Source organism: Streptomyces sp. NPDC048392 (assembly GCF_043200575.1).
Lineage (GTDB): Bacteria > Actinomycetota > Actinomycetes > Streptomycetales > Streptomycetaceae > Streptomyces.
On the sequence record NZ_JBICYB010000006.1, the window covers coordinates 93,720 to 151,390 of the forward strand.

Here is a 57,671-nt window from a genome sequence, read left to right on the forward strand (position 1 = left end):
GGGGTTGGTGTAGTTGAGCAGCCAGGCGTCCGGGCAGACCTCGGCGATGTCCAGCCCGAGCGCCCTGAGCAGCGGGAAGGTGCGCAGCGCGCGGAAGATGCCGCCGACGCCGAGCGTGTCGCCGATGGTCTGGCGCAGTCCGTACCGGGCCGGCACCTCGAAGTCGGTACGGGTCGCCTCGCCCATGCCGACCTGCACGATGTTGATGACGAAGTCGGCGCCGACGAGGGCCTCCCGGCGGTCGGCGTGCGCGGTGACGCGGGGGCGGGCGCCGCGTTCGGCGGCGATGTACTCGGCGGCGGCCTGCGCGGTGGCCAGGCGCTCCGCGTCGATGTCGTGCAGCGCGATGTGCGCGGACTTCAGCTCGTCGAACGCGAAGAGGTCGGCGAGCAGGCCCTGGGTGAAGACGACGCTGCCGGCTCCGACAAAGGTGATCTTGGGCGAGGTCGGGTGGGCGGTGCTCATGCGGGGTTCTTTCCGTTGCGGGTGACCTGGGCGAACGCTTCGTCCCAGGTGGGCTGGGCGGTGGTGCCGCCGTGCGCGCGGGTGGACAGCGCACCGCAGACGGCGCCGAGTTCGAGGGCCTCGGGAAGGGCGAGCCCGGAGAGGAGCGCCGCGACGAAACCGGCGTCGAAGCTGTCACCGGCGCCCACCGTGTCGACGGGCCGGGCCGGGATGCCGGGCGTGGTGAGCAGGGTGTGTCCGTCGTGGCACAGAGCGCCCTCGGCCCCGTTCTTGACGACGACCGTCGGTCCCCGGCCGGCGAGCGCGGCGGCGGACTTCCCGAGGTCCGGGGTGTCGAGTCCGGCCAGCCGCCGGGCCTCGGCCGCGTTGGGCAGCAGGTAGTCGGTGTGCGGCAGTACGGCGTCCAGGCCGGCCGGGTCCCAGCGGCCGGAGGGGTCGTCGTTGGTGTCGAGGGACGTCGTCGCACCGTGGGAGCGTGCCGTGCGCAGCAGACCGGGCAGGCCGGCGGCGAGTCCGGGCAGCAGGAAGTACGACGCGGCGTGGACGTGCCGGGCCGCGCTCAGCAGCTCGGCCGGGACGTCCGCCGCCGTCGTGGCCGGCAGCGTGCCGGGCGCCGTGACGATGGCGCGGTCGTCCCCCTGGGTCAGGACCACGGTGAGGGGGGTCGGCAGCCGCGGATCGGTCCGCAGGACGCGGGTGTCGACGCCATGGGAGTCGAGGGCGTCGCGTACGTAGCGGCCCGCGTCGTCGTCGCCCACGCGGCCGGCGAACGCCACCCGCAGGCCGAGGCGGGCCGCGCCGCACGCCATGATCGCGGCGGAGCCGCCGAGGGCGAGGGCGCCGTCGGCGACGAGCTGTTCACGCTGGCCGAAGGCGAGGGGGGCGTCGAGGGGCCCCACGACGACGTCGGGATTGGCGTCTCCGACGACGAGCAGGTCGAGGCTGTGCGGCATGGGTCTTCCCTGGAGTGGGGGCGGACGAAGGGCGGGCGGCGGGCGTCAGCCCTTGAGCCCGCTCGAGGTGATCGACTGGATGAAGGTCTTCTGCGCGCCGAGAAAGGCGAGCAGGACCGGCAGCACGGTGATGACGTTGCCGGCCATCACGGCGGCCCACTGGGTGTGGTGCTGCCCCTGGAAGGTGGTCAGGCCCAGCTGCAGCGTGTACCGCGTGTCGTGGTTGACGGCGATCAGCGGCCACGTCAGGTCGTTCCACGTGGTCAGGAAGGTGAGCACGGCCACCGTGCTCAGCGCCGGACGCGACAGCGGCAGCACGATGCGCCACAGCACCCGCAGCCGGGAGCAGCCGTCGATCCAGGCGGCCTCCTCCAGCTCCCTGGGCAGCGACAGGAAGAACTGCCGCAGCAGGAACACCGCGAACGGCGTCACGAGGGACGGCACGATCAGCGCGCCCAGGGTGTCGATGAGACCGAGCTTCTTCATCACCAGGAACGTCGGGATCATGGTCAGCTGGAACGGCACCGCCATCGTGGCCAGCATCAGGCCCAGCAGCACCCGGGAACCCGCGAACCGCATCCGGGCGAAGGCGTACCCGGCGAGCGAGCCGAGGACGAGGTTCGCGGTGACGGTGACCGCGGAGACGATCAGCGAGTTGGCGAACCAGCGGGGGAACATCGCGTTGCCCAGCACGTAGCGGTAGCCGCCGAGGTCGATGCCGGAGGGCCACAGGGCAGGCGGGAACCGGTTGATCTCCGCGTTGCCCATCACCGAGCTGAGCACCAGCCAGACCAGCGGCACGGCGAAGAGCAGGGCGAGCGGCGCGAGCAGCAGGTGCCAGGGGCTGAACGGGAGCCGCGGACGGCGCCGTTGGGTGGCCGCCGACTCCGTCGCGAAGGCGTGGGCGGTGCCGGGCCGGGTGGAGGTCGCCGTCATGATCGGGCCCCTTCGAGACGGTGGCGTCCCCGGCGCCGGACGATGCGTACGGCCCCGGCGACCAGACCGAGCGCGACGGCCAGGACGTAGGCGGCCGAGGCCCCGTATCCGGCGGTGGCGTTCTTGAAGGCCTGCTCCCAGATGAAGTACACGATCACCGTGGTGGAGCCGAGCGGGCCGCCCTTGGTGGTGACGTACACGAGGTCGAAGACCTGGAGGGACTGGATGGCCTGCCACAGCACCAGGAAGACGGTGACCGGGGTGAGTGTGGGCAGGGTGACGTGGCGCAGCAGATGCCGGCGGCCGGCGCCGTCGAGGCGGGCCGCCTCGATCAGGGACTGCGGTACGTCCTGGAGGGCGGCGAGGTAGACGACCACACAGAAGCCGGTGCCGCTCCACAGGGTGATCGCCACCAGCACCAGCAGTGCCTGGGAGGGATCGGAGAGGAAGCCCTGTGAGGAGACGCCGAGGCGGTGCAGCACCGAGTTGGCCGCGCCGAACTCCGGGTCCAGGATGAAGGAGAACAGCACGCCCTGCGCGGTCGCCGAGAGCACGAACGGCACGAAGATCAACGTGCGGTAGAGGCCGACCAGGCGGATGCGCCGGTTCAGCACCAGGGCGAGGGCCAGGCCGAGCACCAGGCTCAGCGGCACGTACAGGACCGTGTAGAGCAGGGTGTTGCGGACGGCCTGGCTGAAGTCGGGGTCCTGGGCGAGGGCGCGGTAGTTGTCCAGGCCGACCCAGCGGCTGGGCGTCACCAGGTCACTGGCCCGGAAGGACAGCAGCAGCGACCAGACCACGGGCACGATGCTCAGACCCAGGACGATCAGGACCGCCGGTGAGATGAACGCCCAGGCGGTGCCGGTCTCGCGCCGGCGCCTGCGGCGCAGGGCGGGTGGGTCGGGCGGCGGACCGTCGACGGTGATGGGGCGGGGGAGGCGCGGCATGGCGGTGTGGCTCCTCAACGCGGTATGAGCAGGGCGGCGTTGGCGTCGTCGGCGCAGGCACGCAACGCCTTCTCGGGGGTGCTGCGCCCCAGGAGCACGGCGACGATCGCCTGCCCGAGCGCCTGCGAGATCTCCGGGTACGCCGGGTGGACGGGGCGCACGCGCGCCGTCTCCAGTGCGGTGGTGAACACGCCCAGGCCCTCGGTGCGGGCGACCTTGTCCTGCCAGGCGGGCAGGGCCTCGGTGCGGCGGCTGAGCGGGAGGCTGCCGGCCTCGATGTCCCAGCGCACGTCCTGCTCGGGCCGGGCCAGCCAGCCCAGGAAGGTGCGGGCGGCCCTGGACCGTGCCTCGCCGTTGTCGAACACCGTCCAGGTGTCGGGCCCCGAGATGGTCACCGGGCGCCCGCTGAAGGTGGGCAGGGGAGCGACGTGGTAGTCGATCCCGGCGTTCTCGATGTCGGGCAGCTGCCACGGCCCGGTGACCGACATGCCCATGCGGCCGGACAGGAACACCTGGTACATCTGCTCACTGCCGGGCTTGGGATCGACGTAGACGCTCCTGTCGCGGGCCAGGCCGGCGACCACCTCCAGCGCCCGGGCACCGGTGCCGGCGAAGCCGATGTTCTCGCCGGTGCCGTCGACGACGTCGCCGCCCAGGTCCCAGATCATCGGCCACAGGCGCCACACGGTGTCCTCGTCGCCCGTGCCCGGCCATCCCGTGCCGAACCGGCCCCGGCCCGACTGGGTGAGTGTCCGCGCGCAGGAGACGAACTCCTGCCAGGTCCAGCCGGCCTCCGGCAGCGGCAGACCGGCCTCGCGGAACAGCCTCTTGTTGCAGACGACGGCGAGCGAGTCCAGCAGCGCGGGGGCGGCCCTGACCCGGTCGTTGAGCGTGACGGCGTCGCGGGCGGCGGCCCAGTAGTTCTTCCACGGGACGGGACCCGAGCCGACCATGTCGGTGAGGTCGACGACCTGGGGGCTGCGGGCCACCCGGGCCAGGTCCGAGCCGAAGATGTAGGCGATGTCCGGGTAGGAGCCGGCGGCGAGAGCCGCCGTCACCTTCTGCAGCATCACGTCCGACAGCACTCCGCCGCCCAGCTTCACCCTGATCTTCGGGTGTTCCCGCTCGAAGTCGGCGACGAGTCCTTCCAGGACCTTCTTCGCCAGGTCGGCCTGGCCGTGCCACATCTCGACGGTGACCGTGCCGTCGGGCCCGACGCCGTCGTCCGCACCGGCGCCGCAGCCGCTCGCGGCGGTGCCCGCGGCCGCCGCGAGCACCGCGCCCCCGCCGGCCCGCAGCACGCCCCTGCGCGAGGGGCGCGCGGCACGTCGGACCGCATCCATCTGTACCTCCAAGGACTGGACTGGCCGTCGGGTGGTGTCAGCAGGTCTCACGGAGGTAGCCGCTGCTGCCCTTCGGCGACACGTCCAGGTCGCGCCGGACCACGCTCAGCTCGTCGCCGAATCCCGCGCACGCCTTCGAAAGGCCCTTGGCGGTGTACTCGACGACGATCACGTCGTCACCGAACTCGGCCGTGTAGTCACCGCACTCGTCCCACTCGCCGCACTCCTCGGCGACCGCGAAGTCCAGCCCGTTCTTCTCACGGTCCGGGGCCAGCTCGACGGTGTTCTTCTGCCCGACGGCCAGTCCGTCGGAGTGCGCGCGCCCGGCCAGCAGCCTGATCAGACCCTGGGCGTCGGCGGCGTCCAGGAGATCACCGGCGCGGGTGTAACTGTCGTAGTTGTCCGGTTCGACAGCCTGGAAACCCTTGTCCGCGCAGCCGTCGACCCACCTGCCGACCTTCTCGGCGATGCGCTCGCGCTTGTCGGCGGTGCGGATGTCGAGGAAGGCCTCGCCCCAGTCGGTGTCGTAGACGACGTCGCCGTTCGCGTCGCGCAGCAGCAGGTCTTCGTCCCAGTCGTCCTCGGCGCCGGGCTGCGCCTGGAACGCGTTGACGTAGCAGATGTTGTACAGACCCGGCGCGGGGGAGGCCGTGTGGTCGCGGCTGACCACCTCCACACCGGCCGGCGGGGGGTAGGCGCCGCCGATCTGGTAGTCGAAGCCCGCGTGGGCGGGGGGCGGGGCCACGGTGGCCGCCTCGGCCGGGGCACTGCCCGGGACGAGCGCGGCGACGGTGACGAGAACAGCGGTGGCGCAAACGCCGGCCAGCACCGGCTTCTTGGGAGTGTGCACCTGCGTACGGCTCATGGTTCGAGCTCCGGAGGGTGGTGGGCACGTCCCCGCCTCGGACGCGCGTGGCCGTCCTGGCGACTCAGTCCGGGCTCCTGGCGTGAGGCCAGCTACCGGCTGGGCGTACCTCTGCCGCCGATCACACGGCATCGGCGTTGACCGGGAGTAAATCGACCGGATCCGCGCCCTGTCAAGGGTTCGAAGCGAACGAGTGGATGCGCGAAGGTGATTGAAGGGAGGTTGTTCAGCGCATTAACAATCATGATGCGTCGGTTCCCGGATACCCGGGAACGGGGGAAGGGGGCCGGGTGGGAGTCGTGATCACCGCCCTCCCGCGAGGCTGGTAGCGTCGCGTGGTCGCGGCGGGCGGCGCGAGAGAGGTGTCGGTGCGTGGGAGAGCGGCAGGACCGTGAGTGGGTGGCGATGACGCGGGGCGACTTCGACCGGGACGCCCCGCTGGTCCTCAACGTGGGCACCGGGCCCGCCGCCGTCCCGGCCGAGCCCGACGAGTACGGCACCGCCCCCCTGTTCGGGCAGACGGCACCCGCCCCCGGCACCCCGCGCCGCAGGGGGCGGGGACGGCCGCCGGCCGCCCAGGAGCGGCTGTTCTGACCGTCCCCGCCGGGGTCGTCCCCGCCGGGTTCAGGAGGCGGGCACCTCGTCGACGAACGCCGTGCCGGCGGCGCGGAAGGCGGCGACCTTCGCGGCGGCCCGAGCCGGAGTCAGCACCCGGTCCTTGACGTGCAGGACGTAGTCGACCTGCTGGTCGTAGGCGCGCGGGGTCGTCGAGGTCTGGCCGTCGAGGTCGATCAGCCACTGGTTGAAGTTGATCGACATCGGCCGCTCGGGCAGGTACCGCGCGTCATGCGTGCCGAACAACTGCCCGTCCACGTAGTACGTGATGGCGCTGTCGTCGATCGTGACCACCAGGTCGTGCCAGCCGGCGTAGCTGCTGCGCTGCTCCGAGTGCTGGTTGACGGCCTGCCAGGGGTCCGGGTTGTAGGTCTCCCACGAGGTCGTGTACAGGATGTTCGACGGCTCGCCCCACCCCCCGTTCGGCAGGTACTCGAAGTCGTACTCGGCGTAGTCGTCCGCCATCGGGGCCTTGAGGTCGTTGATGGTGAAGAAGGTCTGCACCAGGTGGTCCCCGTCGGGCCCGGACCTGGGGGTGTCGGCGAACCTGACGCGGGCCGCGTAGGTGCCGTTCCTGAACTTCGCGGACTTGGTCAGGACCTCGGTCTGCGTGGTGGACGCGCCGGTGCCGGCCGTGGAGGTCTCCAGGTTCATCACCGAGTTGCCGCCGGCGGACACGAAGGTGACCTTGGACGGGTCCCACGTGGCGCCGGGGACGCCGGGGCCGCCGGAGTTGGAGCGCACGCTCCAGCCGTGCGCCGGGATCGCGGGGTCGGTGTGGGAGCTGTAGTCGAAGTCGTCGAACAGGGTCTCTCCGTCGCCGGGCGGGTCGGTCGGGTCCGTCGGATCGGTCGGGTCCGTGGGGTCGTTGCCCTCGGGAGCCGCCCCCCAGACGGCGGTGCCGGCCAGCTGGGCGGTGACCTTGCCCCAGTTCGCGTACGAGGTCCGGGTGCCGTCGAAGGAGTAGTCGTCGCTCTGCCGCAGCGTCTGCCAGTTGCTCCGGTAGAAACGCAGCTGCAGATCACCGGTGTCCGCGCCGGGCGCCAGCGTGCCGGCCGCCGGGGTGAAGCCGATCTCCAGGTACCGGTCGGCTGTCGCGGTGGGGCTGCTCAGGGTGCCGAAGGTGCCGGTGACGGCGGCACAGCCGCGCACCGCCCAGGAGCAGGCGAAGCGGTAGGAGGCGGTCGGTGAGTCCGCCTTGAAGTAGTAGCGGATCTTCACCTGGCTCAGCTGCACGGTGGACGAGCCGGTGTTGCGGACCTTGAACCAGGGTTCCGTCTGGTCCGCGGTGGCTCCGCTCGCGCTGGTGCGGTACTGGACGGTGAGACCGTCGGCCGCGGGAGCGGCCTGGGCGGGGAGTGCGGTCAGGGCACCGCCGCCCAGGAGTACCGCCAGAGCGAGCGCCAGACGGGCGCGGCCGGCGGTGGTTCGGTTTCTCATCCGGGATCCTTTCGGCACGGCTCCCGCGTGCGCGGAAGCGTCGATGGGTGGTACGCGGTGTGGGGGAACGGCAGGGGAGCGGCCGCCGCCGGGCTCAGCGGACGCCGCCCACGCGGGGCGGCACGCGGACAGCGGCCGGCGGGTGGGCGTGCGGGACGTCCAGGGCGTCGAGGCGGGCCCGGTGCCCGTCCAGCCGGGCGGTGAAGTCCGGCCAGCCGGACGTGCCGTCCCAGACCCGGTCGGCGAGCGCGCACAGCCGGGGATAGGTGAGGTACTCGATGTGCCCGGGCGTCGGTACGAACTCGGTCCACAACTGGCCCTGGGCGCCGAGCACCCGGGACGACGCCTGCGGAGCCGGCGCCGACAGGTCCACGTCGTGCACCGCGCGCAGGTCGACGATCCCGCCGGGCTGTGCGGGCGGCTCCCCGGGACCGGGGCCGCGCGCGTAGTCGAGGTAGGTCGCGCGGTGGTCGGCGTGGACGACCTGGTGCCCGCGCAGGGCCGCCGCCCTGGCGTGCGCCGGTTCCCGCCAGCTCATCACCGTGCACTCCAGGGGCAGGGTGACGCCGCTCTCGGCCCAGACGACCGGTCTGCGTCCCGCGCGTACCAGGTGCTCGGTCATACGCGCGATGAACCAGGGGTGCAGCGCGCGGGGCCCCGGCAGTCCCTCACGGGCGGCCCGGTCGCGCGCCGCCGGGCTCAGCTCCCACTCCGTGGTGGGGACCTCGTCACCGCCGATATGGACGTACGGCGAGGGGAAGACGTCCATCACCTCGTCCAGGACGGTGCGGAAGAAGTCCAGGACGTGGTCGCCGGCGCCCAGGACGTTCTCGCACACGCCCCAGTGCGTCCACACGTCCAGGTGGCGCGCGGGGTCGGTGCCCAGCTCCGGGTGGGCGGCCAGGGCGGCGCGGACATGCCCCGGCACACCGGTCTCCGGCAGCACGCTCACTCCGCGTCCGGCCGCGTACGCGACCAGGTCCCGCAGCTCCGCCGCGGTGTAGGAGCCGCCGTGCGGCACGCCGTCGAAGCGGTCGCTGCCGGCGGGACCCACCATCGACTCCGCCCGCCGGCCACCGACCTCGGTGAGCCGCGGGTGGGCGGCCACCGGCATCCGCCAGCCCTGGTCGTCGGTGAGGTGGAGGTGAAAGACGTTCAGTTTGTGCAGCGCCAGCAGATCGACGTAGCGCCGCAGGTAGGACACCGGCTGGAAGTGCCGGGCCACGTCGAGCATGGAGCCGCGCCAGCGGTGGCGGGGTACGTCGGTGATCTCCACGGCCGGCAGCTCCCACGGCACCCCCCGCACCGGCCGCTCCGACAGGGCGTCGTAGGGCAGCAGTTGCCGCACCGTCTGCACTCCGTGCAGGAGTCCGGCCGGGCGTGCGGCGCGCAGCAGGACACCCTGGGGGCTCACGGTCAGGCCGTAACCCTCGTCGCCGAGGCCGGTCAGGGCCGGGTCGACGGCGAGGACGAAGGCACCGTCGGCGGCGGAGTCCAGACGCAGTCCGGTGGCCGGGGCGAGGAGGGTGCGCAGCAGGGACGCGGCCGGACCGGCCCCCGGGGTGACCCGCAGCCGGGTCGTGCCGTCGAGACGGAAACGGCCGGAGCGGGTGGAGATGCGACGGGGGCGGGGGACGAGGGCCAGTTCGGGGCGTGGCAGGTCCACGGGACGGCTCCGGTGGTCGGCGGTGCACGACGGCGGGGTGCTCGGGGAGGGAGGAGGCGCTCAAGGGCGGGCAACGGCGGACGCGGTCAGCCCTTGACGCCTCCCGAGGCCAGCCCGGCCGTCACATGGCGTTGCAGGGCGAGGAAGATGATCAGCGCGGGGAGGGCGAAGAGGGTGGAGGCCGCCATGGTGGCCCCCCAGTCGGTGCCGAAGGTCGACTGGAACGAGGAGAGCCACACCGGGAGCGTGCGGCTGTCCTGCTGCTTGATGATCAGAAAGTTGGCGTAGGTGAACTCGTTCCAGGCGGTGATGAAGCCGAACAGCGAGGTGGCCATGAGCCCGGGTGCGAGGAGCGGGAACGCCACCCTGCGAAACGCTCCCGCCCGGGTGCAGCCGTCGACCTGTGCCGCCTCCTCCAGTTCGGGCGGGATGCCTGCGATGAAGCCGCGCAGCACCACCACCGTGAACGGCAGCGTGATCATGAAATAGACCAGGGTCAGCGTCGGAAGCCGGTCGAGCATCCCGGTGTCCCGGGAGATGATGTAGATCGGGATGATCAGTGACTCCCAGGGCGCCATCTGCGCGACGAACACCGCCAGCATGAACTGCCGGCGCCCGCGCCAGCGCATCCGCGCCACGGCGTAGGCGGCGCCCAGGGCGACCAGCAGGGCGAGCAGCACGGCGCTGAGGGTGACCAGGAGGCTGTTGCGCCAGAACAGCGCGAACCCGTCGGCGCCGACCGCCTTGCGGAAGTGGTCGAACGTCCAGGCGCGGGGCACCAGCCGGGGATCGTAGGACTGGATGTCCGTGGACGGTTTGAAGGCGGTCGTGACCATCCAGTACACCGGGAACAGGCAGACCGCCACGGTGAGCGCGGCGGCGGCGTGCAGCGGGAGGCGGCGCAGCGCGCGGCGTGCCGAGGGGTGCGAGGTGCTCACAGCCGCTCACCCTCCTGACGGAACAGTTGGCGGAAGTAGAGGACGAGGACACCGCTCATCAGCAGGACCGTGAGCATCGAGGCCGCAGAGCCCAGGTCGTAGCGCTGGCCCGCCAGCGCGGTCTGCACGGCGTACACCGGCAGGATGGTCGTGGCCTCGCCGGGCCCGCCGCGGGTCATCACCCAGATCTGCACGAACGCCTTGAACGTCCAGATCACTTCTAGGGACAGGACGAGCATGAAGAGCGGCCGGATCAGCGGGAACGTGACGGAACGGAAGACGCGCGTGCCTCCCGCGCCGTCCATGCGCGCCGACTCGTACAGTTCGGCCGGCACCGTGACCAGCGCCGAGTAGAGCGTGATCGCGGCGAACGGCACGGACTGCCAGACGATCAGGACCACCACGATGCCGAACGCGGCCCCGCCGTGCGCGAACCAGGGGTACCCCTCGTAGGAGTCGAACCCGAGGCCGGTGAGGGTCTCGTTGACGATGCCGAACTCGGAGTGGAACAGCCACTGGAACACGGTGGTGGCCGCGACCACCGGCACGGCCCAGACCAGGACCAGAGAGCTGAGGACCACGGTCCGGGCCGCCCGGCCCAGCCGCTCGGTCATCAGCGCGACCAGCGTGGACAGCACCATGATCGCGACCACGTTGACGGCCATGAACACGAAGGTGCGGCGCACCACCTGCCAGAACACCGGGTCGCCGAGCAGGGTCCGGTAGTTGCGCAGGCCGACGAAGTCGGCGTCACCCAGGATGAGTTGGCGCAGCCGGAAGTCCTGCAAGGAGATGAGGACGGCGCGGGCCAGCGGGTAGAGCAGCAGATAGAGCATGCCCAGTACGGCGGGCGCGATCAGCAGGTACGGCCAGAGCGTGCCCCGGCCGCCTTCGCCGGGCCCGCCGGTGTGCCCGGCGGCTGCCGGCGGGCGGCCTGCCGCGTCACGCGGCACACTCCGCTCACGGACGGTCGACACGTCGCCTCCTGGTCCTCGTGGTCGGTCGTGGTCCTGGTGCACGTCGTGGTGTTCGTGCACGTCGTGGTGTCGGGGCGACCGCGGTCAGGAGTCGCTGCCCAGCGTGTCGGTGATGGTTCGGGAGGCCTTCGCCGCCTCGGAGGCGGCGTCCTTGCCGGTGAGTACGGCCGTCATGTACTCCTTGACCGGATTCTTGGCCTCGACCGCCGCCCACTGGGGCGTGTTGGGCGTGGCGTGTCCGTTCACGGCGCCGGCCGCCATGGCCGCGGTGCCCGGGTCGGCGGCGACGGCGTCCGCCAGGGTGGTCTTGTTCGGTACGTAGCTCATGGCCACCGCGAGCTTCTTCTGCCAGGCGTCACCGGTGAGTTCGCGCAGGAGGGTGAACGCCTCCTCCTGGTGTGCGGCGACGGCCGGGACCACCAGGTCGGAGCCGCCGGTGAAGACGGCACCCGGCCGGTCGGCGGTCTTGCCGGGGACGGGGAAGAAGCCCAGCTTCCCCTTGAGCGCGGGGTTCTTCTCCTCGATGACCTTGGCGCCGCCCGGCACGGCGATGATCTGGGCGACCTGTCCCTTCGCCATCACCTCGGCCTGTGGCGGCTGGGCCTCGTCCGAGTCCTTGGGGCCTTTGCCGAGGGCCTGGAGGCGCTGGTAGAAGTCCATCGCGCGCAGCGCCCCGGGGCTGTCGAGGCCGCCCTTCCACCCGTCGCCGGACTTCACGGCCAGGTCGCCGCCCTCGTCCCAGACGAAGCCGGACAGCACGTACCAGTTCTGCCCCGGCAGGTAGATCCCCTGCGTGCCACCGGAGTCGAGTCTGCGGGTCGCGGCGATCCACTGGTCCCGGGTCCTGATCCGCGCGGGGTCGATCCCGGCCTTCTCGAACAGGTCGGTGCGGTGGATGACGACCCGGTTGGCGGCGTAGTAGGGGATGCCGTACTGCCTGCCGTCGTACGACCCGGGCTCCGCGAGGCCTTCCAGCCAGTGGCCGCCGCCCAGCTCCTCCACCCGGTCCGAGAAGTCGGTGAGGCCCCCGCTCTGGGCGTACTGGGCGACCTGGGTGTTGCCGACCTCGATGACGTCGGGTGCGTCGTTGCTGGCCAGGGCGGCGGTCACCTTCTCACCGATGCCCTCCCACTCCTGGATCTGGATCTTCACGTCGATGCCGGGGTGGGCCTTCTCGAAGCCCGTCTCGAACTCCTTCTGGAACTCCGCCGAGACACTGTCGCGCATGAGCCACACGTCGAGGGCGGTCCTGCCGCCGCCGGCGCCGACCGAGGCGTCGTCGGAGGAGGAGCAGGCGGCGAGCCCGGCGCTGAGCACCAGCGTGGAGAGCAGGGCGAGCGAACGGTACTTCACGGTTCACCTCTGGGAGAGCTGGAAGGGACGACGCACCCGTACTTGACCAGTAAGGGGCGCAGGGCTTACCAGTTGGTGTTGGTCGAAGGTGGCATGGACCAATGACGGCGTCAACCCCTCGCGTAAGTCAGGGTATTCAGCCGGTCCGGCCCGGGGTGTGGCTGGTTCGCGACCGATGTGGACAGGTAAGCTCGATTGACCAGCAGACCAGTCACGGGAGCACTGCATGGAGATCGACGCCGCCGCCTCCGGTGCGGTGCTCAAGCGGGAGCGCGTCCGCGACGCCGTCCTGGAACTCATCGAGGAACGGAGCCCGGGGGACGCGATCCCCTCGGAGCGCACCCTGTGCGCCGAACTCGGCGTGTCCCGTCCCACGTTGCGTGCGGCGGTCGACGAACTGGTGGTGGCCGGGCTGCTGGTGCGCGAGCACGGCCGGGGCATGTTCGTCGCCGCCGAGAAGATCACCCAGGAACTGGTGTCCGACCGGCGGGCCTTCAGCCTCCCGCAGGCCGCGGGCGCCTGGACCAGCAGGCTCCTGGAGGTCCGCACCCTGCCCGCGGGTGCCAGGGTGGGCCGCAAGCTGCGCATGTCGCCGGCGGCGCGGATCCACCACGTGGCACGCCTGCGGCTGGTCGACGGCTCGCCCATGGCCATCGAGTACCTGCATGTACCGGCCGGCCTCGTCTCGGACCTGACCAGTGAGGAACTGGAGCAGGGGGACCTGTACGAGCACCTGGGCGAGCGGCACGGCGTCCGGGTCAGCGAGGCCGTGCAGTCGATCGAGCCCACCGTGGTCACCCGCGCGGAGGCCGACCTGCTCGACGTGCCCGAACTCTCCCCGGCGCTGCTCTTCGAGCGCCTGACCACCGACACCCGGGGCCGCCCGGTCGAGTACGTGCACTCCCTCTACCGGGGCGACCGGTACCGCATCGTCTCCCGGCTCACCCTGGGTCCGCGTGACCAGGCCCCGCCCCCGGGCGAGGGCCACCACCCGGGCATCCCGCCGGGGGACTTCACCAACAAGGACCCCGTCACGCTCTCGACGCGCGGGGTGGTGCAGGACGGAATGTAGCGGCGCCTTCGGCACCTCGGCACCTCGGCGCCTTCGGCGCGTCCCGGTGCGTGGAAGTGCCCGGAATGGCTCTGAATCGAGCCTGTACTGACATGTCGCGGCTGACTCCGCCCGAGCCCTGCCCGGCAGCGCTCGACTACGCCCGCGCGCCCGCGTGCTGCCCGAAGCCCACGAGGAGTGGTGCCGCCATGTCCGAACCCCCGCTGCCTCATGCCGCCTGCTCCTCGGCCCGGCCGCCGCCACCGGTGCGCTCGCGGCCGGGACCGGGGCCGCCGCCCCGTCCGCGTCGCCGGCGGCCCAACCGGCGCACCGGTGGGCCGAACACGCGGCGCCACGACCCGTGGACGCCCGCGCCGTGGACGCCCGCGCGGTGCGCTACCGGGCCAGGACCTGCTCCGGCCCCATGACGACGACGGGTTCCTTGTCCGGGTCCAGGGCGGTCAGCAACGCGCGCATGTGCTCCTCGCTCAGGGACACGCAGGCGTTGGTGGGCCCTTCGTGGTCCACGTGGATCCAGACGCCACCGCCCTTGTCCTCGCCCAGTGGCCTGGCCCCGTCCAGCGGGGTGTTGCCGGGCACCCGGTTGTAGTCGATGGCGACCACGTAGTCGAACGACCCCTCCAGCGGCTCGCCCAGGTACCCCGTGCCCGACACGGCGAACGCCGGATCCCGGTCGTAGGGGAGCAGGGTGCCCGGGTCGGGCAGCCTGCCCCCGGCGTCGCTGAGCCCGAAGACGCCGACGGGCGTGTGCAGGTCGCCCGCCTCGTGGTCGTCGGTCCAGCCGCGCAGGCCGTTGTGGGCGGGCCAGGGACCGGCGACCGTGCGCCAGCCCTGGGCCGGGTACCGCTCGTAGAGGACCACCTGGGCCTGCGACGAGCTCTCGGTCTCGCCGGTGACGACCAGGGCCTGCCGGGTACCGGCCGGGAGACGCTCCCGCATGGCCGGCCCGACCCCGGGAAGCGGGCGGGGGAAGGAGCGCGGGGGAGCGGGGCGCGGGGACGCGAGCCGTGCCGCGGAACCTCCGGGAGCCTGTGCGTCCTGCGAGGAGGCGCCCGTGTGCTGCCGGGCGCAGCCGGTTCCCAGCACGCCGGTGCACATGGCAGCGCCGATCACCAGGGCCAGCGCTTTCCTGACGGTCATATCGATCTCCGACTCCGTGTGTGGACTCTTCATAGCTAGACCACTTGCGGAACCGGGGTGACCGGCCGCCTCCCCGTCTCCCCCGTATGGCCCAGAACGGGACCCGCACGGCAGCCGCCGAGGACTCGGGTTCGCAACATCGTTCCCGCTCACACCCCTTACTCACTGGTGAGGCTCGGACATGCCGTGTAGCGTCAGCATCAGATGTCGTGGTTCGCCCAGACCGCCCGCCCCGGAGTGCGGGCGGTCTGCTGTGCAATGCCGGAGGACCAGGACGATCACCTCCGGGTTCGCGCGGTGCGGATCCGATATCGGCTGAAAGGCAAAAGGCATGGCCAGCGGAACTGTCAAGTGGTTCAACTCTGAAAAGGGCTTCGGCTTCATCGCGCAGGACGGCGGCGGCCCCGACGTCTTCGCGCACTACTCCAACATCAACGCCCAGGGCTACCGCGAGCTGCAGGAAGGCCAGGCCGTCACCTTCGACATCACCCAGGGCCAGAAGGGCCCGCAGGCGGAGAACATCACCCCCGCCTGACCGGGAGATCGCCGAGCAGGGCAGGGTGCCCGGGAGACGAGCGTTTCCCGGGCACCCTGCCCTGTGGCATGCCGCCACTCGGGCGGTCTCGCCCAGGAGGACGCGGGCCTCGGGGGAGGCGGCGGAAGAGGTCGAGCGGGGCGGCCGTCAGCTCGGCGGGCGCGTCCTCCCGGACCAGGTGACCCGCGTGGGCGATCGGCTCCCAGCACGCGCCGGGGATCGGCTCGGCCGGTTCGCGTCCCCTGGCCACGGGAATCCAGGCGTCGGCCTCGCCCCAGCCGACCGGCGCCGGGACGCCGATGGTGGTGTACCGGTCCTGGATGTCGTCCGTGTGCCGCTGATCCGCCTGGGTGATCTGCCGGCAGAAGGCCGGCTGCCGCGGCCCGCCGGGCCAGGGGCCGGCCGTCCGCTCCGGAACCGCCGGGTGCGGGCCCCGGCCACCGGTGGAGCCGACGTACTCGCGCACCGGCGCCCGATGGAGCGCCGGGGCAGCCGCTCGAAGACCTCGGCGTGCTCGCGGACCAGCCGGAACAACGGCGGCCCCCAGGGTGCAGGCGCGACCGGATCGGTCAGGGCGAGCACCCCGTAGCGGCTTCGTGCAGCAGGTGGGCCCGCAGCGCGGCGACGGCCCCGCCGAATTCCGTGGGGGCGGCCACCAGGGGCTCCGCCAGGCCCCGGTGGCCCAGCGGTCGCGCGAAGACCCGGCCCCGCGCCGCCGGGGACGCGTCCTGCCCGGCGTACTTCTCCGACAGTCCGTAGCCGGGCATGCCCCAGACGTACACCTGGTGGTCGCGGGCCGGCGAGCGGGCCACCGCACGCCGGACGTACGAGGAGCAGGGCGTGCCGTGCAGCAGGACCAGTGGGCGCCCGTCCGGGGCGCCCAGCCGGTTCCAGCGGACGGTGCCCGGACTGCTGGGGAACGACTCGGGCAACGGCCAGTCGGACATGGTGTGCCGGCCACCCGGTCGGGCGCCGGACAGGGCGTCACGGCTTGCGGGCCAGGCCCCCGTGTTCACCGATGGGCTTCGGGGCGGCGTCGCCCTCCGGACGCCACAGGGTCACCGGGACCACTCCCGGCTCCACCAGCTCAAGGCCGTCGAAGAACGCCGTGATCTGGTCGACGGTGCGCAGGATGTACGGAGCGGCACCGCTCTCGTTGTAGCCGTCCTGGGCCCGCTCGAATTCCGGATCGGTGCCTCGCGAACCGTCGTTGACGGAGAGGTAGCTGCCGGACGGCAGGGCGCCGATCAGCCGGGTGACGACGGAGCGCGCCTGCTCGTAGTCGGCGATGTGCCCCAGGATGTTGCTGAGGATCAGGGCGATGGGCCGGTCGAAGTCCAGCGTCTCGGCGGCGGCCGCGAGGACGGCGTCGGGGTCGAGTACGTCGGAGTCGATGTAGGCGGTCGCACCCTCGGCGGTGGAGTAGAGCAGCGCGCGGGCGTGGGCGAGGACCATCGGGTCGTTGTCGACGTAGACGATCCGGGCCTCGGGCGCGATGCGCTGGGCGACCTCGTGGGTGTTGTCGGCGGTCGGCAGACCGGTCCCGATGTCGAGGAACTGCCGGATGCCCGCCTCGGCGACCAGGTAGGCGATGTTGCGGCGCAGGAAGGCGCGGCTGCTGCGGGCGATGGTGACGATGCCGGGGAACACGGCGGTGTACGCGTCCCCGGCCTCCTCGTCGACCGGGTAGTTGTCCTTCCCGCCCAGCCAGTAGTTCCAGATCCGGGCCGAGTGCGGCACCGAGGTGTCGATCTCCTGCTGCGTGGTGTGACCGGGTGTCGTCGAGGGGTCGCTCATGGGTGCGGTCCGTCTTTCAGCCGTGGCGTGGGTGCTTTCGCCCAACCTACGTCGCAACAGGCCCTTCCTGCGCGCCGGTTCGTCGACGCACGGCGGGCCCCCCGCTCAGCCGTCGGCGGTCGCGGCCTCCTCGGGCGGGTCGACCAGTTGCTCGCGCACGTAGTTCCAGACCACCGCGATCAGCGCGGCGACCGGTACGGCGAGGAGACTGCCCACGATCCCGGCCAGGCTGCCGCCCAGCGTCACCGCCAGCAGGACCACCGCCGCGTGCAGACCGAGGCCGCGGCTCTGGATGACGGGCTGGAAGACGTTGCCCTCCAGTTGCTGCACCACCACGATGATCGCGAGCACGATGAGCGCGTCCGTCAGGCCGTTCGACACCAGGGCGATGAGCACCGCCACGAAACCGGCGAACAGGGCGCCCACGATGGGCACGAACGCGGACACGAACGTCAGGACGGCCAGGGGCAGTACCAGCGGCACGCCCAGGATCCACAGTCCGAGGCCGATGAACACGGCGTCGAGCAGACCCACCAGGGCCTGCGAGCGGACGAAGGAGCCCAGGGTCTCCCAGCCGCGCACGGCGACGACCGGTACGTCGGTGGCGAGCCTGCCGGGCAACTGGCGGGTGAGCCAGGGCAGGAACCGCGGTCCGTCCTTGAGGAAGAAGAACATCAGGAAGACGCCCAGGACCGCGGTGACCAGGCCGTTGACCACGGCGCTCACGCCCGTGGCCACGGCGGTGGTGATGCTGCCGACGCTGTCCTGGATGCGTGCCACCGCCGAGTCGGCCGCACCGGTGATCTGATCGTCACCGATGTTCAGCGGCGGTCCGGCGGCCCACTCGCGCAGCCGCTGGATGCCTTCGACCACACCGTCGGTCAGCTCGTCGGTCTGGGTGGACATCGGCACCGCGATCAGTGCCACGATGCCCAGGACGACCAGGAGGAACGCCACCGTCACCACCGCTGCGGCCAGTGCCGGAGGCCACCCGTGCCGCCGCAGGAAGCGGGCCGAGGGCCAGGTCAACGTGGTCAGGAGCAGACCGACGATGAGCGGCCACACGACCGGCCACATCCGGCCGAGGACCCACAAGGTCACCGCGAGCATGACAAGTATCAGCAGCGATTCGCCCGAAACGCGCGCGCTCGTGCGCAGCGCGGCCCGGGTCTTCGCGGCACTCAATCCGGCAGACATGGGATCACCCTAAGGGGACGCCCTCACAAGGGACTCACCAGTCCATTCTGCGGAGGTATGCGGCGTGCGCGGTGAGTTGACCGCCAAGGGCAGGGCGACGCGGGGCCGCATCGTCGAGGGCGCCGCGGCGGTGCTGCGGGAAAGGGGCGTCGCGTCGGCGACCCTGGACGACGTCATGGCGCGGACCGGCACGAGCAAGAGCCAGCCGTTCCACTACTTCCCCTCGGGCAAGGACGAACTGCTGGTCGCGGTGGCCCGGTTCGAGGCGGCCCAGGTACTGGAGGACCAGCAGCCCCAGCTCGGCCGCCTCGACTCGTGGGAGGCATGGCAGGAGTGGCGGGACGTCGTGATCGAGCGCTACGAGGCGGAAGAACGGGGCCTTCACGTTCACGGCGCAGACCTGGTCGACGGTCTTCTCGTCGGTGTCGGTCGTGGTGCCGGGCGGGCAGATGCCGGCGTTGTTCACCAGGACGTCCACGCGGCCGCCGAGCACGGGGCCGCCTCCCGGGCCAGTGCCCGCGAGGCGGCCGCGCTGCCGTCGAGGCCGGCGGGCACGAAGGCGGCCCGCCCGCCCCGGGCGCGGATGCCGTCGACGACCTCCTCGCCCCGCCGGGGGCTGCGCCCCGAGACGACGACGTGCGCCCCCTCGGCGGCGAAGGCCTCCGCGACGGCCCGCCCGATGTTGCTGGTCGCTCCGGTCACCAGGGCGGTCCTGCCCGCAGGCCGCGTCGACACGTCCACTCCGTTGCTCGCTCTTCGCCTGCTCGCATCTCCGTCGCCCCGGCCGGTCCAGGGCGACGGAGATGCGAGCAGGCGAAGAAAATGGACTGGCTAGTCCAGAACGGAGGGGGATCAGCTCTCGGGGACCTTGACCCAGTCGAGGGTGCGCTCCACCGCCATCTTCCAGCCCGCGTAACCCTGCGCACGCCGGTCCTCGGACCACTGGGGCTCCCAGCGCCTGGACTCGCTCCAGTGGGTGCGCAGTTCCTCGGTGTCCCGCCAGAAGCCCGTGGCCAGTCCCGCCGCGTAGGCCGCGCCGAGGGCGGTGGTCTCCGCGACGACGGGGCGGCTGACGGGGACGCCGAGGACGTCCGCCTGGATCTGCATGCAGAGGTCGTTGGCGGTCACACCGCCGTCGACCCTGAGTACGTCCAGGTGGACCGACGAGTCCGCCTCCATGGCCTCGACCACGTCGCGGCTCTGGTAGCAGATGGCCTCCAGCGTGGCCCGTGCCAGGTGCGCGTTGTCGTTGTACCTGGCGAGGCCGACGATCGCTCCCCGGGCGTCGGAGCGCCAGTAGGGGGCGAACAGGCCGGAGAAGGCGGGGACGAAGTACATGCCGCCGTTGTCGTCCACGGTACGGGCGAGTTCCTCGCTCTCGGCCGCGGTCTTGATGATCTTCATCTGGTCGCGCAGCCACTGCACGGCGGAGCCCGTCACCGCGATGGATCCCTCCAGCGCGTAGACCGGCGGGTTGTCCCCGAACTGGTAGGCCACGGTGGTGAGGAGACCGTGCTGGGAGCGGACCAGTTCGGTGCCGGTGTTCAGGACCAGGAAGTTGCCGGTGCCGTAGGTGTTCTTGGCCTCGCCGGGTGCGAAGCAGACCTGACCGACGGTCGCCGCGTGCTGGTCGCCCAGTACCCCCGTGATGGGAACGGGGGCGCGCAGCGGCCGCGAGGTCCGCGTCGTGCCGTACGCCTCCGGGTGCGAGGACGGGTTGATGGTGGGCAGCATGCTCCGGGGGATGCCGAAGAAGCCCAGCAGTTCGTCGTCCCAGTCGAGCGTCTCCAGGTCCATCAGCATGGTGCGGCTCGCGTTGGTCACGTCGGTGGCGTGGATGCCGCCGTCGGGACCACCGGTCAGGTTCCACAGGACCCAGGAGTCCGTGTTGCCGAACACCGCGTGACCCTGCTCCGCCGCTTCGCGGACGCCGTCGACGTTCTCCAGGATCCACTGGATCTTTCCGCCCGAGAAGTACGTCGCGGGCGGCAGCCCGGCCTTGCGGCGGATGACGTCTCCCCGGCCCGTGCGTTCCAGGTTCGCCGCGATGGCGTCCGTGCGGGTGTCCTGCCACACGATGGCGTTGTAGTAGGGACGGCCGGTACGCGGGTCCCAGACGACGGTGGTCTCCCGCTGGTTGGTGATGCCGATGGCCGCCAGGTCGGTCCCCGACAGACCGCCGTTGCGAAGCGCGTTCTGCATCACCGAGTTGGTGCGTTCCCAGATCTCCACCGGGTCGTGTTCCACCCAACCGGAGCGGGGGAGGATCTGCTCGTGCTCCAACTGGTGCTTCGCGACCTCGTTGCCGCCGTGGTCGAAGATCATGAACCGGGTGCTGGTGGTTCCCTGGTCGACCGCGCCGATGAAGTCCGCCATGTCTACTCCGTCTCTCCGGCCGGTGTCATTCGTCTGATGCCGGGACGCGCCCCGGCGGCTCGGGCTCCGCGGTCGGCAGGAACCGGCCGACGAACACCTTGTACAGCCCCGCGCCGAGTACGCCACCGATCAGAGGGGCGACGATCGGCACCCAGAAGTAGAAGTTCCCGTACTGATCTCGCCATGCCCCGCCGTATCCGGTGAGGAAGCTGGCCAGCCGGGGCCCGAAGTCACGGGCCGGGTTGATGGCGTATCCAGCGTTGGTGCCGAAGGCCATGCCGATCGCGACCACGATCAGGCCGATGATGAAGGGGCCCATGTTCGCGCCCGGCGCCGTGTTGAGCATGTCCGTGACGGCCATGACCAGGATCAGGAGGATGGCGGTGCCGATGATCTGGTCGCGGAAGGCGCCCCACTCGTGCACCGGCAACGCGGTGTTGCCGTTGGCGGGGAGCGTGGAGAACACGAACTGCGTCTTGATGGTGTGGCCGGGGTCGGCCTTCGCCAGCGCCTCGGTGTAGTTCCAGCGGACCACGAGAGCGGCCACGAAGGCGCCCGCCGTCTGGGCCAGCGCGTAGGGGACCACCTTGCGCCAGGGGAACCCCTTGAACACGGCGAGGGCGAGGGTCACCGCGGGGTTGATGTGGGCACCGCTCAACCGCGCCGCCACGTAGACGCCCAGGGTGACACCCAGGCCCCACGCCCAGGCGATGCTGTCGTGGTCTCCGAGGCCGCCCGCCGGGTCGGTCAGGGCACCGCCCGCGACCACCTGGGCCACCACTCCGCAGCCGAAGAGGATGAGGATCATCGTGCCGGCGAACTCCGCCGACAGTTCACCGATCAGACCGGATCTTTTGAGCCGCTCAGCCATGGAAGCTCACCTTCCGCCGGGTGACCGGCCGTCGACTGTACGAGCGTTTCCTCGGCCAGGCTAAGGCGCTTCTCGACAAACCGCGCTTTAAGGATGTTCGTGAGGAAGGGTCAACCCGGTGCGGACCGGAGGACGCGAGCCCCCGTCCCGCCCTCGGTGGACGCTGCCGTGCACCGGGGCGGTGACGGTGAGGGGGCGTGGGCCACGCGCGATCGGCCGGGCCACCCGCGGTGCTCCGTCCGAGTGATCGGCTCAGGGAGCGATCGGCATGCGGCGCTTGTGGTCGGTCTGCCGGTAGCGGGTGACGATCGTCTCGAAGGCCCGCTCCGTCACCGGCTTGCCCTCCAGGAAGTCGTCGATCTCCTCGTACGTCACTCCGAGGGCGTCCTCGTCGGCCTTGCCGGGGTCGAGCGTCTCCAGATCGGCCGTCGGCACCTTCCGCACCAGCTCGGCCGGTGCGCCCAGCGCGTCCGCGACGGCGCGCACGCGGCGCTTGGTGAGGCCCGTCAGCGGGACGAGGTCGGCGGCGCCGTCGCCGAACTTGGTGAAGAAGCCGGAGACCGCCTCGGCCGCGTGGTCGGTCCCGACGACCAGGCCGTTGTGCGCCCCGGCCACGGCGTACTGCGCGATCATGCGCTGGCGGGCCTTGATGTTGCCGTGCACGAAGTCCTGGTGCCGTTCGTCGCGGAAGGCCACGTCGGCGGCGAGGAGGGCGTCGAGCGCCGCGTCGCTCGCGGGCTTGATGTCCACGGTCAGCACCTGGTCGGGCTGGACGAAGGAGAGCGCCAGCTGGGCGTCGTGCTCGTCGGCCTGGACGCCGTTCGGCAGCCGCATGGCGTAGAAGCGCGCCTCGTGTCCCGCGGCGCGGGCCCGCTCCACGGCGAGCTGGCACAGCCTGCCCGCGGCGGTCGAGTCGACACCGCCGCTGATGCCGAGCACCAGGGCACGCAGACCGGTGGCGGTCAGCCGGTCGGCGAGGAAGGCCACCCGGCGCTCGATCTCCCCTTCGGCGTCGAAGGTCTGCGCGACCTCCAGTTCCCGGGCGATCTCCTGTTGCAGGGCGATGGACGCCGGCTCGCTCAATTCCGCTCCTTGATTCGACTGGCAGGGCATGTGTCGATTCACCCTACCCAGAGGCGTCCGGGGGGCTCCGGCCCGCCGGGCTCGTGGAGCGGGCCGTGCGGGACGGCCGTCAGGGGCCGGCCCGCACGGCTGCCGGGTCAGTTCAGCGGTTCGACCCGGATGTCGCGGAAGCGGACCTTGTTCCCGTGGTCCTGCAGGCGGATCGCCCCGGCGGCGGGCGTCTCGGCCCGTCCCGCCGCGGTGGGCCCGTCGAGGGCGACGTCGTCGTGGACCGTCCTGCCGTTCCACACCACCGTGACCCGCGCGTCGGCGGTCTTGCCGCCGTTCTCGTCGAAGCGGGCGGCGCGGAAGACGACGTCGTACGTCTGCCAGGTCTCCGGGGCCGCCGCCGCGTTGGTGTCGGGTGCCTTCTTCAGATAGATCGCCCCGGCCCCGTCGGTGTCCGGGGTGGTGTCACCGGAGGAGTCGAGGATCTGCAGCTCGTAGCGGTCCTGGAGATAGACGCCGCTGTTGCCGCGGTCCTGGCCGGTCACGTCGGGCGGCAGCAGGGGAACGCGGAACTCCACGTGCAGCTTGAAGTCCTGGTAGGCGTCCTTGGTGCGGATGTCGCCGCAGCACACCTCCATCGACTTCTCCTCGGCCAGCGGCCAGGCCACCTGCCGGCCGTCCGTGTGCTGCCACTGTTCCTGCGAGGCCGCGGTGCCGTCGAACAGGGCGACCCGGGCGCCGTGCCGGTGCACGGTGATCAGGTCGAGGTTGACGTGGCCGGTGTCGCCGGGGTCGTACCGGTAGGTCACCGTGTTGTGGCCGGCGCGCAGCCGCACGCTCTCGGTCCGCGTGGACCAGGTGTCCCAGTCCCCGGTGGAGGCGAGCTGTGTCCGGCGCACCTTCGTCCCGTTGGCGTACAGGGAGAGGGACTTGGTGCCCTCGAAGGGGTCGGGACCGTTGGAGTAGCGCAGGCCCACGTCGTAGGTGCCCGGCTTCCGGACGGTCACGTCGAAGGTCGTGGTGACCTTGCCCTCGGTGGCGTAGCGGTCGACGAACCCGCTGCCGGAGTAGCCGACGTGGTCGGTGTTGATGCCCGCCCTGCCCGTCAGCCGGGCCTCCTCGGCCTCGTAGAGGGTGGCAACGGGCGGCTGCTTGCCGGGCATCTCGTTGAGCGTGTACCAGGCCTCGGTGCTCCACAGCGTCTCCCCGGAGGCCGAGGTGAAGGGGCGCGGAGAGCGGACGTGCACGACGCGGTCCGGCCGGAGGCCGTCCAGCCGCAGCCGGACGGTGCGGCCGTCGTCCGAGAGCGTCGCGGACCTGACGGTCAGCTCCTGTTCGGCGATCTTCGGGCCGCCGTAGTCGGCGGTCGGCGTGTAGCGCCACTGCTCGGCCTCGTAGGCGGCCGCGAGTCCGGCGGCCGTCTCCGACGACACCGGCTGGGTGTACGTCAGGTCGAAGCCGCCCGGCACGGCCCGCATCTTCTGGACGTCGAAGGTGGTGCCGCCGTTGGGCGTCAGCTTCTGCAGACCGAACTTGAGCTTGCCCTCCTGCCCCCAGTTCCCGTCGGCGCCCAGGCCACCGGTGTAGATCGCGCCGTCCGGGCCGAGGGAGACGCGGTTGACGCCCGCTTCCAGGCCCTGCGTGTAGCGGAAGACGGCGCCCTGGTACTGACCCTTGACCTTCTCCAGGTAGGCGCGCTGCAGGCCGCCGTAGGTGACGTCACCGATCAGCATCTGGCCCGCGAACCTGCCCTTGGTCAGGTACAGCGGCGTGGACGGCGAGTTGCCTATCTCGTTCTGGGGCAGCCACAGCACCGGCTCGGTGACGGGGGAGCCCTCGAAGGGGCCGGCGGGCTCGGTGTAGTGGTTGAAGAAGCGGTCCTGCTTGATCTGGACGAGCTTCGAGGCCGGCAGCCACCCGCCCTGGTTGTCGGTGGTGAAGATGTCGCCGCCCGGACCCCAGCCGATACCGTTGGGCGTGCGCAGTCCGCCCGCGACCGGGCTGATCTTCCCCGTCTTCTCGCTGATCCTGTAGGTCGTCCCGCGGTTCGGCGCGGGCTGCGGGGTGGTGGTCGCGCCGCCGAGGTCGATGGCGACGGAGAGGTTCACGTAGAAGTAGCCGTCGCGGTAGAGCAGGCCGAACGCGAACTCGTGGAAGTTCCCGCCGTACGGCCAGGTGGCGACCGTGCGGTACTCGTCGGCCACGTCGTCGCCGTCGCTGTCGACCAGCCGGGTCAGTTCGTGCTTCTGCGAGACGTAGAGCGAGCCGTCCACGTACTTGATGCCCATGGGCTCGCGCAGCCCGCTCGCCACCTTCTCGACGGTGACCTTGTCCCGACTGGTCGCGCCGGTGACGTGGTCGAGGAGGTACACCTCCCCGGCAACGTTGTCGGTGCCGCCCCACGTACTGATCGCCAGACGCCCGTCCGGCAGCCAGTCCATACCGGTGACCTGCGGTTCGAAGCCGTCGGGGCGCAGGTCGGTGAGCGTGAGGTCGGGCCGCACGGAGGTGAGCGGCAGACCGTCACCGGGAGTGTCGCGCCCGGCCTCGCACTCCTTGCGGCCCGGCGCCGTCACCCGGACGACTCCGGCGTCGGTGCTCAGCGCCTCGCGGGGCACGACCGTGAACTCGCTCTCGCCCGGAGGCATCCAGGACAGCTGCAACTGCTGGCCGCCGCCGCGGTCGAAGTGCTCGATGCGCAGCGGGTGCGCCCCCGCGGAGAGGTCGACCGTGCCGTCCTTGGGCTCCGCGCCGTGCAGTCCGTCGTGGTCGATCACCGTGGCGTCGTCGAGGGCCAGCCGGGAGCCGTCGTCGCTGACGAGCCGGAACACGTAGGTGCCGTCGCGCGGTGCCACCAGGTAACCGGACGCCTGGGAGACGAAGTTGTCGGCGATGCCGCCGAAGTCGGCGGTGCTGGACCAGTCGACCGTCGGCATCAGCTTGTCGTGGTTGGGCGTCTGGCCCGGTTTGAGGGTGCACAGCTCGTTCAAGGGCGTCTGGACGTCGAACACGCGCAGCGTGACGCCGGGTTCCTGGGGCGGGATGTCGGCGGGGGCCGCCGAGGACGCCGGGGCGGCCCATACACCGCCGATCGATACGGCCGACGTCAGCAGGAGGATGAGGTGTCTTCGGGCACGCGATAACAGCCGTTGGCGCATTGGTCCTCCAGGAGGTGGGGACCGGACCGTGCCGGATATCGCTCCGGTCTTGTGCGGTGGGACGGATGTTCCGCCGCCAAGGTAGGAGACTTCCGCTTGGCATGTCCATACTTTGTCATCGGTGTGTTCAAAGTTCCTGGCGCCGGGGCCTGTTCGCGGGTCAGCGGCCCCTGCGCACCCGGGCCGCCGCGCGGGCCTCCGCGGCCTTGCGCGCCTCGACGGCCTTGCGGGATCCCTTCGCGGCGCGGCCCGGACGGGTGCCCATGCCGCGGAAGGGGGCGTTGCCGCCGTCGTTGCCCGGTCCGGCGGGCGGGCGCTTCGCTCCGGTGATGGCGGTCAGCCGCTGTTCGCCCGAGCGCACGGGCGTCACCGTCGGCCGGATCCCGGCCTCGGACATCATCCGGTTCACCTCGCGCCGCTGGTCGGGGCTGACGAGCGTGACCACGCTCCCCGCCCGGCCGGCGCGCGCCGTGCGCCCGCCACGGTGCAGGTAGTCCTTGGCGTCGGCCGGCGGATCGACGTTGACGACCAGGTCGAGGTCGTCGACGTGGATGCCCCGCGCCGCGACGTTCGTGGCCACCAGCACGGTGACGTCGCCCGCCACGAACCGGGCCAGGGTGTGGGTGCGCTGCGGCTGCGACTTCCCGCTGTGCAGGGCGGCGGCGGGCACACCGGCGGCGCGCAGGTGGCGGGTGAACCGGTCGACCCCGGCCTTGGTGTCGAGGAACATCAGCACCCGGCCGTCCCGGGCGGCGATCTCGGTGGCGGTCGCGTACTTGTCCGCGGGGTGGACGGTCAGTACGTGGTGCTCCATCGTGGTCACCGAGGCCGACGCCGGGTCGACCGACGCGAGTACCGGATCGTGCAGATGGCCGCGCACCAGGTGGTCGACGTCGCCGTCGAGCGTGGCCGAGAACAGGAGCCGCTGGCCGTCGGAGGGCACCTGGTCCAGCAGACCGGAGACCTGCGGCAGGAACCCCAGGTCGCACATCTGGTCCGCTTCGTCCAGCACCGTGATCCGCACCTGGTTCAGGTGGCAGTCCCGGCGTGACACCAGGTCGGCCAGGCGTCCCGGCGTCGCGACGACCACCTCGGCGCCGCTGCGCAGCGCCTCCACCTGCCGGTTGATCGACAGCCCGCCGACAACCGTCGTCAGGCGCACGTTCAGCGTCCGTGCGTAGGGTGCCAGCGCGTCGCTCACCTGCTGGGCGAGTTCCCGGGTCGAGACCAGCACGAGGGCCAGCGGCCGCTTGGGCTCCGCACGCCGGCCGGCCGTCCTGGCGAGCAGGGCGAGACCGAAGGCCAGCGTCTTGCCGGAGCCGGTCCGCGCGCGGCCGAGGATGTCGCGCCCGGCCAGCGCGTCGGGCAGGGTCGCCGCCTGGATCGGGAACGGTTCCCTCACCCCGAGGCCGGTCATCGTCTCCACCAGGGCCGGTGGCAGCCCGAGGCTGTCGAAGGACGCGGCCGGCGGCCGGTACTGCGACCCCGGCCGCGGCGTCCGGGACCCGCCCTGGGGAGCCGTCGTACGCCGGGGCTTGCCGGGCTGGGAGGCGTCGGGGGCCGACGGCGGCTTCGCGTTCATGGGGGACCTTCCTGATCAGGCGCCCGGCACGCGACCGGGTCCGTACCCCTCGGTACGGACCCGGTTGCCTCGAAGCGTGGGCCCATTTTACCAGCGGGCGACCTCGTGCCGTACGGCCGACCGTGCGGGGCCCGTCCGGACTCGGCCCGCCCCAGGGCTCGGCCGGGCCGCGCCGGCCGGGCGGAGCCGTTCAGGGAGCGGACAGGCGGTTCCAGGAGCGTCGGCCGGTCAGCGCGTCCCCGGTGAAGCCGACGGTGAGCCGCGACGCGCCGTCCGGACACGGCGGTGGCTCCACACGAGCAGGGCGAACAGGAAGAGACCGGAGACGACCAGACTCGTGCCGGTGGCCCACCCCGAGTAGGGCAGCCGGGGAACGAGGCCCCACACCAGGCCGGCGGCGACGAGGAACAGTCCCACCAGGACGGAGCCGGCGATCCGCCATCGGGAGGACACGCTCTCCTCGGCCGCGCGCATCGCCCGGGCCCGGACGGGGGACACGAACCGGTCCAGCGCCGGAACGGCGCGCGCCAGCAGCACCACCCCGGCGAACACGAGCAGCAGACCCGGCCCGGGCAGCACCAGCAGCGCGACGCCGATCAGCAGCAGAACGGCCCCGAGAGCACCCAGGGCGGTCCGCCGGATCGACTCCACACCCCGCGCCATGGCGCCCCACTCTCCTGCGGTCGGCAAGTACCCCGGTTCCGTCGGCCTCCCCACCTTAGGCAGTGATCGAGGCGCGGGCGATTCAGACGGTGCCCGGCCGGCCGGGCGGACGCGAAGGTTCCCAGACCGAGCAGTCGTGGGTGAAGAGCACCCGCCGGGGATCGAGGCCGGCGATCCCGTCCAGCCACCGCGGATACGGGGGGAGCGGCTGTTCCGCGCCGTCGAGAGCGGCTCGCGGGCCGGCTGTCCCCGCCCGTCTCCGAGGCCGGCCGGACGACTGCCCCAGGTCGAGTCGGCGCACCGCCGTGTTGTCCCCCATGCCCCCGTCATCACCCCCCGACGCGGGATCCCGGCCCCTGTGCCGACGGCAGAGCCGGTGCCGGCCGCCCGGACAGTCCGCCAAGAAGCGGCGTACGGAGGGAAGTTGACGGTACGCACCATCGACGTGCGACGCCATCGCTGCTAGACCTGCACCACCCGCACCACCTGCACCCGCCGTCCAAGGAGGAGCATGTGAGACCACGTCGCGCGGTCGTCCGGACCGCCTCGGCGCTCGTCGCCGCCCTCGCCCTGACCGCCGGCCTCGGCGGTCCCGCCGTCGCGGCGCACGAGGCGGCGGCCGGTCCGGCCGCCACCGGGGCCGGTACCGTCACGCACGAGGAGAACGACCGCGTCCCGGAGGGCTCGGTCTGGAGCCAGCACTACTTCCCGTCCTCCGACCGCTCCGGCACCCGGCTCCACGCCGACGTCCTGCTCCCCGAAGGACTGAGGCGGAAGGAGAAGGTGCCGGTCATCCTGTCGATCGGCCCGTACTTCGCGCACTCGGGGCAGACCGGGCCCGAGGGCTGGACCCACACCGGACCGTCCGCCCGTTTCCAGGACTTCGTCGAGGGCACCGACCTGTTCGACGAGGGCTACGCCTTCGTCATGGTCGACCTGCGCGGCTTCGGCGGCTCCACCGGCTGCCTCGACTGGGGCGGGCCCGGCGAACAGGCCGACGTGAAGGCGGCCGTCGACTGGGCCGCGAAACAGCCGTGGTCCACCGGCGCGGTCGGCATGTACGGCAAGTCCTACGACGCCGTCACGGGCCTCATCGGCAACAACCTGGACCAGCGCGCGCTCAAGGCCGTCGTGGCCCAGGAACCGCTGTGGGACATGTACCAGTACATCTACTCCAACGGTGTGCCCCGCCCGAACGTGACCGGTACCGCGGACGCGTACAACTCCATCGCCTCCATGCCTCCGATGGCCGACGACGATCCGCGCTACCAGGCGGCCTCCCGCTACGAGGAGAGCCACCCGGAGTGCCTGACGGAGAACTCGGCCGGATACCGGATATCCGACCAGCGGGACGCCCACTGGACCTCCCGTGACCTGGCGAGGATGGCCAGGGGCAGCGACACCCCGCTCTTCGTCACGCAGGGCTTCATAGAGAACAACACCAAGCCCGAGGAGATGGAGGAGTACCTCGACAACCACAGGGGCCCCGAGCGCGGCTGGCTCGGCCAGTGGGACCACGTGCGCGGAGGCGACCGCGTCGGTGACGGACGCCTGGCCATGGGCCGTGCCGGCTGGTACGACGAGACCCTGTCCTTCTACGACCAGTACCTCAAGGGCAGCAGGCCGGCCGTCCGTTACCCGGCCTACGCCGTCGAGGACTCCGCCGGTGCCTGGCGGGCCCAGCGCACCTGGCCCGTCACGGAGCGGTCGGTCACCCTTCCGCTCGGCGGCGGCTCCTACGTGGACGACGGCGGAGCGTCCGCCCGCGAGGCGCTGACCGCGTCCGGCCGCCCGGCACCGAAGGCGCCGCCGCAGCCGAGGGGCGAGTGGGACATGGAGAACGCGCCCGCGACCGAGCAGCCGGCCCCGGCCGGACTGGCCGCGGAACTGGCGGGACGTCAGCGCACCGGAGAGGTGGCCTCCAGCTTCTTCGTCTGGTCGAAACCGCTGAGGAAGGCCGCGCGCGTCACCGGCACCCCGCGGGTGTCACTGACGGCCCGGGGCGAGGGCAACGTCATGCTCAAGCTGTACGACGTGGCGCCGGACGGCACCGCCGTCATGTTCGACGAACAGGTCTCCCTGGTGAAGCCGGGCCGGATGCGCGTCGACCTGAAGGGGACCGACTGGACGCTCGCCGCCGGACACGTGCTGGCCGTGGAGATCGGCTCCATCCGGACCGGCTCCTGGCGCGACACGCCCTCCGGCGGGACGATCGAGGTCAGGGGAGCCGAACTCGCGCTCGCCCTGGACGATCCGGCCGACGACGCCGCCACCCAGGGCGACCGGTCGCCGTACCTGGACACGTACCTGCGCCAGTACACGGTGAGGCTGCCGGCCGGCCCGGGGACGTTCTCGGTGGTTCCGGGTGGCCGACCGTGACAAGCTGTGCTCCTGTTGTCCGCGCCCAGGAGGTCATCATGACTGAAGAGTCTTCATCGCAGGCAGGTTCGGAACCGGCGGAGGACGAGAGCACCGCCCTGACACCCGACGCCGACGGTCAGTACGACCTGAAGGGCAAGTTCCGCGAGGCACTGGAGCGCAAGCGCGGCAAACAGGCGGAGGCGGCGGCCCTCGCCGCGAACGCCGACGTGGCGAAGATCCGGGGCGCGCACGGTCCGGCCGCCGCCCAGCGGTCGTTCCGGCGCAAGAGCGGCTGAGGCCGCGGCCGACCGTCCGCAGCGGGGCCTGACCGTGACAGCACGGTCAGGCCCCGCTGCCTGGCGCGGACGCCCGCTGCCTGGCGCGGACGCCCGCTGCCTGGCGCGGACGCCCGCTGCCTGGCGCGGACGCCCGCTGCCTGGCGCGGACGGCGGATCAGGGGCGGCCGGTCAGATAGCCGCCCATGGAGGTGAAGTACTCCGCCGCGGACAACTCCCGTCCGTTCTGCGTCCGCACCCGCGTGACGGCGAGGCCGTGGTTGCGGCCCCGGCGCGCGTCGGCCCCGGCGACGATCACCACGCCCTCGCCCTCCCGGTAGAAGATCCGGCCGGGCGTACCGCCGTAGCGGCCCCGGGAGACCACGGCGGCGAGGACTTCGAGCCGCCTGCCCCGGTGGAAGGTGTAGGCGCTCGGGTAGGGCTCGGACTGGGCCCGGACCAGACGCTCCAGGTCCTCGGCCGGCCAGTTCCAGTCGATGCGGATGTCCTCCGCGGACCGCTTGTGGAAGAAGCTCGCCCGGGACCGGTCCTGCTGTGTGAACTCCGTCTGCCCGGCGGCGATGAGGCCCAGCGCGCCGAGGGTGACCGGGGCGATGAGGCCGACCGTCTTGTGGAACAGATCGGTGGCGGTGTCCGCCGGTCCGACCGGCACCGCCTCCTGCCGGACGATGTCCCCGGCGTCCAGCTCGTCGTTCATCATGTGCGCGGTGACGCCCACTTCGGTCTCGCCGTTGATCAGTGCCCAGATCAGCGGCGAGAACCCGGCGTACTTCGGCAGCAGCGAGTCGTGCACGTTGAGCGTGCCGTGGCGCGGGAGGCCGAAGACGCGCGGGGGGATCCAGGTCCGCCAGTTGTTGGCCACGATGACGTCCGGGTCGGCGTCCCTCAGGCGCTCGAACAGCTCGTCGTCGTCCGGGCGGTCGCGGATCAGCACCGGGACGCCGTGTTCCTCGGCGAGGCCGGCGACGGAGTCGCTCCAGATCTTCTCGTACGCGTGCTCGCTCCTGGGATGCGTCACGACCAGGACCACGTCGTGTTCGGAGTCCAGGAGGGCTCGCAGGGTGCGGTGCCCCCAGGCCTGGTAGCCGAACATGACGACCCGCATGGGGTTCCTCCTCAAGACAGGGGCTGACCGGCGGGGCTGTCCCGGACAGTTAAGCAAGGCTTACCTTAGTGCGCAACGTCCGCGTAGGACACCCCAGTTGGGGCGAGTCGGCCCCCGGTGCGCCCTATCGACAGCCGCGCCTCGTGAGCTTAGGCTCACCTAAGTTGCCGGCGTACGAGGGGAGTGACATGTCACAGGTTCTTCCTGGTGACGCAACGCTGGTCCACGACCTCGTTGGGATCGGCTTCGGGCCGTCCAATGTCGCCATGGCGATCGCGATCCGCGAGCACGGCGCGCAGGCCGGCGGGCAGGAGGTCACCGCCCGCTTCTTCGAACAGCAGCCCCGCTTCGGCTGGCACCGCGGCATGCTGATCGACGACGCGACCATGCAGGTGTCCTTTCTCAAGGACCTGGTGACACTGCGGAACCCGGCCAGCGAGTACAGCTTCCTCTGCTATCTGCAGAGCAGGGGACGGCTCGTCGACTTCATCAACCACAAGAACCTCTTCCCGCTGCGGGTCGAGTTCCACGACTACTTCGAGTGGGCCGCGGCCAAGGTCGACGACATGGTCTCCTACGGCCACGAGGTCGTCGGCGTCACACCCGTCGTGCGTGACGGAGCCGTGGACCACGTGGAGGTGACGGTTCGCTCGGGGGAGGGGCTGGAGGTCCACCGGGCGCGCAACCTCGTCATCGGAACCGGGCTGCGCCCCCTGGTGCCGGAGGGTGTGGAGCGCGGCGACCGCGTCTGGCACAACTCCGAGCTGCTGGCCAGAGTAGACGCGTTGGAGGGCACCACGCCCTCCCGGTTCATCGTCGTCGGCGCCGGGCAGAGCGCCGCCGAGAACGTCGCCTACCTCCACCGCCGCTTCCCGGGGGCCGAGATCTGCGCGGTCTTCACCCGCTACGGCTACAGCCCGGCCGACGACAGCGCGTTCGCCAACCGCATCTTCGACCCCGCGGCGGTCGACGACTACTTCACCGCACCCGGCAGCGTCAAGCGCCGGCTGATGGACTACCACGGCAACACCAACTACTCCGTGGTGGACATCGACCTGATCGACGACCTGTACCGGCAGATGTACCGGGAGAAGGTCCTCGGCACCGAGCGGCTGCGCTTCCTCAACGTCTCCCGGCTCACCGGCGTCGAGGAGACACCGGACCGGGTACGCGCCACCGTGACCTCCCTGGTCACCGGCGAGGAAACGCTTCTGGACGCCGACGTCGTGGTCTGTGCCACCGGCTACGGTCCGGCCGAACCCCTCGGTCTGCTCGGCGAGGTCGCGGACCGCTGCCTGCGCGACGACGAGGGCCGGGTGCGCGTCGAGCGCGACTACCGCGTCGCGACGGAGCCCGGTCTGCGCTGCGGCATCTATCTGCAGGGAGGCACGGAGCACACGCACGGCATCACGTCGTCGCTGCTCTCCAACACCGCGGTCAGGGTCGGCGAAATCCTGGAGTCGCTCCTCGACCGGGTCCCGAGTCCGCTTCCGACGAGGCCGGATCGGTCGCCGACAAAACCGGAACCACCGCGCGTCCCCGTACGTCGCCGTGACCACGACTGCGGTTGAGCGTCCCCCGCCCGGGGGCACGACGAAGGCACGCCGACGCCGGGTTGCCGGCCTGGGGGTACTGGCGGCGCTCCTCGTGGTCGCGGGCGCGGCGTCGCTGGCCGTCGGCGCGCGTGCGCTGAGTCCCGCCGAGGTCTGGTACGCACTGTTCGCGGCGCCCGAGTCCGACCAGCGGCTCACCGAGATCAGGCTGATCGTGCAGACCGTACGGGTGCCCCGCACGGTGCTGGCGGTCGTGGCCGGCGTCGCCCTGGGTGTCGGCGGGGCACTGATCCAGGGGTACACGCGCAATCCGATCGCCGACACGGGCCTGCTGGGAGTGAACTCCGGCGCCTCGTTCGCCGTGGTGTCGGGGATCGCCGCCTTCGGGTTCACCAGTGCGTTCCAGTACGTCTGGTTCGCGTTCGGGGGCGCGGCGGCCGCCGGTGTCGTCGTGTTCGGGCTGTCGAGCATCGGGCGGGGTGCGGGCAATCCGTTGACGCTCGCCCTGGCCGGTCAGGGGGTGACGGTGTTCCTGGCGGCTATGACCACGGCGGTCGCGCTGACGGACAAGGCCTCGCTGAACGCGCTGCGGTTCTGGAACGCGGGCTCTCTGACCGGAGTCGGGTTCGACGTCATCGGGCCGGTGTCCGCCTTCGGACCGGAACGGGAGCCGACGGCGCCTCACGGCTGGCGGCCAGGGGCGTGTCCGTCGGGTACGGTCCCGGTCCGTCATCGACGGTCTCGACCTGGCGATCCCGCCCGGAGTGATCACCACCATCATCGGTCCGAACGGCTGCGGGAAGTCGACCCTGCTGCGGACACTGTCGCGGCTGCTCAGGCCGCCCAGCGGAACGGTCGTGCTGGACGGCGAGGACATCGCCGGGCTCAGGACCCGGGACGTGGCGAAGAAGCTCGGCCTGCTGCCCCAGGCGCCGGTCGCGCCGGACGGGCTGACGGTCTCCGACCTGGTCGCCAGGGGCCGTCATCCGCACCAGAGCTGGCTGCGGCAGTGGTCGTCGGACGACGCGGACGTCGTACGGCGCGCGCTGGCCATGACCGGCGTCTCGGACCTCGCGGACCGTCCGGTCGACTCGCTCTCCGGCGGACAGCGCCAGCGCGTGTGGATCTCGATGCCCCTGGCCCAGGGCACCGACCTGCTGCTGCTGGACGAACCGACCACCTACCTGGACCTGGCGCACGCGATCGACGTGCTCGACCTGGTCGACGACCTGCACGAGTCCGGGCGCACCGTCGTCATGGTGCTGCACGACCTCAACCTGGCCGCGCGCTACAGCGACAACCTCGTGGTCATGAGGGAGGGGGCGGTCCTCGCGCAGGGACACCCGCGCGACGTGATCACCGCCGGTCTGCTGCGCGAGGCGTTCGGCTTGCGCGCCAAGGTCATCGACGACCCGGTGGGAGACCGCCCTCTCGTCGTGCCGATCGGCCGCACGCATGCCGAACTCGACCGTTCGGCCCCGGAGTTGTGAAAGTGAGGGTAGGCTAACCTCGCTTGGTGCGGTGAGGTTTGCCGCCCTCGGACGGGGCGCAGTGGCCGGTGCGACAGCAAAGGGATCTCCGGATGCTTCTCAGAACGACGCGTATGAAGACCTGGCGACGACTCGCGGCGCCCCTGTCCGCCGCCGCAATCGGCGTCGGCCTCCTCACGGGGTGCGGTTCAGGCTCGGACGACTCGGCGGACCGGGCCGGCGGCGACACCCCGGCCGCCGCCGGTGCCTTTCCGGTCACCGTGGAGCACGCCTTCGGGACGACGAGGATCGACAAGGCCCCGGAGCGGGTCGTGTCCGTCGGCTACACGGACGACCAGACCGTCCTGGCCTTCGGCATCAAGCCCGTCGGCATGGTCGACCAGTACCCGAACCCGGCCGGACGGAGCCCCGACATCAACACCCAGTGGCCCTGGGTGAAGGACAAGTGGGGCGACACCAGGCCCGAGGTCGTCATGAAGAACGGTGACACCGGCCCCAACTACGAGAAGATCGCCCTGCTGCGTCCCGACCTGATCGTCGCGGTCTACTCCGAGATCGACCGGGCCGCCTACGACAAGCTCTCCAGGATCGCGCCCACGGTGGGCCGTACCAAGGCCGAGAAGGAGCCGTTCAGCGCTCCGTGGCAGGACAACGCGCTGCACATCGCCAAGGCGCTCGGCAAGGCCGACGAGGGCGAGAGGATGGTGGCCGGCATCCAGGGCAAGCTGGACGCGGCCAAGCAGGCGCACCCCGGGTTCGCGGACCGGACCGCGGTCGTGCTGTCCTGGTACAAGAACTCGGTGGCCCCGTTCACCTCCACCGACGTGCGCGGGCGGCTCGTGACGGGCATCGGCTTCAAGTACCAGGCCGAGATCGACAAGGTCGCCGACGGCGACTTCTACACCACGCTCTCCCCCGAGCGCGTCGATCTGGTCGACGTGGACCGCGTCTTCGTCATCAACGACAAGGCGGACCAGGACGCGCTGAAGAAGTTCGAGCTGTTCTCCAACCTGGAGGCCGTCAAGAACGGCAAGGTGTCGTACCTGCTGGACAGCGAGGGCCCGGCGGTCGGTGCGGCCATCTCCCAGGGCACGCTGCTGTCCATGCCCTACGCCGTCGACGAACTCGTCAAGTCGGCCGGGTAGGTGTGAGCGTCACCGACACCCGCGTCGCCCCGGCCGCCCTGCGTACGGCGACCGGACGCGAGGCCGGCCGATGGGTCGCGGCCCACTGCCGCGACGTGCCGTGGCTGACGCTCGCCACGGTGCTCACCACAGTGGCGGGAGCGGCGCTCCAGGTGCTCCCGGTACTGCTGCTCGGCCGAGTGGTCGACGCGGTGACCGAGGGCGGGTCGCGGTCGGTCCTGGTCACGGTCGGGGCCCTGATGGCCGGCGCCGCGCTGTTCGGCGCGGCGACGACCGCGGTGTCGACGTACCTGGTCGGGCGGCTGGGCGCCGACCTGCTCGCCCGCCTGCGGGAAGGCGTCGTCCGCGCGGTACTGGGCATGCCCGGCGCACGCGTCGAACAGGTCGGCCGCGGCGACGTGCTGTCCAGGGTCGGCGACGACGTCGCCGTGATCTCCAAGGGCATCCGCACGGCCGTTCCCACGGTGTTGTCGGCCGGAGTCCTCGTCGTCATCGCCACGGCCGGCATGTTCGGTCTCGACTGGCGGCTCGGCCTGGCGGGCGCCGGCGCGCTGCCCGCGTACGCGCTGGCCCTGCGCTGGTATCTGCCGAGGTCCGCACCGCTGTACCAGAGGCAGCGGGTGGCCCAGGCCGACCGCGCGCAGGCACTGATCAGCGGTCTGAACGGCATCGACACGGTACGCGCGTACCGGCTCGAGGACGCCTTCCGCGAGCGGGTCACCCGTGCGTCGTGGCGGGTACGCGACCTCGGTGTCGAGGTGTTCCGGTTCTTCGGCCGGTTCGTCGCCAGGGAGAACCGCGCGGAGTTCGTCGGGCTGAGCCTCATCCTCGTGGTGGGCTATGCCCTGCTGGAGGCGGACGCGGCCACCCTGGGCGAGGTGTCGGCGGCCCCACTGCTGTTCCACCGGCTGTTCACCCCGCTGGGCGCCATCATGTTCACCTTCGACGAGGCGCAGAAGTCGGGCGCGAGCCTGACCCGCCTGGTCGGCGTGCTGGGGGAGGACGCGGAGGACCGACTGGTGGGCGACGAGTCCGTCGCGCCGGCGGCGTCCGGACCGTGCCCGGTGACGGTGCGGGGGCTGACCTTCGCCTACCCGGGCGCCGAGGAGCCGGTCCTCAGGGACGTGGACCTGACGATCCCGGCGGGTGGTTCGCTCGCGCTGGTGGGGGCGACGGGCGCGGGCAAGACGACCCTCGCCGCGCTGATCGCGGGCATCGGAACCCCGCAGGCGGGATCGGTGAGCGTCGGGACGGCCGACCTGGCCGGACTGGACGAGGCCGGGGCGCGGGCGCTGGTGAGCATCCTGACCCAGGAGACGCACGTGTTCTCCGGGCCGCTCGCCGAGGACCTGAGGCTGGCCGCGCCGGGGGCGACCGACGCCGAAGTCCTGGACGCCCTGCGCACCGTCGGCGCCGGCACGTGGGTCGACACCCTGCCCGACGGGCTGGACACCCCGGTCGGTGAGGGCGGCGAGCGTCTCGACGGGACCAAGGTCGCGCAGATCGCGCTGGCCCGGCTGGTGCTCGGCCGGGCGCCGGTGGTGGTGCTGGACGAGTCGACCGCCGAGGCGGGCAGCGAGGGGGCCGCCGAGCTGGAACGGGCCGTGCTGGCCGCGTGCGCGGGCCGGACCACGCTGTTCGTGGCGCACCGCCTGACCCAGGCGATGGCGGCGGACCGGATCGCCGTCCTGGACGCCGGGCGGGTCGTGGAGGAGGGCACGCACGAGGAGTTGGTGACGCTGGGCGGGCGCTACGCGCGACTGTGGCAAGCCTGGCGGGAGGGTAGTTAGGTATGCCTAAGTTAGGTTAGCCTGCCTTCATTCCCTGGAAGGGGCGTTGAGTCTTCGATGATGGAACCGACCGCTTCTCTCGTACGGCTTTCTCCCGGACACCTGGCCGGCATACGGCGGCGCACCGGCGACTTCTCCGACCGGGCCATCACCGAGGCGTGCGCCGTCGGGCTGTCGTACTGGGCCTCGGGCCACAGCCCCGCGGGCCTCGACCTCACCCCGGGCACCCAGTTCACCGAGGTGCTCGGCTGGGCCGGCAACGGCGGTACCGCGCCCGGCGGCTGGAGCATCGGCGCGGAGGGCCGAAGCATCGCCCTCCCGGACGGCGTCGTACCGCGGGACGCGCAGCTCGCGCTCGACGACCTGGCCGACTTCCCGGACCGGCCCCTCGGCACCATCAGCCCCTGCGGCCCGGCGGCACGCCTGGAGCAGCTGGCCGGGTGGAACGACACCGACGCGGGCCGGGAGCGCCCCACCCTGGCGGAGATGTTCCGCGAACAGGCACGCGCCAGGCCCGACGCCGTGGCCGTGACCGACGACCGGCGCACGCTGACCTACCGTCAGGCCGACGAAGCGTCCGCCCAGTTGGCCCGGCACCTGATCCAACGCGGACTGACGGCCGAACAGGTCGTCGGCATCTCCCTGGAACGCTCCGCCGACATGGTGATCGGGCTGCTCGCTGTCCTCCGGGCGGGCGGCGCGTTCGTCCCCCTGGATCCGCACTGGCCCGCCGAGCGCCGGGCCGTCGTCATCGAGGACGCCCGGATCGTCGTACAGCTCAACCGCTCGGGCGGGCACCCCCCGGGCGAACCGGAAGCCGTGGCCGTGGACCTCGGCGACTGGCGGTTCGGCGCCCACCCCACCGAGGGCGCCGACGCCGCCGTCCCCGGCGACGCCCTCGCGTACGTGATCTTCACCTCCGGTTCGACCGGGCGGCCCAAGGGCGCCATGATCAGGCACGAGGCGATCAGCGAGCGCCTGCTGTGGCAGATCCACGAGATCCTCGGCTTCGGTCACGACGACGCCTCGCTGTTCAAGGCGCCGCTGTCCTTCGACATCTCACTCAACGAGATCTTCCTGCCCCTCGTCAGCGGCGGCAGACTCGTGGTCCTGCGGCCCGGCGGCGAACGCGACCCGCACCACCTGCTGAGCGTGATCGCCGAGCAGCGCGTCACCTTCACGTACCTGGTGTCGTCCATGCTGGACGTACTGCTGGAGATGGCGGGCGAATCGGGCAGCCTCGACAGCCTGCGGCACGTCTGGTGCGGCGGCGAGGTGCTCACCCCCGAGCTGTACGAGCGCTTCCGCACCCGGCTCGACATCCCCCTGTACCACGGCTACGGCCCGGCCGAGACGACGATCGGTGTCTCGCACGTCATCTACCGGGGCGCGGCGGAGCGCCTGTCGACGTCGATCGGCAGGGCCAACCCCAACACCCGGCTGTACGTCCTGGACGACGAACTGCGCCCGGTGCCGGTCGGCGTCGGCGGCGAACTGTACGCGGGAGGCCTCCTGCTGGGCCGCGGCTACGTCAACGCCCCGGGTCTCACCGCCTCCCGCTTCGTGGCCGACCCCTTCGCGAACGACGGGTCCAGGCTGTACCGGACCGGTGACCTCGCGCGCTACGCCCCCGACGGCTCCCTCGACTTCCTCGGCCGCGCGGACAACCAGATCAAGATCCGCGGCATGCGCCTGGAGATCGAGGACGTCGAGGCCGGCCTCGCGGAGCACCCCGGAGTGCGCCACACCTGCGTCGTCGCCAGGAAGAACACGGTGGGCGGCGTCTATCTGGTGGGGTACGTGATCCCGGCCGCCGGCCGCGAGGACCTGCGGGGGGACGAGGTCAAGGCGTGGGCCGGCGAGCACATGGTGGAGTACATGGTGCCCACCCACGTCGTCGTGATGACCCGGTTCCCGCTCACCGCGAACGGCAAGCTCGACCGGAACGCGCTGCCCGAACCCGTGACCGGCACCGCCTCGGTCGTCCCGCCCACGACCGACGAGGAGCGCGCGGTGTGCACGGCGGTCGCGGCGCTGCTCCGACTGGACCGGGTCGGGGTCGACCAGGACTTCTTCCAGCTCGGCGGCGACAGCATTCTGGCCATCTCGCTGCTGAGCGCGCTGCGCGAGGCCGGGCTCTACGTCACCGCACGGCAGATCTTCACCCACAGTACGTTGGGGGCGCTGGCGGCGGTGGCGAGCCGCGAGGACACCGCGACCGCGGACCACCGCGACGTCGCGACCGGCTCCGTCGTGGGCCCGCCCGTGGTGCAGTGGCTCGGCGAGACCACGGACGCGATCGACGGCTTCGTGCAGTCGGTCGTGCTGAACACCCCGGCGGACCTGACCGCCGACGCCCTCGACGCGGTCCTCGCCGCCGTCGTCCGCAGACATGCCATGCTGCGCGCCAGACTGGTCCGCGGCGACCGCTGGAGCTTCGACATCCCGGACGCGGACCCGGCCGCCGCCCTCTGGCGGGAGAGCGACCGGCCACTCGACGAGTGCGTCGCCCTCGCCACCGAAGGACTGGACCCGGCGGACGGCACGATGCTGCGCGCCGTCTGGCGCCGTGCGGCACGTCAACTGGTCGTGGTCGTGCACCACTTGGTGATCGACGGCGTATCCTGGCGCATCCTGACGGAGGACCTGGCCACGGCATGGCGGCGGTTCACCTCGGGCGAACCGGTCGAGCTCCCCGAGGTGGGCACGTCGTTCCGCCGCTGGACCCAGTTGCTGGAGCGCGCGGCGTTCGACGCGGACAGCGCCTACTTCCGGCGCCCCCTGCCGGGACCGGACGAACCGCTGGGCAGACGCGCCCTGTCCGAGAACGACACCGTGGCACGCGAGCGGACACGGACCGTCTGCGCCGACGCCCGCACCACGGCCGCGCTTCTCGGCGCAACACCCGCGAGGTTCCACGCGGGCGTCAACGACGTACTGGTGACCGCGCTCGCCGTCGCCCTCGCCCGATGGCGACGCGACCTCGGCCGGCACCAGACCTTCGCGCACATCGAACTCGAGGGCCACGGCCGTGAGGCACCGTTCGTGGCGCCGTCCGCCGGATTCGAGCCGGAACTGTCGCGGACCGTGGGCTGGTTCACCACCCTCTTCCCGGTGACCGTCGACCCCGGCACGGCCCCCGACCCCACCGCGCCCGAGTACCTGGCCGCCGCACTCAAGGCGGTCAAGGAGGACCTCGCACGCGTACCGGACAACGGCGTCTCCTACGGCGCCCTGCGCCATCTGGCCCGGGTCGCCTTCGACGCACCCGCACCCCAGGTGCTCTTCAACTACCTGGGACGCTTCGACGCCGGAGCGTCGGGGGACTGGCAACTGACGCACGCCACAGGCCGGCTGGGCGAGAAGCGCGACCCGGCAATGCGCCTGCCCCGCGCCCTGGAGTTCAACGCGATCGCCGAACCCGCCCACACCGGCGAGTACGAGCTGGTCACCGCCCTGTCCTGGCCCGACGGCGTGTTCACCGAAGCGGACATCACGACACTCGGCACCTACTACCGGGAAGCCCTGACCGGGCTGGCCGCGCTCGATCGGGGCGGCCACTCGCCGAGCGACTTCCGCCCACTGTCCCTCACCCAGGCCGACGTCGACACCCTGGACGGCCCGGCGCTGCGGGACATCCTCCCACTGACCCCGATGCAGGAGGGCCTGTACTTCCACTCGGTCTACGACGACGAGGCCACCGGCAGCTACGTCGAGCAGCAACTGCTGACACTGGAGGGCGAGGTGGACACCGGCCGGCTCGCGACGGCGGCCACCCGCCTGCTGGCCCTGCACCCGAACCTGGCCGCCCGCTTCGTGGCCCTGGCCGACGGCCGTGTGGTCTCCGTCCTGGAGAGCGGGGTCGAGGCGCCCTTCATCACGCTCGACCGCCCCGGCATCGCCGACGACGAGATCCGCTCCCTCGCCGAGGGCGACCGCCGCGCCGGGTTCGACCTGGCCACCGGCCCGCTGATGCGGTACACACTGATCCGCGCGGGAGCCGGCCGGCACGTCCTGGTGCAGACGGTGCACCACATCATCGCCGACGGCTGGTCGGTGCCGCGCATGCTGCGCACCCTGCTGGACGAGTACCACACGCCGGGCTGCGGGTACGCGCTCGGCGGCTTCCCCGCCCACGTACGCCTGCTCGCCGGACGCGACGAAGCGGCGAGCGACCGGGTCTGGGACGAGCAGCTGGCCGAACTCCCCGGCGCCTCGCTGGTCGCCGAGGGGCACACCCCCTCCGACCGGTTCGCCGACACCGCCGTGGCGGCGGAGACCGACGTCGAGGCGGCAGCCCGGTCGGCCGGTGTGCCGCTGAGCGTCGCCGTGCACAGCGCCTGGGCCCTCACGCTGGGCGGCATCCTGCACAGCGACGACGTCGTCTTCGGTTCCACGGTGTCCGGGCGCGACGCCGACGTGCCCGGCATCGAGGACATGGTGGGCCTGTTCATCAACACGATCCCCCTGCGCGCCCGCTGGTCCACCACCACGACCGCGCGCGAACTGCTCGCCTCGGTCAGGGCGCACCAGAGCGCGGTACTGCCGTACCAGCACGTCTCGCTGGCGAGGATCGCCCGCCGGGCCGGTGCCGGTGCGCTCTTCGACACCCTGGTGGTGTTCGACGTGGCGACCGACGCGGGCGGTCTGCGGCGACCCGGCGACACGCTCGTGATCACGGACATCGCCAACGAGGGCGCCCCGCACTATCCGCTCACGCTGGTGGTGGAACGCACGCCCGGCGGCCGTCCGCGCTTCGACCTGGTCTACGACGCCGCACTGCGGCGGGAGACCGACGCCCGGGAGATCCTGCGTACGTTCACCCGGAACCTCACCGCCCTGCTCACCCGTCCGGACGCCCCCGTCGACGAGCTGGCGTCCGGGGCAGTGGGGCACGTCGGGCCGATCGTCCCCGCCACCCTGGGCGAACTGTTCGACGCCGCGGCGCGTCGCCACCCGGACGCCGCCGCCGTCACCCAGTGCGGTCTCGACGGCGCTTTACGGTCCCTGACCTACGGCGAGCTGGCGTGTGCCAGGGACGAGTTGGCCGCCGCCTTGCGCGCGGCCGGTGTCCGCCCCGGCCGACGCGTCGCCGTGGCCGTACCCCGCTCCGTCGAGCAGGTCGTCGCCCTGGTGGCCGTCGTCCGCGCGGGCGGCGCGTACGTACCACTGGACCTGGCATACCCGGACGAGCGCCTGGAGTACGTCCTCGCAGACTCCGCCCCGCACGTCGTCCTCGTGCATCCGGAGCAGCGCGACCGGCTCACGCGACTGCTGGCCCGGGCGGGCGTCCCGGCCCGCGTGCTCGTACCGGGGGACGAGCGGCCGCCCGGCACCGCGGACCCCGGGCCCGGGCCCGGCCTGCACGACCCCGCGTACGTGATCTACACGTCCGGCTCGACCGGCCGGCCCAAGGGCGTCGTCGTACCGCACTCCAGCGTGGTGACGCTGCTCGCCAGCACCCGGCCCGCCATGGGCTTCGGACCCGACGACGTGTGGGTCCAGTTCCACTCCTTCTCCTTCGACTTCGCCGTCTGGGAGCTGTGGGGCGCGCTCGCGCACGGCGGTGAGCTGCTCGTGCCGGAGTACGCGCTGACCCGCTCCCCGGTCGACTTCCACCGGCTGGTCCGCGAGCGCGGGGTGACCGTGCTCAACCAGACCCCGTCGGCGTTCTACCGGTTCATCGAGGCCGACCGGCACGCCGGCGAGCCGCTGCCCGCGCTGCGCCGGATCATCTTCGGGGGCGAGGAGCTGGACCTCGGGCGGCTGCGCGGCTGGGTCGAGCGGCACGGCACCGACTCGCCCGAGCTGGTCAACATGTACGGCATCACCGAGACCACCGTCCACGTCACCCACCGGGTGCTGACCGGCGCCGACTTCGCTCCCGGCGCCGCCGCCCGCCCGATCGGCGGCCCGGTCCCCGGCCTCGTCACCCACCTGCTCGACGACCGGCTCCGTCCGGTCCCGCCGGGCCGGGTGGGCGCCGTCTACGTCGCCGGAGACCAGGTGTCGCTCGGCTACCTGGGCAGGCCGGGGCTCACCGCGGGCAGGTTCGTGGCCGACCCGTTCACCACCGACGGTTCCCGCATGTACCACACGGGCGACCTGGCCCGCCGCACGCCCGGCGGCGAGCTGGAGTTCGCCGGCCGCGTCGACGACCAGGTGCAGCTCAAGGGATTCCGTATCGAGCCGGGCGAGGTGGAGTCCGCGATCCGGGACCTCGACGGCGTGGTGGACGTCGCCGTCACGGTGGCGGACAGCGACGACCACCTGGTCGCGCACGTCGTGGGCCGGGTGCCTGGGGACCTCACCGCGCTGCTGTCGGCGAAGCTGCCGGCGCACATGGTGCCGGGCCGGGTGCTGCCCGTGGACGCCCTGCCGCTGACGGTCAACGGCAAGCTGGACCGCGGGGCGCTGACCGGGCCCGCCGGGCCGACACCGCCCGCGAGGGGCGCGTCGAACGTGAACGACTCCGTGCTCGCCGCACTCGTCGGCCTCTTCGCCGAGACGCTGCCCGGCTCCGCCCCGGACGCCGACACCGACTTCTTCACCGCCGGCGGCGACAGCATCGTCGCCATCACCGTCATCAACCGGGCCAGGGCGCTCGGCCTGCCCGTCGCACCCCGCGACGTGTTCCTGCTCCGGACCCCCCGCGCACTCGCCGAGCACCTGGGCGCGCGCGCCCCCCGGCCGCAGGCCCCCGAACCCGCCCGCCACGAGGACGGCCCGCTGCCGCCCACACCGATCATCCTGCGCCAGCGGGAACTGGGCGGATCGCTCGCCCGGTTCGCCCAGGCCCGGGCACTGGTGGCACCCGAAGGGACCGGCTTCGCGGACGCGGAGCGGGCCGCGCGCGCCGTCGTGGACGCTCACCCGGCGCTGCGGCTGCGACTGCGCGTCGAGCACGGTGTCTGGTCGCTCGCCACGGAACCCGCAGGCGAGGTCACGGTCGCCCGCGCGGAGGGAACCGACACGACGCGTGCCGCCGACGAGGCGGCCGGACGGCTCGACCCCGTGACCGGCGCGGTCATCGCCTTCACGTGGCTGGAGGAGAGCCGGACCCTCGTGGTCACCGCGCACCATCTCGCCGTCGACGCCGTGTCCTGGCTGATCCTCCTGGACGACCTGACCGACGCGATGCGCGGGGCGGCCCCGGCACCCCCGACCACGTCCTACGCCGAGTACGCCGAGGCGCTGACGTGCCACACCACGCAGGCGACCGGCGGCCTAGAACACTGGATCACCACCCTCCGGGCCCCCGCACCGCTGCCCGCCGCCGCGAACCCGCGCGAGAGGACGGTCGTACTCGCACCCGACCTGAGCGACCGCGTGACCCGTACCGCACCCGCCGCACTGGGCCTTGGTCTCACCGAACTGCTGTGCGGCGCGTTGCGCACCGCGCTGACCCGCGTCCAGCCGTCGCCCACCGATCTGGCGATCGAGCTGGAGCGGCACGGCAGGGTCCCGGCCCTGGAGCACCACGACTACACCCGCACGGTCGGCTGGTTCACCTCCGTCGCGCCCGTACGGCTCACCCCGCACACCGACCCCGTCGCCGCGGCGCGCGAGGCCGCCGCACGCCTGCCGGACGAGCGCGCGCACGTCGCCTACGGCGCGCTCAGGTACCTCAACCCGCAGACCGCCCCGCTGCTCGCCGCCCGCCCACAGGTACTGTTCAACTACCTGGGCCGGGGCGCCGAGTCCGAGGCGCTGCGCCTCACCGGTGGCGACCTGGCCGGCCCGTACGCCGTCGAGGTGAACGCGTGGACCGACGCGGCCACCGGCAGGCTGCACGCGGCCTTCACCCTCGCCGAGGGCGTCCCCGACGAGATCACCGGACACTGGCACCGCGCCCTGGGACAGATCGCGGACGCCGCCGCGACGGCCGAGCGCACGGCACCCGTCACACCCCTCCAACGGGGTCTGTACTTCCAGGCACAGATGACGGGCCCGGCCGGGCACTACGTCGCCCAGAGCTACTTCACCTTCGAACGGCGCCTGGACTCCGACGCCCTGTCCGAGGCGATGGCATACGTGATCGCACGGCACCCGGCCGTGGGAGCGGGCTTCACCGTGGACGAGGACGGCAACCCCGTCCAGGTCCTCACCGCCGGCCGGCGGGTCGGCGTCCGCACCGTCGAGGTGGCGACGGACGAGGAGGCCGAGGCCCTGCGGTCCGAGGACCGGGAGAGGGGTTTCGACCCGGGTGAGCCGCCGCTGATCCGGCTGACCGTGGTGCGCCTGCCCGGCGACCGCGACGGCCTGCTGCTGAGCTACCACCTGCTGCTGTGGGACGGCTGGTCGCGGGAGATCGTGCTGCGCGATCTGTTCGCCGCCTACCGGGCCGTGCTCGGGGGCGCGCCCCTCGACGCGGTGCCGGCCACACCGGGCTTCGAGGACCACGCCCGGGCTCTCGCCGCCATGGACCCGGCCGAGTCGGAACGCTTCTGGGCCGGACACCTGTCCGGCCTGTCAGGCCCGACTCTGCTCGCCGGACCGGCGCCCTCCCTCCCCGACGGTCTGCCCGGCGCGCTCGTGCACACCCTGACCGCCGAACAGTCGGACGCGCTGCGGGCGGCGGCCAGGACACACGGAGTCACACTGAACTCCGTGCTGACCGGCGCGTTCGGACTCCTCCTCGGCGCACGCACCGGCCGCGGTGACGCCGTGTTCGGCGTGACCGTCTCCGGCCGGGAGGGCGAAGGGCTGGCCGACGTCGTCGGCGTACTGCTCAACACCGTGCCCATGTGGACGCGGGCCCGGCCGCACGACACGGTCCGCGCCTACCTGACGTCCGTACAGGCGGCCAGGGTCGAGGCCATGGAACACGAGCATCTCGGTCTCGGCGAGATCCAGCGGGCCAGTGGCCACGCCACACTGTTCGACAATCTGTTCGTCCTGCAGAACTTCCTGGACCCGGACGCCTTCGCCGAGCTGAACGCCAGGCACGGGATCACCTCGGTCCTGGCCGACGACTCCACCCACTACCCGTTCACCTGGGTGGTCACCCCCGGCGACCGGCTCACCGTCAAACTGGAGTACCGCGACCACGACACCGGGAACGCCCGGCGTCTCGTCGACGACTACCTGCGTGTGCTCGACGACCTGGCCCGCTCCACCGGCCCGCTCGGCGCCCTCCCGGGCCCGGGTCCCGAGCCCGAGCCCGCCGAACGCACCGACATCGGCACGGACACCGTGGTGGACCGCTTCGACCGCGCGGCGGACCGTGAGCCGGGGCGGGTGGCACTCGTCGCCCATGGCTCGGCCATGACCTTCGCCGAACTGCGGGACCGCAGCCGGGCGGTGGCGGGTGTACTCGCCCGGCGCGGCATCGGCCCCGAGGCGGCGGTGGGCCTCGCGCTCCCGCGCTCCCTCGACTCGGTCGTGGCCCTCTTCGCCGTACTGCGCGTCGGCGCCGCCTACGTGCCGCTGGAGCTGGACCACCCGGACGAACGGCTCAGGGCGATCGTCGCGGACGCCCGCCCGGAGACGGTGCTCACCGTCAGTGCCGTGTCGCACCGGCTCACCGGCGACCTGATCGAACTGGACCGCCCGCTGCCCGAGGCCGAACCGTTCGTGACCTTCACGCCGGGCGACCCGGACCGGCTGCGGCACCCCGCGTACACGATCTACACCTCCGGCTCGACCGGTCGGCCCAAGGGGGTGGTGACCGAGTACGCCGGACTCACCAACATGCTGGTCAACCACCGGCGCCGGATCTTCGAACCGGTCCTGGCGGAGCACGGTCACCGGACCTTCCGCGTCGCCCACACCGTGTCGTTCGCCTTCGACATGTCCTGGGAGGAACTGCTGTGGCTCGCCGACGGCCACGAAGTGCACATCTGCGACGAGGAACTGCGCCGCGACGCGCCCGGGCTGGTCGACTACTGCCTGGAGCACGGCATCGACGTCGTCAACGTCACTCCCACCTACGCGCAGCAACTGGTGGCCGAGGGCCTGCTCGACGACCCGGACCGCCGGCCCGCGCTGGTGCTGCTCGGCGGGGAGGCCGTCACTCCCGCCCTGTGGCGGCGGCTGGCCGGGACCGAGGGCACCGTCGGCTACAACCTGTACGGGCCCACCGAGTACACCATCAACACCCTCGGCGTCGGCACCTTCGAGTGCGAGGACCCGGTGGTGGGGGTGGCGATCGACAACACGGACGTGTACGTGCTGGATCCGTGGCTGCGGCCCCTGCCCGACGGCGTCCCCGGCGAGTTGTACGTCGCGGGCATCGGCATCGCCCGCGGCTACCTCGGGCAGCCCGCCCAGACCGCGCACCGCTTCGTCGCGTGTCCGTTCGGCGCGCCGGGCGAGCGCATGTACCGCACCGGGGACCTGGTGGTGCGGCGGCCCGACGGCAACCTGATGTACCTCGGCCGTACCGACCAGCAGGTCAAGATCCGCGGCCACCGGGTCGAACTCGGCGAGGTCGAGGCCGCGTTCGCCGCGCACCCGGCGGTGCGGTTCGTCGCCGCCGTCGCCCAGCCCGACCCGCGGGTCGACGGCGCGTACCGGCTGGCCGCCCATCTGGTGCTGGACGGAGCCGACCTGGCCGAGGTCGCCACCGAAGTGGGCGCCGGGCTGCCGGACTTCCTCCGCCCCACGCACTACGCCCAGGTCGACGGCATCCCGCTGACCGTGAACGGGAAGGCCGACACCGGGGCCCTGCCGGAGGCCAAGCCGCTGGGCGCGCTGCGCACCGCGGGGGAGCGCGGCCCGCGGACGGAGACCGAGACGGCGGTGTGCGCGCTCTTCGCCGAGGCCCTCGACCTGGACGACGACGAGGTGAGCGCGGTGAGCGACTTCGTGGCCCTCGGCGGGCACTCCATGCTGGCGGTGCGGCTGACCGGGCTGCTCCGCGGGGAGCACGGTCCAGTGATCACGATCCGTGATCTGTTCACCCTGCGAACCCCGGAAGCGATTGCCCGTCACCTCGATGACAACTCCTGACACCCAGCGGCCCCGCGCGGGGTCCGACATCCTCCGTACCGCCCTGCGGCGCAACGTCGGCGCGATGGTCTGGGGCACCGTGCTCATGGGCCTCTACCAGGCGGGTGAGACCGCCTTCCCCATCGCGCTCGGCCTGATCGTCGAACACACGATGCGGGACCGCGGCCTCGGTTCGCTCGGTGTCTCCATCGCCGCGCTGGCCGTGATCATCACGACCGTCTCGCTGTCGTGGCGGTTCGGGATGCGCATCCTCCAGAAGGCCAACACCACCGAGGCGCACCGCTGGCGGGTCCGGGTCGCGGGCTGCGGACTCCGGCCGGTGCCCGGGAACGTCGGCCTCAAGTCCGGCGAGGTGCTGACCATCGCCACCGAGGACGCCGACCAGACCGCCGACATCATCGAGGTGGTACCGCTGCTGATCAGCTCACTGGTGGCGGTGCTGATCGCGGCGGTCGCGCTGGGGCTGGCCGACATCCGCCTCGGGCTGCTCGTCATCGTCGGAACCGTCGCGATCCTGTCGGTCCTCAGCGTGATGTCCAGACGCATCGGCTCCAGCACCCGCGAGCAGCAGGCCCGGGTGGCCCGGGCGGGCGCCAAGGTCGCCGACCTCATCATCGGCCTGCGCCCGCTGCACGGCTTCGGCGGCAACCACGCGGCGTTCCGCTCCTACCGCGAGGTCAGCACCGAGGCGGAACACCAGTCCGTCACCGTCGCCCGCGTCAACGGCGTCTACGCGGGCACCGCGCTCGCGCTCAACGCCGTCCTCGCCGCCGCCGTGACCCTCACAGCCGGCCGGCTGGCCTTCGACGGCCTCATCGGCATCGGCGAACTCGTCATGGCCGTCGGGCTGGCGCAGTTCATCATGGAGCCGCTGAAGCTGTTCTCGGAGATGCCCAGGTACGTGATGATCGCGCGGGCATCGGCCGAGCGGATGGCGCTGGTGCTGACCGCGCCCCCGGTGAAGACGCCGGGCACGGGCCGCCCGGCCGCGGGCGCGGACCTGGAGGTCGACTGCGTCCGGCACGGAGCCCTGCGCAAGGTGAGGTTCCGGGTGGCCGCCGGCGAGTTCGTGGCCGTCGTCGCCCACCAGCCGCGCGCGGCGGCCGACCTCGCCTCGGTCCTGGCGCTGCGCGTCCCGCCCCACGCGTACGAGGGAGCGGTGCGGGTCGGCGGCCGGGATTTCGCGGACCTGTCGGTCGAGGCGGTCCGTGAGCGTCTGCTGGTCAACCCGTACGACGGGGAGATCTTCGCGGGCACGCTCCGCACGAACATCGACCCGTCGGGCACCAGCGGGACGGTCGCCGCGGCCGTCGAGGCGTCGATGCTGACCGACGTCGTCGCCCTGCACCGCGAGGGGCTCGACCACCCCGTCCGTGACCGGGGCGCGAACCTCTCCGGGGGCCAGCGCCAGCGGCTCTCCCTGGCCCGCGCGCTCGCCGCCGACACCGACGTGCTGGTGCTGCGCGACCCGACGACGGCCGTGGACGCGGTCACCGAACAGCTCATCGCGCGGGGCGTGGCCAAGCTGCGCCGGGGCCGCACCACCCTGGTCATCACCAGCAGCCCCGCCCTGCTGGACGCCGCCGACCGGGTCCTCGTCCTGGACGACGGCGTCGTCACCGCCGAGGACACGCACCGCAACCTCCTGGCCACCCGCGAGGAGTACCGCCAGGCGGTGACCCGGTGACCGGGCGACCGGGCGACCAGGTGACCAGCGGCGACCAGCGGTGACCGGGCGACCAGGCGACCGGCTGACCGGGCGGTGACCGGTTGATCACGACCACGTACTTCTGTGCCGGATGTTTGCTCCGGCGCCGACAGGAAAGGGGCTCTGTGATCACCGGTGGTGACAATCCGGTGCAAAGCGCGTGAACACGAGCAGCAAGGAGGTTCCGATGTCCTCGAAACGACGTCGCAAGAAGAAGGCCCGCCGCAAGAACGGCGCCAACCACGGCAGGCGTCCCCAGAGCTGAGGACGTCCCGGTGCCGAGGGTGGGCGGCGTCCGCCGCCCACCCGACGTGTCGACAAGGTCCTATGCCAGCGCCCAGGCCACGTCCCGGAGCAGCGCGTGCCGCCAGCCCGCCCGGTCGTGGCCCGACGCCGAACGGGAGACCCGCACCGTCGCACCCGCCCGGGCGGTGAGGTCCTCCACCAGGCCGCAGTGCGCGAGCATGCGCGTCTCGTGCTCGCCCAGGTCGAAGGCGACCCGCAGCCCGGACAGATCCGGCCGCCCGCGCAGGCGCGCCGCGAGGGCGCCACCGACCGGGCCGCCCAGCGGGTCCGCCAGGTCCGCGGCCTCCGGCGACCACCACAGCGACGGCGACTGGCAGGCGACCCGCGACACCAGGCCGGGGAACTCCAGCGCGGCGTACAGCGCGCTCAGTCCGCCCAGGCTCTGCCCCGCCACCACGAGCCGGTCCCGGTCGGCGGGCACACCGCTCTGCGCCACGAGGGGCAGCAGTTCGTCCCGCACCGCCTCCCACAGCGCGGGCCGGCACCCGAACTCGGCCCCGCGGTCCTTGGCGGGGAGGAACACGAGCGTGACCGGCGGCATCTCGCCGCTCGCCGCGGCCGAGTCGAACGCGGTCGCCGCCGGATGCAGGTGGAGCCAGTCGTCCCCGTCGAGCAGCAGCACCACCGGTCCGCCCCCGCCCACCGCGTGGACCCGCACGGTACGCCGGCCACCGAGCCGCTCGCTCGCCCAGCGCAGCCGGGTGCGGGGGAGGGGCAGGACGTCGTGGGCGCCGACCGCGGGCCAGTGCGGCTGGGGCGGCGCGTCCGGGGTCGCGGCGACGGACCGGCCACCGCCCGCACCGGCCGGATTGAACGGATCGGCGTACGCCGCGCCGCCCACCAGGAACCGGTACGTCACCCGCAGCCGCGCGGGCATGCGCACCTGGGCGTACCAGCAGTCGGTGGCACCCCACCGGCGCAGCGGCACCGGCTCCGACCAGCTCTCGAAGCCGAGGGTCGCCGCCTCGGCCCCGCGCCGGAGGAACAGGGTCACCCAGCCGTCGCCGTCCGGTACCGACGCGGGCGTACGCGCGCCGGCCCAGAAGGCTTCCGTGCCGGGGACACCGGTCAGCCCGAACGCGGCGAAGGGTTCTTCCCCCACCCAGCCCATGCACGTCTCCTTGTGGAGCGAAAAGCCGGAAGACTAAGCTCGTCGTCGGTCTTAGGAGAGCCTAACCTAACCCTCCGGGAGGCAGTGGGCATGAGCACCAACCCCTTCGACGACGCCGACGGCCGTTTCCTCGTCCTCGTCAACCACGAGGGACAGCACTCGCTCTGGCCGTCCTTCGCGCCGGTGCCCGGCGGCTGGACCGTCGTCTTCGAGGAGAACACCCGGGACGTCTGCCTGGAATACGTCGAGACCAACTGGACGGATCTGCGCCCCCGTTCCCTGGCCCGCCCCCTGGACGCCTGACGACGCGTCGGGCGCCGGGCAGCTCGGATCGCCGGGCCCGCCGGACACGGAAAGGGCGCGCCGCCGCGCCCCTGACCGGCGGAGCCCGCCGAAGTACCGCGCGCCCGGCGCGGGCGGATCACGCGGTGCCGGTGAACTCCCAGGTGCCGTGGGCGACCCGGAGCACGTCGAAACCGGGCACCGACCGCAGGAACTCCGCCCCGGCCGGTGCCGTCGCCCGTGCCCCTCGGTCGCCGGGACGCGGACCTCCGCCCGCGACCCCACGGGCACCCGCACCGTCTGCCGGAGCGTACGGCCGACGGCGGACCACGCCACGGACGCCTCCCGTGCACGGTCCGGATCGAGGGTCCGTGCCCGGCCGTCAAGAGGTGTGGCGGGTGGTGGTGCGGTGGTCGGCCGCCCGCACGTGCCGGGCGGCGGACCACCGGTCCGGCCGGCCGTCGGCGGGCGCCCCGCCGCCCCGGTATGCGCACCGAACCGGGACGGCGTCCCGTTTACGTAAACGGGACAGCGTTCCGTAAGCTAAACGGAGCAGTGTTCCGGTTGTTGTGACTCCGGTAACCGGACTCCTCACCGCCATGGGTCCACGAACCCGCCGGTGTACCGAAAGGAACCTCTCATGTCAGCATCGACCGACGCGCCCGGCGCCACCGAAGGGGCCACCCCGGTCCTGTCCTACGCCCCCGTGGTGCTGCCGGTGCCCGGACGGCCCGTGCACCTCTCGTTGCGGGTCACCGCGCCCGCGACCGGCCGCGACCTCCCGGTCGTCCTGCTCTCCCACGGTCACGGAGGATCCCTCGGCCTCTCCTCGGAGGACGGCTACGCGCCGGTCGCCCAACGGTGGGCGGCGGCCGGATTCGTCGTCGTCCAGCCCACCCACCTCAGCTCCCGGCGCCTGAGTCACCTGTGGGAAACCACTCCCGGGGCACCGTTGTTCTGGCGCTCCCGCGCCGAGGACATGATCCACATCGTTGACCGGCTCGACGAGATCGAGAAGGCCGTGCCGCTGCTCGCCGGACGCGTCGCTCGCGACGACATCGCCGTCGCCGGACACTCCCTGGGCGGCTTCACGGCCGAACTCCTGCTCGGTGCGGAGGTCACCGACCCCGACTCCGGGGAGCGGGTCGGCTACCTCGAACCGCGCATCAAGGAAGGGGTACTGCTGGCCGCGCCCGGCCGGGGCGGCGACGCCCTCAACGGGCCGATGGCCGACCAGGTGCCGTACTTCCGCACCATCGACCTCTCCGCGATGACCCAACCCGCGCTGGTCGTGGCCGGCGACCAGGACGATTCACGGCACTTCACGGACATGGGGCCGGCCTGGCACTACGACCCGTACCACCTTGCTCCCGGCCCCAAGACCCTGCTCACCGTCTTCGGCGCCGGACACCTGCTCGGCGGAATCCAGGGGTACGACGCCGCCGAGAGCGCGCAGTTGTCGGACGAGAACCCGGCGCACGTCGCCGCGGTCGCCCGGCTCACCGCGGCCCACCTGCTCGCCCGGTTCCAGCGCGGCGACGACGCCTGGAAGCAGGCCCGGGACGAGCTGGCGAGCGGCTCCGGCGCCGTCGGGCGGGTCGAGTCCAAGTAGCGACCGGCGCACGGGGACGGTGCGGCAAGGCGCCGCGGCCACCGGGTACGCCGGTGGCGAGCCCGCTCCTCACGGGCGTCGGCGGCCTCTGGCCGAGGGGCTCAGCCCTCTTCCTCCGTGTCGAACCGGGCCAGCCGCGCCATCACGTCGTCGGTGAGGCGGGTGAGCAGGCGGGCCAGGTCGTCACGGTCCTGCTGGGGCCAGTCGGCGAGCGCCTCGGCGAACCAGCCCAGCAGGGAGGTCACATACCGGTCGGCGGCCTCCGTGCCCGGCCCGGTCGGTTCGATGAGGCTCGCGCGGCGGTCGTGGGGGTCCGCGACGCGCCGTACGAGAGAGCGCTTCTCCAGTGCCTGGACCTGGCGGGTGACGTGCGGGCCCACGACCTGCATGCGATCGGCGATCTCGCCGATCCGCAGCGGCCCGTCGGCCGTACGGAGGGCCAGCAGCACGCCCATGGCCGGACGGTCGAGGGCGAGACCCGCCGCCTCGGCGGCGCGTTCCGTGAGCCTGCCCTTGCTGAAGGCGGCGCTGAGCTGGGTGATCCTGGGCAGTACGGCGAGCAGGTCGGCGTGCGGGTTTTCCGGTACCGGAGGCCCGGAGGGCGCGGGGGTCATGAGGTCTCCATTTACATACCTGAGTTAGGTATCTATGCTGCGGGGAGTGGCCGGTGCCTGAGAGGGTGCCGTATGGCCTCCATAAAGATACCTAAGGTACGCATGTTTGCCGTCCGTGCGGCGCGTACCTCCGTCCTTCCGGGGCCCGCCCCGGGGAAGAGGTGAGAAACCATGATCCACTCGTCCCGTCCCGCTCGCCGCGTACTGATCTCCGGAGCCAGTATCGCGGGCCCCGCGCTCGCGCACTGGCTCGACCGGTACGGCTTCGAGGTGACCGTCGTCGAGAAGTCCGCCGCAGTCCGCGGGGGCGGGTACGCGATCGACGTGCGCGGGACGGCCCGTGAGGCCGTGGACCGCATGGGTCTGCTGTCGAGGCTGGGCGCGGCGCATGTCGACAGCCGGCGGATCACCTTCGTGGACGCGGCGGGGGAGGCGGTCGGCACACTGCAGCCGGAGCAGCTGACCGGGGGAGAGGCGGGTCTCGACCTCGAAGTCCGGCGCGGTGACCTGGCCGAGGCGCTGTACTCCCCGCTGCGGGACCGGGTCGAGTTCCTCTTCAACGACTCGATCGCGACCCTGGACGACGCCGGGGACGCCGTGCACGTCGTCTTCGACAGCGGCAGGTGCCGCACCTTCGACCTCGTGGTCGGCGCGGACGGCCTGCACTCCAACACGCGGCGGCTGGTCTTCGGCCCCGAGGAGCCCTTCCACCGCTACCTCGGGTACGTCTTCGCGGGCTTCACGCTGCCGAACGAGTTCGGGCTCGCGCACGAGGCCGTCATGTGGAACGAGCCGGGCCGCAGCGCCGTCCTCTACGCCCACGAGCCCTCCGACCGGGTGCACGGCTTCCTCACCTTCTCCCGCGACACCCCGCCCTTCGAGGCGTTCCGCGACCCGGGGGCCCAGCGAGAACTGGTGGCGGCGCGCTTTCCCGAGCAGCTCTGGAAGCTGCCGCGCATGGTGGAGGGCATGCGCCGGGCCGACGACCTCTTCTTCGACATCGTGAGTCAGATCCACATGCGCACCTGGTCCCACGGGCGCGTCGTACTGGCGGGCGACGCCGCGCACGCCACGTCGTTCGTCTCCGGCCAGGGGTCGAGCGTCGCGCTCGTCGGCGCGTACGTCCTGGCCGGCGAACTGGCCTCGCACACGGATCACACCGAGGCCTTCGCGGCCTACGAGCGCAGGATCCGCCCCTTCGCGGAGCGCAACCAGGCGCTGGCCACCGGCGGCGGCTCGGCGGTCACCCCCACGACACGGCAGGAACTCGATGCCCGCAACGCCCTGTTGCGCGACCCGGAGGCGGCGGCGAGGGCGATGGTGACGCAGAGCGCGAAGGACGGCAGGGCGGCGTACTCGGCCCTGGAACTGCCCGACTACCCGCGGGCCGCCTGAGGCGGTACCGGCCGGCTGTGCACCGCGGAGCGCGGTCGCCTCCGCCCGGTTCAGTGCCGGGGGCCGCCCGCCGCCGCGTGGCGAAGGGCCGTTCCGCGACCGCCGGCCATGCGGGAGGAGGTCGACCCTGGTGTCGTGCGGGGTCGTGGTGTTGGGCCCGGTCCGGGAGTTGCCGTACCGAAGGCGGTGGTTGACCACCGCGCCCGGCTTCGCGCCGCCCGCGGGCCACGGAGTGGTGGCGGCGGCTGACGCCGAGACCCTGGGTTGCTGTTGCTGTCGTTGCTGTCGTTGCTGACGCGTGAGCGGTTCGGCGTACGGCGGGACCGTCGCCGGTAGGGCCGACCGGGTAGAGGATGCCGCACTCGGTGCCGCGCGCCCGGGAAACGCCCCTGGCACTGCTAGTTTCGCCAGCCGTCGGAGGAATCCGGACGTCTCGGTCCAAGGCGGGCGTCGCTTGCAGAGGGAGTATGGGTGACTGGTGTGCGCGAGGAATCATCGGGGACGGGCGCCCCGTTCGGGCGAAGGACCTTCATGGCGTCGGCCGTCCTGACGGCCGCCGTCCCCGTCTCGGCCGCCGCCACCGTGCAGGCGGCCGAGCGGCCGGAAGGCGCCCCGGCCGGCTGCCGGTCCGTGGCGAGGCTGCTCGCCGTCCCCGAACGCGGTCGCGGCGTCGACTGGCTGAGCGAAGCCCTGCAGGTGGCCGTGGCACTGGAACTCGCCACCATCCCGCCGTACTTGTGCGGATGGTGGTCCGTGGCGGATCGCGGAAGCCACGTCGCCCGGCTGATCCGGCGCATCATCGCCGACGAGATGTACCACATGGGAGTGGTCTGCAACCTGCTGGTGGCCGTGGGCGGCCGGCCGCGGATCACGGACGCGGCCCTCACGTATCCCGGCCCACTGCCCGGCGGGGTGCGCGACGGGGTGAACGTCTACCTCTCGGGCCTCACCAGACCCTTCGTGCACGACGTGATGATGGCGATCGAGGCCCCCGAGTCCCCTCTCGCCCGCGGCGTGAACAACTCGCCCAGCATCGGCCACTTCTACGACGACCTGCTCCACGCCTTCAGGTCCACGGCCCCCGAACTGTCGGCCCGCGGCCAGTTGTCCGAGCACATCGGCTCCGACGTCCTGGAACCCGTGGCCGACCTCGACGGCGTCGAGCGGGCGATCGAGACCGTCAAGGAGCAGGGCGAGGGCACCGCCAGTTCCCCCGAGGACGCCTTCGGGGACGACTACCCGGCCCACTACTACGCCTTCGGCGAGATCTACCACGGGCGGCAGCTGCGCCAGGAGGACGACGGCTGGCGGTTCACCGGTGCCCCCGTACCCTTTCCCGACGCACGCCCCATGGCCCGGGTCCCGGTGGGCGGGTGGCCCGGCCCGCCGAAGCGGGTCCAGAATCTCCTCGACCGGTTCGACACCGCCTACGCCAAGGTACTGAGCACCCTCGAGGCCGCCTGGGCCCACGGCGACGCACGCACCCTGCGCTCGGCCGTCCGGACGATGCGGGGGCTGGAGGGCCCCGCCGTGGAGCTGATGGAAACCGCCATTCCCGACGCCCCCGGCAACTACGGCCCCCAGTTCCGCCCGCCCCACGCGTGACGTCGGCGGGACGGCCGGTGGTGCCCGGCGAGGGGGCCGCCGAGCCTTGGCGCCAGGAGCCCGACCGGAGCCATGGCGAGCGCGCGAGGGGCGACGGCCGTCGGCGTGCCGCGGGTGAACGGCCCGCCGGGCAGTCGGCACCGGCGGCGAGCCGGCCGGCTCCCCCCTGTCCCCGACGGCCGGTACGGCGATGCCGGCCGCGAGGTTGATGCGTCCTGCTGGCCCGCGTGGTCTGGACCAGGCTTCCCGCAGGTGCCGTCCAGGAGCGGGAGGCGGCCGGGCCGCCGTCCTGGGCCTGCGCCGTCGAGGCGGTCGCCGTGAGACGCGAGGACGGTGTCCTGGCCCGCGGAGACGGCGAATCGCCCGCCGTCTGTGTGGAGATCCT

General features: G+C 72.2%; 38 protein-coding genes and 6 pseudogenes (2 of these 44 cut by a window edge). 19 read left to right on the forward strand and 25 right to left on the reverse strand.

Annotated features, from left to right (window positions below; translation table 11 throughout):
• The 6 genes in view from ACGFYH_RS11690 to ACGFYH_RS11715 are tightly spaced (at most 45 nt apart) and all read right to left on the reverse strand, a layout consistent with a single transcriptional unit that may run on beyond the window.
• On the reverse strand, positions 1-465 hold the 5' portion of the coding sequence (locus ACGFYH_RS11690; RefSeq protein ID WP_393802951.1) for an alpha-glucosidase/alpha-galactosidase. Its footprint begins 861 nt before the window's first position; the window shows 465 of its 1,326 coding nt (coding positions 1-465); the start codon lies at positions 463-465; its stop codon lies off the left edge, out of view.
• Complete coding sequence (locus ACGFYH_RS11695) at positions 462-1,418, reverse strand: carbohydrate kinase family protein (protein WP_393802952.1); 957 nt, start codon at positions 1,416-1,418, stop codon at positions 462-464. Before ACGFYH_RS11695 ends, ACGFYH_RS11690 begins: the two co-directional genes overlap by 4 nt.
• Before the next feature lie 45 nt (positions 1,419-1,463).
• Positions 1,464-2,354, reverse strand: coding sequence for a carbohydrate ABC transporter permease (locus ACGFYH_RS11700; protein ID WP_393802953.1), 891 nt, complete (start codon positions 2,352-2,354; stop codon positions 1,464-1,466).
• The gene (locus ACGFYH_RS11705; RefSeq protein WP_393802954.1) at positions 2,351-3,301 is read right to left on the reverse strand and encodes a carbohydrate ABC transporter permease; all 951 of its coding nucleotides are present in this window, start codon (positions 3,299-3,301) and stop codon (positions 2,351-2,353) included. The genes ACGFYH_RS11700 and ACGFYH_RS11705 overlap by 4 nt, the downstream gene beginning before the upstream one ends.
• A 14-nt stretch (positions 3,302-3,315) precedes the next feature.
• Positions 3,316-4,644, reverse strand: coding sequence for an ABC transporter substrate-binding protein (locus tag ACGFYH_RS11710; protein WP_393802955.1), 1,329 nt, complete (start codon positions 4,642-4,644; stop codon positions 3,316-3,318).
• Between the two features lie 37 nt (positions 4,645-4,681).
• Positions 4,682-5,509 carry an endo alpha-1,4 polygalactosaminidase gene (locus ACGFYH_RS11715; protein ID WP_393802956.1) on the reverse strand — a complete coding sequence of 276 codons (828 nt, stop codon included), beginning with the start codon at positions 5,507-5,509 and terminating at the stop codon, positions 4,682-4,684.
• 372 nt (positions 5,510-5,881) lie between these two features.
• On the opposite strand from ACGFYH_RS11715, the gene ACGFYH_RS11720 reads away from it, so the two are divergent.
• Positions 5,882-6,103 carry a hypothetical protein gene (locus ACGFYH_RS11720; protein ID WP_393802957.1) on the forward strand — a complete coding sequence of 74 codons (222 nt, stop codon included), beginning with the start codon at positions 5,882-5,884 and terminating at the stop codon, positions 6,101-6,103.
• A gap of 30 nt (positions 6,104-6,133) precedes the next feature.
• Here ACGFYH_RS11720 and ACGFYH_RS11725 read toward each other — a convergent pair whose 3' ends face one another.
• The 5 genes from ACGFYH_RS11725 to ACGFYH_RS11745 all read right to left on the reverse strand — a co-directional run bounded on the left by ACGFYH_RS11725 (position 6,134) and on the right by ACGFYH_RS11745 (position 12,498).
• A complete protein-coding gene (locus ACGFYH_RS11725) occupies positions 6,134-7,564 on the reverse strand; it encodes a cellulose binding domain-containing protein (RefSeq protein ID WP_393802958.1) in 1,431 nt (476 codons plus the stop codon).
• 94 nt (positions 7,565-7,658) lie between these two features.
• Positions 7,659-9,230 (reverse strand): beta-N-acetylhexosaminidase, encoded by a 1,572-nt coding sequence (locus ACGFYH_RS11730; protein WP_393802959.1) that lies wholly within the window; start codon positions 9,228-9,230, stop codon positions 7,659-7,661.
• An 86-nt stretch (positions 9,231-9,316) separates the two neighbouring features.
• Positions 9,317-10,168, reverse strand: a complete 852-nt coding sequence (locus tag ACGFYH_RS11735; RefSeq protein ID WP_393802960.1) for a carbohydrate ABC transporter permease — start codon at positions 10,166-10,168, stop codon at positions 9,317-9,319.
• On the reverse strand, positions 10,165-11,145 hold the full coding sequence (locus ACGFYH_RS11740) for a carbohydrate ABC transporter permease (RefSeq protein WP_393802961.1): 981 nt from the start codon (positions 11,143-11,145) through the stop codon (positions 10,165-10,167). The genes ACGFYH_RS11735 and ACGFYH_RS11740 overlap by 4 nt, the downstream gene beginning before the upstream one ends.
• 84 nt (positions 11,146-11,229) lie before the next feature.
• A complete protein-coding gene (locus ACGFYH_RS11745; RefSeq protein WP_393802962.1) occupies positions 11,230-12,498 on the reverse strand; it encodes an extracellular solute-binding protein in 1,269 nt (422 codons plus the stop codon).
• A 226-nt stretch (positions 12,499-12,724) separates the two neighbouring features.
• Between ACGFYH_RS11745 and ACGFYH_RS11750 the strand changes: the two genes are divergently transcribed.
• Positions 12,725-13,570, forward strand: coding sequence for a GntR family transcriptional regulator (locus tag ACGFYH_RS11750; RefSeq protein ID WP_393802963.1), 846 nt, complete (start codon positions 12,725-12,727; stop codon positions 13,568-13,570).
• 375 nt (positions 13,571-13,945) lie between these two features.
• On the opposite strand, the gene ACGFYH_RS11755 is transcribed toward ACGFYH_RS11750, so the two are convergent.
• On the reverse strand, positions 13,946-14,710 hold the full coding sequence (locus ACGFYH_RS11755) for a hypothetical protein (protein ID WP_393802964.1): 765 nt from the start codon (positions 14,708-14,710) through the stop codon (positions 13,946-13,948).
• A gap of 331 nt (positions 14,711-15,041) precedes the next feature.
• Here ACGFYH_RS11755 and ACGFYH_RS11760 point away from each other — a divergent pair, with 331 nt between their 5' ends.
• Entirely contained in the window at positions 15,042-15,245 is a 204-nt protein-coding gene (locus ACGFYH_RS11760; RefSeq protein WP_003978336.1) for a cold-shock protein, read from the forward strand.
• On the opposite strand, the pseudogene ACGFYH_RS11765 reads toward ACGFYH_RS11760, so the two are convergent.
• The 3 genes and pseudogenes from ACGFYH_RS11765 to ACGFYH_RS11775 form a co-directional block, all read right to left on the reverse strand.
• Positions 15,232-16,192: pseudogene (locus ACGFYH_RS11765) on the reverse strand (alpha/beta fold hydrolase). The gene ACGFYH_RS11760 and the pseudogene ACGFYH_RS11765 overlap by 14 nt on opposite strands.
• A gap of 37 nt (positions 16,193-16,229) precedes the next feature.
• A complete protein-coding gene (locus tag ACGFYH_RS11770) occupies positions 16,230-17,042 on the reverse strand; it encodes an SAM-dependent methyltransferase (protein WP_393802965.1) in 813 nt (270 codons plus the stop codon).
• A 105-nt stretch (positions 17,043-17,147) separates the two neighbouring features.
• Complete coding sequence (locus ACGFYH_RS11775) at positions 17,148-18,239, reverse strand: AI-2E family transporter (RefSeq protein ID WP_393802966.1); 1,092 nt, start codon at positions 18,237-18,239, stop codon at positions 17,148-17,150.
• 64 nt (positions 18,240-18,303) lie between these two features.
• On the opposite strand from ACGFYH_RS11775, the pseudogene ACGFYH_RS11780 reads away from it, so the two are divergent.
• Positions 18,304-18,607 (forward strand): annotated as a pseudogene (locus ACGFYH_RS11780) (TetR/AcrR family transcriptional regulator); the annotation flags it as partial.
• On the opposite strand, the pseudogene ACGFYH_RS11785 reads toward ACGFYH_RS11780, so the two are convergent.
• The 7 genes and pseudogenes from ACGFYH_RS11785 to ACGFYH_RS11815 all read right to left on the reverse strand — a co-directional run.
• Positions 18,592-18,974: pseudogene (locus ACGFYH_RS11785) on the reverse strand (SDR family NAD(P)-dependent oxidoreductase); the annotation flags it as partial. The pseudogenes ACGFYH_RS11780 and ACGFYH_RS11785 overlap by 16 nt on opposite strands.
• A 117-nt stretch (positions 18,975-19,091) precedes the next feature.
• Complete coding sequence (glpK, locus tag ACGFYH_RS11790; protein ID WP_393802967.1) at positions 19,092-20,615, reverse strand: glycerol kinase GlpK; 1,524 nt, start codon at positions 20,613-20,615, stop codon at positions 19,092-19,094.
• Positions 20,616-20,640: 25 nt separating this feature from the next.
• A complete protein-coding gene (locus ACGFYH_RS11795; RefSeq protein WP_393802968.1) occupies positions 20,641-21,486 on the reverse strand; it encodes an MIP/aquaporin family protein in 846 nt (281 codons plus the stop codon).
• Positions 21,487-21,738: 252 nt separating this feature from the next.
• A complete protein-coding gene (nadE, locus tag ACGFYH_RS11800) occupies positions 21,739-22,569 on the reverse strand; it encodes an ammonia-dependent NAD(+) synthetase (RefSeq protein WP_393802969.1) in 831 nt (276 codons plus the stop codon).
• Positions 22,570-22,706: 137 nt separating this feature from the next.
• Positions 22,707-25,715: a family 16 glycoside hydrolase gene (locus tag ACGFYH_RS11805; RefSeq protein WP_393802970.1), complete on the reverse strand. Its 3,009-nt coding sequence runs from the start codon at positions 25,713-25,715 to the stop codon at positions 22,707-22,709.
• Positions 25,716-25,875: 160 nt separating this feature from the next.
• Complete coding sequence (locus tag ACGFYH_RS11810; protein ID WP_393802971.1) at positions 25,876-27,297, reverse strand: DEAD/DEAH box helicase; 1,422 nt, start codon at positions 27,295-27,297, stop codon at positions 25,876-25,878.
• 228 nt (positions 27,298-27,525) lie between these two features.
• Positions 27,526-27,960, reverse strand: a complete 435-nt coding sequence (locus tag ACGFYH_RS11815) for a PGPGW domain-containing protein (RefSeq protein ID WP_393802972.1) — start codon at positions 27,958-27,960, stop codon at positions 27,526-27,528.
• A 513-nt stretch (positions 27,961-28,473) separates the two neighbouring features.
• On the opposite strand from ACGFYH_RS11815, the gene ACGFYH_RS11820 reads away from it, so the two are divergent.
• Positions 28,474-30,339, forward strand: a complete 1,866-nt coding sequence (locus tag ACGFYH_RS11820; protein WP_393802973.1) for a CocE/NonD family hydrolase — start codon at positions 28,474-28,476, stop codon at positions 30,337-30,339.
• A gap of 38 nt (positions 30,340-30,377) precedes the next feature.
• Positions 30,378-30,617 carry a DUF5302 domain-containing protein gene (locus ACGFYH_RS11825; RefSeq protein WP_393802974.1) on the forward strand — a complete coding sequence of 80 codons (240 nt, stop codon included), beginning with the start codon at positions 30,378-30,380 and terminating at the stop codon, positions 30,615-30,617.
• 157 nt (positions 30,618-30,774) lie between these two features.
• Here the strand turns inward: ACGFYH_RS11825 and ACGFYH_RS11830 are convergent, their stop codons facing one another.
• On the reverse strand, positions 30,775-31,722 hold the full coding sequence (locus ACGFYH_RS11830; RefSeq protein WP_393802975.1) for a methionyl-tRNA formyltransferase: 948 nt from the start codon (positions 31,720-31,722) through the stop codon (positions 30,775-30,777).
• A gap of 188 nt (positions 31,723-31,910) precedes the next feature.
• On the opposite strand from ACGFYH_RS11830, the pseudogene ACGFYH_RS11835 reads away from it, so the two are divergent.
• The 8 genes and pseudogenes from ACGFYH_RS11835 (at position 31,911) to ACGFYH_RS11870 (ending at position 50,626) form a co-directional block, all read left to right on the forward strand.
• Positions 31,911-33,277, forward strand: a pseudogene (locus ACGFYH_RS11835) (lysine N(6)-hydroxylase/L-ornithine N(5)-oxygenase family protein).
• Positions 33,274-33,930, forward strand: a pseudogene (locus tag ACGFYH_RS11840) (FecCD family ABC transporter permease); the annotation flags it as partial. The pseudogenes ACGFYH_RS11835 and ACGFYH_RS11840, both read left to right, overlap by 4 nt.
• A gap of 32 nt (positions 33,931-33,962) precedes the next feature.
• A pseudogene (locus ACGFYH_RS11845) lies at positions 33,963-34,765 on the forward strand (ABC transporter ATP-binding protein).
• A gap of 92 nt (positions 34,766-34,857) precedes the next feature.
• On the forward strand, positions 34,858-35,910 hold the full coding sequence (locus tag ACGFYH_RS11850; protein ID WP_393802976.1) for an iron-siderophore ABC transporter substrate-binding protein: 1,053 nt from the start codon (positions 34,858-34,860) through the stop codon (positions 35,908-35,910).
• Between the two features lie 2 nt (positions 35,911-35,912).
• A complete protein-coding gene (locus ACGFYH_RS11855) occupies positions 35,913-37,700 on the forward strand; it encodes an ABC transporter ATP-binding protein (RefSeq protein WP_393802977.1) in 1,788 nt (595 codons plus the stop codon).
• A 57-nt stretch (positions 37,701-37,757) separates the two neighbouring features.
• Positions 37,758-48,653 carry an amino acid adenylation domain-containing protein gene (locus ACGFYH_RS11860; protein WP_393802978.1) on the forward strand — a complete coding sequence of 3,632 codons (10,896 nt, stop codon included), beginning with the start codon at positions 37,758-37,760 and terminating at the stop codon, positions 48,651-48,653.
• The gene (locus tag ACGFYH_RS11865; RefSeq protein ID WP_393802979.1) at positions 48,640-50,340 is read left to right on the forward strand and encodes an ABC transporter ATP-binding protein; all 1,701 of its coding nucleotides are present in this window, start codon (positions 48,640-48,642) and stop codon (positions 50,338-50,340) included. The genes ACGFYH_RS11860 and ACGFYH_RS11865 overlap by 14 nt, the downstream gene beginning before the upstream one ends.
• A 208-nt stretch (positions 50,341-50,548) precedes the next feature.
• Positions 50,549-50,626, forward strand: a complete 78-nt coding sequence (locus ACGFYH_RS11870) for a 50S ribosomal protein bL37 (RefSeq protein ID WP_372486533.1) — start codon at positions 50,549-50,551, stop codon at positions 50,624-50,626.
• Positions 50,627-50,686: 60 nt separating this feature from the next.
• On the opposite strand, the gene ACGFYH_RS11875 is transcribed toward ACGFYH_RS11870, so the two are convergent.
• A complete protein-coding gene (locus tag ACGFYH_RS11875; protein ID WP_393802980.1) occupies positions 50,687-51,778 on the reverse strand; it encodes an alpha/beta hydrolase-fold protein in 1,092 nt (363 codons plus the stop codon).
• 90 nt (positions 51,779-51,868) lie between these two features.
• On the opposite strand from ACGFYH_RS11875, the gene ACGFYH_RS11880 reads away from it, so the two are divergent.
• Complete coding sequence (locus tag ACGFYH_RS11880; RefSeq protein ID WP_393802981.1) at positions 51,869-52,081, forward strand: MbtH family protein; 213 nt, start codon at positions 51,869-51,871, stop codon at positions 52,079-52,081.
• A 619-nt stretch (positions 52,082-52,700) separates the two neighbouring features.
• Entirely contained in the window at positions 52,701-53,672 is a 972-nt protein-coding gene (locus ACGFYH_RS11885; protein WP_393802982.1) for an alpha/beta hydrolase family protein, read from the forward strand.
• A gap of 101 nt (positions 53,673-53,773) precedes the next feature.
• On the opposite strand, the gene ACGFYH_RS11890 is transcribed toward ACGFYH_RS11885, so the two are convergent.
• Positions 53,774-54,286, reverse strand: coding sequence for a MarR family winged helix-turn-helix transcriptional regulator (locus ACGFYH_RS11890; protein ID WP_393802983.1), 513 nt, complete (start codon positions 54,284-54,286; stop codon positions 53,774-53,776).
• Positions 54,287-54,457: 171 nt separating this feature from the next.
• Here ACGFYH_RS11890 and ACGFYH_RS11895 point away from each other — a divergent pair, with 171 nt between their 5' ends.
• The 3 genes from ACGFYH_RS11895 to ACGFYH_RS11905 form a co-directional block, all read left to right on the forward strand.
• Positions 54,458-55,681, forward strand: coding sequence for an FAD-dependent monooxygenase (locus ACGFYH_RS11895; protein WP_393802984.1), 1,224 nt, complete (start codon positions 54,458-54,460; stop codon positions 55,679-55,681).
• A gap of 531 nt (positions 55,682-56,212) precedes the next feature.
• Entirely contained in the window at positions 56,213-57,286 is a 1,074-nt protein-coding gene (locus ACGFYH_RS11900; RefSeq protein WP_393802985.1) for a ferritin-like protein, read from the forward strand.
• Between the two features lie 317 nt (positions 57,287-57,603).
• Positions 57,604-57,671, forward strand: partial view of a pirin family protein gene (locus ACGFYH_RS11905; RefSeq protein ID WP_393803106.1) — the 5' portion only. The gene runs 928 nt beyond the window's last position; only the first 68 of its 996 coding nucleotides appear in the window; it begins with the start codon at positions 57,604-57,606; the stop codon falls past the right edge of the window.

Excerpts from the sequence above, each read along its gene's own strand:
- ACGFYH_RS11695 (WP_393802952.1), bottom strand. The coding sequence starts at position 1,418 with ATGCCGCACAGCCTCGACCTGCTCGTCGTCGGAGACGCCAATCCCGAC.
- ACGFYH_RS11700 (WP_393802953.1), bottom strand. The coding sequence starts at position 2,354 with ATGACGGCGACCTCCACCCGGCCCGGCACCGCCCACGCCTTCGCGACG.
- ACGFYH_RS11705 (WP_393802954.1), bottom strand. The coding sequence starts at position 3,301 with ATGCCGCGCCTCCCCCGCCCCATCACCGTCGACGGTCCGCCGCCCGAC.
- ACGFYH_RS11710 (WP_393802955.1), bottom strand. The coding sequence starts at position 4,644 with ATGGATGCGGTCCGACGTGCCGCGCGCCCCTCGCGCAGGGGCGTGCTG.
- ACGFYH_RS11715 (WP_393802956.1), bottom strand. The coding sequence starts at position 5,509 with ATGAGCCGTACGCAGGTGCACACTCCCAAGAAGCCGGTGCTGGCCGGC.
- ACGFYH_RS11725 (WP_393802958.1), bottom strand. The coding sequence starts at position 7,564 with ATGAGAAACCGAACCACCGCCGGCCGCGCCCGTCTGGCGCTCGCTCTG.
- ACGFYH_RS11750 (WP_393802963.1), top strand. The coding sequence starts at position 12,725 with ATGGAGATCGACGCCGCCGCCTCCGGTGCGGTGCTCAAGCGGGAGCGC.
- ACGFYH_RS11755 (WP_393802964.1), bottom strand. The coding sequence starts at position 14,710 with ATGACCGTCAGGAAAGCGCTGGCCCTGGTGATCGGCGCTGCCATGTGC.
- ACGFYH_RS11760 (WP_003978336.1), top strand. The coding sequence starts at position 15,042 with ATGGCCAGCGGAACTGTCAAGTGGTTCAACTCTGAAAAGGGCTTCGGC.
- ACGFYH_RS11770 (WP_393802965.1), bottom strand. The coding sequence starts at position 17,042 with ATGAGCGACCCCTCGACGACACCCGGTCACACCACGCAGCAGGAGATC.
- ACGFYH_RS11775 (WP_393802966.1), bottom strand. The coding sequence starts at position 18,239 with ATGTCTGCCGGATTGAGTGCCGCGAAGACCCGGGCCGCGCTGCGCACG.
- glpK (WP_393802967.1), bottom strand. The coding sequence starts at position 20,615 with ATGGCGGACTTCATCGGCGCGGTCGACCAGGGAACCACCAGCACCCGG.
- ACGFYH_RS11795 (WP_393802968.1), bottom strand. The coding sequence starts at position 21,486 with ATGGCTGAGCGGCTCAAAAGATCCGGTCTGATCGGTGAACTGTCGGCG.
- ACGFYH_RS11805 (WP_393802970.1), bottom strand. The coding sequence starts at position 25,715 with ATGCGCCAACGGCTGTTATCGCGTGCCCGAAGACACCTCATCCTCCTG.
- ACGFYH_RS11810 (WP_393802971.1), bottom strand. The coding sequence starts at position 27,297 with ATGAACGCGAAGCCGCCGTCGGCCCCCGACGCCTCCCAGCCCGGCAAG.
- ACGFYH_RS11815 (WP_393802972.1), bottom strand. The coding sequence starts at position 27,960 with ATGGCGCGGGGTGTGGAGTCGATCCGGCGGACCGCCCTGGGTGCTCTC.
- ACGFYH_RS11825 (WP_393802974.1), top strand. The coding sequence starts at position 30,378 with ATGACTGAAGAGTCTTCATCGCAGGCAGGTTCGGAACCGGCGGAGGAC.
- ACGFYH_RS11830 (WP_393802975.1), bottom strand. The coding sequence starts at position 31,722 with ATGCGGGTCGTCATGTTCGGCTACCAGGCCTGGGGGCACCGCACCCTG.
- ACGFYH_RS11850 (WP_393802976.1), top strand. The coding sequence starts at position 34,858 with ATGCTTCTCAGAACGACGCGTATGAAGACCTGGCGACGACTCGCGGCG.
- ACGFYH_RS11860 (WP_393802978.1), top strand. The coding sequence starts at position 37,758 with ATGATGGAACCGACCGCTTCTCTCGTACGGCTTTCTCCCGGACACCTG.
- ACGFYH_RS11865 (WP_393802979.1), top strand. The coding sequence starts at position 48,640 with ATGACAACTCCTGACACCCAGCGGCCCCGCGCGGGGTCCGACATCCTC.
- ACGFYH_RS11870 (WP_372486533.1), top strand. The coding sequence starts at position 50,549 with ATGTCCTCGAAACGACGTCGCAAGAAGAAGGCCCGCCGCAAGAACGGC.
- ACGFYH_RS11875 (WP_393802980.1), bottom strand. The coding sequence starts at position 51,778 with ATGGGCTGGGTGGGGGAAGAACCCTTCGCCGCGTTCGGGCTGACCGGT.
- ACGFYH_RS11880 (WP_393802981.1), top strand. The coding sequence starts at position 51,869 with ATGAGCACCAACCCCTTCGACGACGCCGACGGCCGTTTCCTCGTCCTC.
- ACGFYH_RS11885 (WP_393802982.1), top strand. The coding sequence starts at position 52,701 with ATGTCAGCATCGACCGACGCGCCCGGCGCCACCGAAGGGGCCACCCCG.
- ACGFYH_RS11890 (WP_393802983.1), bottom strand. The coding sequence starts at position 54,286 with ATGACCCCCGCGCCCTCCGGGCCTCCGGTACCGGAAAACCCGCACGCC.
- ACGFYH_RS11895 (WP_393802984.1), top strand. The coding sequence starts at position 54,458 with ATGATCCACTCGTCCCGTCCCGCTCGCCGCGTACTGATCTCCGGAGCC.
- ACGFYH_RS11900 (WP_393802985.1), top strand. The coding sequence starts at position 56,213 with ATGGCGTCGGCCGTCCTGACGGCCGCCGTCCCCGTCTCGGCCGCCGCC.